This is a genomic window from Sphingobacterium sp. ML3W (assembly GCF_029542085.1).
In the GTDB taxonomy this organism is placed as follows: domain Bacteria; phylum Bacteroidota; class Bacteroidia; order Sphingobacteriales; family Sphingobacteriaceae; genus Sphingobacterium.
On sequence record NZ_CP107036.1, the window covers coordinates 3,401,541 to 3,459,211 of the forward strand.

A 57,671-nucleotide genomic window follows, 5' to 3' on the forward strand; every position below is an offset into this window, starting at 1 on the left:
TTGTTTTTGCATTATCGTTTCCATCCTAAAAGCATTAAGTCAGCACTTTATTATCATGATTATTTTGAACAGCACCATAACGTAAATACTGTGCATACCGATGATCAAAATGCGCCCTATATTCAGGTCTAGGCTGTACAATTTCCTTATCTCCCTTTCCCATACGGGCTGCCGCTTCTTCTATTGTATCATAACTGTTGCTAACCACTGCTGCAAACATACAAGCTCCCAATGCGCAGACCTGTTCTGTAGCTGCAATATGTATCGGTCGATTTAATATATCAGCCATCATCTGCATAGCGAAGGGAGATTTACTAGCGATTCCGCCAATCGCATTGATCCCTTCCACCCTTACCCCTTCGCTTTCGATACGCTCCATAATCGCCCGTGAACCAAAGCAAGTTGCCTCAACCAAAGCACTAAAAATTGCAGGTGCTGTTGTTCCTAAGGAGAGACCACCGATCAGACCTTTCAGCGTTGGCACTGCATCCGGTGTCCGTCGACCATTAAACCAGTCTAAAGCAAAAGGATCATCGATATGCAATGGTAACTGTGCAGCTGTACGATTGAGTTCCTTTAACAGTTCTGTTTCCAAATGTTCATAAACAGTACTGAAATCGGCCGAAGAATTTAATTTTGCTGGCCAGAGGAGCAAATCCTTAAACCAAGAAAACACATCGCCAAAGGCAGACTGTCCAGCTTCAAGTCCCACCATCCCCGGAATAATGGAGTCTTCAACCTGACCACATATACCTTCCACAAATACGCCTTCCATCTCTGGTTTGGGCACGACCATCATATCGCATGTCGATGTACCTATAACTTTGCTGATGTAGTAGGGTTTTATTTCTCCTCCTACAGCGCCTACGTGCGCATCGATGGATCCGATACCGATTTGCACGTCGGTAGAAAGCCCCAGTCGCTCAGCCCATGCTGCGCAAAGGTATCCCGCAGATTCAGTAGCCGTATATACGCTATCCCCAAATCGTTCGGCATAGGTACCCAACATCGGATCGATCTCATTAAAAAACTTCGTATCGGGTAAGCCGCCAAAAGCGGGTGACCAAAGTGCTTTATGTCCTGCCGCACATACATTCCGTTTCATCTGATTTGCATCATTGCCACCTACCAACAAAAAAGGCATCCAGTCACTGTGTTCTACCCAGGTATAACAAGCTTCCCTAACGGCTGGATCAACACGAAGTACATGTAATAATTTTGCCCAGTACCACTCCGAAGAATAGATTCCACCGACATATCGCAAGTAACCTTGGTGATCTTTTTTTCCGACCACATTGATTTCCGCCGCTTCATGGATAGCTGTATGATCCTTCCAAAGCACAAACATTGCATTGGGATTCTCCTTAAAAGTATCAAGAAGAGCCAGGGCCGTCCCCTGTTCATCAACAGCTACGGGTGTCGATCCCGTCATTGCCATAGATAAGGCGCCGATGCTTTGTCTAACTTCCGGATCCACCGTCTGTAGACAGCTTTTAACCGCTGAGGTCAACCCTTCTATATAATCCGATGGATGTTGACGAAATTGACTGCTGCCGGCATCACAGTACAAACCTTTATGCCACCGTTCATATAAACAAACCGATGAAGAAAGGATCTTTCCAGTGACTGTATCCATCAGCATAGCCCTGACAGAATCCGTCCCAAAATCCACTCCAATAACATATTTATTCTTACTCATATTCCTGTTCTCCTTATTAATGGGACACACCCACAGTGATACGTTCTGTTTTAAGTTTACGCTTGATCCAAAACCCGTAAAACGCAATAAACAAATAACATAGTAATGGTATAAAAAAACCAACAGCCATCTTAGAATGATCAGAAATCAATCCCATAATGGGTGGACAGAAGGCTCCCCCTGCAACAGCCATCACCAAGAAAGAAGAAGCCTTCTTCGTCAATGTACCTAGATCTTGAATTCCTAGCGCAAAGATGGTCGGAAACATGATGGACATAAAAAAATATGTCGTGAACAGGCTGAAAACCGAAAGCCATCCGATATCAGCAATAACGACCGTGACCAACACACTATTGGCTATCGCGTACCACATCAATAATTTACGTGGACTCACAAACCGCATAAAATATGCACCAGTAAGACGCCCGATCCAGAAGGCTCCCATCCCACCGATAGCGAGCAGGATCGAGGCCGCCTGTTCATTATTTTTGGGCATAAAAAAATCGCCAAAATAACCTAAGTGCACCATGATATTGCTGATAGGCGTTTGCAGATCATGAACAGCATCTATGACATAATTGATAAAAAATGAATTCGTGCCGGTCTGTGCAGCGACATATAAGAATTGCGCTGCAACAGCCAATATAAAAGCTGGATATTGCAATAGCTTTCGCAATGGCGGGTTTTCCTCCCCATCTGTATCGGGGTCTTCTTTGACTTCGGGCAGCTTGATGACCATAAAAATAAGCAGAACCACCACTACGATACTACCGATCATCATATAGGGTGTCACTAAAGAATCAAACTTATCATGTTCACCCGTTGACTCCATCCCAAAAACGAAAAGCCCTCCAATAAGTGGTCCTAATATCCACCCGAGTCCGTTGAAAGATTGAGAAATATTAATTCGTCGGGCAGCTCCAGCCTTATCTCCCAATACAGTAGAATAGGGATTAGCAGCAGTTTCTAAAAAAGTAAGTCCACAGGCCAACACAAACAAAGCGATCAGGAAAGGAATAAAAGCGCCCAAGGCCGCAGCAGGATAAAACATAAAAGCACCTATAGCAAAAATAGCTAGGCCAAGGATAATACCTCTTTGATACCCATAGCGTTTAATGAATAATCCTGCAGGCAAGGCCATGGCCAAATATCCAATATAAAGGGAAAACTGCACAAAGCCGGATTGCGCTTTACTGACATGCAAAAGATCCTGAAAATGCTTATCCAGCACATCTAAGAAACCGTGGGCAAAGCCCCAAAGGAGAAATAGGCTGCAAATAAAAATGAACGGCACAAGATAATTAACTCCTTGCTCATTGACAAAAAGGGATTTTTTCTTTTTTCTTGGGGATGTCGTGTTCATGGTAATAGAAATTTTATTGAAGCCTAAATCTTATTTATACAGGGGTCCATATACCTGGCATGCTCTATAATCGCTGCCCTCACTGTCCATTCCAAAAGCTCCCCATGCCGATGGTCGAAAGATTGCCTCCTGCGCTACATTATGCATATTGACAGGAATGCGTAACATGGCTGCCAGCGTAATCAGATCTGCACCAATATGTCCATAGCTAATGGCGCCATGATTGGAACCCCAATTGGCCATAACGGCATATACACTAGAAAAATTAGTTTCTCCGGTCAAGCGTGGTACAAACCAGGTGGTTGGCCAGATTTTATCTGTGCGTTCATCCAATATACGACGGACATCTCCAGGCAGATCGATCGTCCATCCCTCAGCAATTTGCAAAACAGGTCCTATTCCCTTAATGAGATTGAGACGGCACATGGTTACTGGCATTCCCCCTTCAGTGACAAACTTAGACGAAAAACCACCGCCCCGCATATAATCTCGATTGGAGGGATAAAATGTGGTGGCCTTGAGACAGGCATCGACTTCTTTATCCGAAATTTCCCAATGTGGTTTCATCACAGGCTTATCCCCAAGACGCTGTTTCCCCGTACCATCAAGGGTCGCCGATCCGGAATTAATCAAGTGCAGAAATCCATCCGCAGCCCTTCCCTCAGGTTTCCAACCAGACACGCGCTTCACGGCCTCAGGACTCCAATAAGTCCGCACATCAGCAAAGATCTGCGCTGTATTGGTCAACAGATAATTAAACAGCATGGAAACCCCATTCAAAGCATCGTTTTCAGTAGCGACCAAATAAGGTGCACGTATACCATTCCAATCAAATGACGAATTCAATAGTGCTTCGGAAAAATCACCATCTGGTAAGAAATCTGTCCATTGCCGTTGTCCCTGGAATCCAGCCAAGAGTGCATAGTGGCCTTGGGCTTCTTCTCCGTAGCCTTGATCGACAAGTCTTGGATTGCCGATCATAAGATCACGCATAATCATCGTCATTTTGACAACAAATTCCCAATCCTGATCTTTCTCCTCGCGGTTTTTGACATTTTTTTGTTGATTAAAGTCTTCACCCTCCTGACAATGTTCACGCGTCCATTTCAACGCCACTTTATATTCCTCCGGATCAAAAATATTTTGTTGTATCCGACGTAGGATTTCTGAGGAATCCACATACTCATTACGCATCCCCAGGTAGCTTTGAAAAAAATCAGCGTCTACAATGGACCCCGCTATTCCCATCGAAACCGAACCGATAGCCAAATAGGATTTGCCCCGCATGATTGCCACAGCTAATCCTGCTCTCGCAAAGGCTAGTAACTTCTCACGCACATCCTCCGGTATATGCTGGTCGCCCATGTCCTGTACATCCTTACCATAGATCCCAAAGGCTGGTAAGCCCTTTTGATTATGAGCGGCCAAGGTTGCCGCCAAGTATACTGCTCCTGGTCGTTCGGTGCCATTAAAACCCCAAATTGCTTTGGGTAACAGTGGATTCATATCCATCGTTTCAGAACCATAACACCAACAGGGAGTAACAGAAAGCGATACACCGACATTCTCACGCTCAAACTTATCGGCACAGTCTGCGGCTTCTTTTACACCACCAATACAGGTATCCGCGACAACACAGACCACTGGTGTTCCATCGGGATATTTCAATTCGGTGTTAAACAATGCCACGACAGCTTTAGCCATATTCATTGTTGTCTCTTCCAAAGATTCGCGTATACCGCCCAGGCGACCATCGATAATAGGGCGAATACCAATTTTAGGATATGTTTTCATATTTGTTACTTTTTAGGTTGACCAAAAATTGTTGAAACACGGGCTAGGGAGGTTCCCAACACCTTCTCAGCAATTGTATTCAGCTCAGTTTTGTCTCCAGTAAAATGGAAGACACTATGTGTGTGCACAATCTGTTCATTAGGTGGAATAAAAGCCGCTGGAGAAACACTTTCAATTTCATAAAAAGGCCCCATTTGTGTACCGTCCGCTAACGGACCATCGTTATAAGCATTCATTGCATCACCTAGGAAAGGATCTTTTTTTGTCGTCCATTCCTGGTTTAGATAAGTAGCTGTATTAGCCACGTCAAAAAGGGTGATCGTAAGTACACCTTCATCAACAGCATAACTTCCGGCTATAGGTTTGGCGCGATGAGGTGGTATACCGAGTTTACCCCTTGATAAACCATCAGCTTTAAAGTATAAAACACCTTTTTCCATTGCAATCCGATCAGATTGAATCTCACCAAAGTAGTCTGTTGTGGCCACTTTACCTTCAGCTTCTTCTTTATAGGGAATTAAAATCACGGTTTCTGGTGTAGGTGTAAACATATCCAAATTCCATATGCAGGGCGCTCCTGTTTTTTTATCCCAAGTAAAATCACCTGTATTTCGCAAGCTATTGGTTGTTTTAAACCCAACAGATTTTACCTTATCCCCTAATACAATGGAAAGCATACCTTCGATCTCCTTACGTTCCAATATCTCCACCTGGCGATTAACATTTATTTTGAACTGTGTTCCAGCATAGTTTTGCAGTTCCATATCCTTGGCGAGTCGCACACTTTTCGTGGAGGATGAAACCAAAGACCAACTTTCGGTGTCAATTGCCGCTGGGGTACGCCAATGATCAAAAACCATGTCTTTTTTCGGTGCAAAGAACAACGAAAAAGGCCCACCTTCTGGCCCCAGCCATAGCCGATCTTCACCACCATAAGCATTCATATGTGGATCAATAGCTTGATCAAAAGCTTTGTAGTTGATCCAGCCAAAACTCTTCCCCTCCTCACCTTCTGCGGTAGAAGTAAACACTTTCCCTTGGTATTTGGGCGAAACAATCAGCTTCGCCTCCCCTCCGGAAGCTGAAAGAACAATCAGTTGCTGATCCCATTTTTGCAGAAAAGTGAGATCATGAGCGAAATTAGGCGCAGCTTTCTGCGGGTGCCCTGGTACTTTATTATTACCCTGACAGGCTGAGAACAATACTGAGAATATCATCATAGCTTTGAATAGTTTTGTTTTCATGGTCCCGAACTTTAATTGATTTCTATCCCATTCTTTCCTGGAAGTGGTTTAAATTTGCCGTGAGGCTCTGTCTGGTACCAGTAAGCCACCGAAATAATATCAGACTTCTGCGGCAGGTATCGGTCTTCGGACCGCCAGCCCAGATCTTGAACGGTTACCTTTAGGTCACCGTCAAAACGTACAGGATCCAGAATATGCCAACGGTACATGCCAAATCGCTGCTGTGAATCATATATACCATCTGGGCGGATCACTTGATGTAGACCAGCATAAGGTGTAGTAAACTCCTGATATCTACGCGTTTCTTTGTTTTCAAAATTGTAAGATCCACAAAAGTAGTCTTCCAGTCCTGTTGTGACGATCGTAGCAAACTCTTTATCGCCATCAAGGAAAAATTTGACTTCACCTTCACCCCACCAGCCCGTGTTGTTGACTCCCACAGCTAAATAGGTTCCAACGTAATGTCCTTTCCCTTTTACACCATCCAGAATGGTATGTAAGGAACCTTCTGTAGGGTGAGATCTTCGGTATTGCGCATGGAAATAAGCTTCATCATTACCAACCTCAGTCTCGGCATAATTGACTTGATAATAGAGTACCATGGGGTGAATGCTGACATTCTCCATTGTTATCTTGCATTTTTTTCGAAAAGGCATTTGCCAATAGGAGTTAAATGCACTACCTGGATTGACTGTCATCGCAAGTGAATTCAAAGGGGCGTATTTATTCCAGCCCATTCCAAAAAAGGCTCCGACAGGTGCTTCAACCGAAGGTTCGGTCTCCCCATCCCAATAAAACCGAATAATGGATTGACTCCAGTTGCCTGTCGGTGTCATCCAGATGTGCTGAATGATTCCTGATCCATCTATTTCAGCCAGCGTAAATGTCTCCCCGGCTCCAATATGGACATAAGGATTAACTTTCCATCCTACACCGAGCTCTCGGGCGGCTTTGGAAGCATTTGCCTGATTACGAGCCCCCTCCTTTTCATTAGGGACCGCCATTCCACCTTTACCTTTTCCACCGCTAAAGTTTTCAGGACTGATTGACCTTGTTTTAGCATTCGATAATTTCGATAGATTACCTAATCCATTTGAATTTTGAGCGAAAGATGTGTAACCGAACATGACTACACACCATAAAAAAATGAATCTTTTCATATACTATAATTGATTATCTTATTGATTGTATATTTTAAACAGTATAAATGAGTGTGTTGCACTCTTTTTTCCATCAGTAAGATGGAATATTTCCTATTTAAAAATTACATTCAATTGTGTAATAAAATTGAAATTTTAAATATGGACGGTTTATAATCCATGTAATATTTATTTGGAACTTATTTTATATAATCAGTTCTGTAGGGTTTATTTATCTTTTTAAGCTTAATCGTTTAAACAAAAAGAGCAAAAAAAAGCAAAAGGATCCCTCAGTTTACCTTAAGTTTATAATTATCAGTTATACAAGTATAAGCTTAATCGATTAAATAACAAAATAAAATTTATATTTTTTTTATTAACATCAAAATCATCAGCAGATTAACTAGAAAATCAGCCTTATTTGTATGTTTTCACGGTCTTGGGCATTACACCTATTATCAGCGGGTATAAAAATAAAAAAGTCAGAAGAGTAGTTCTTCCGACTTTAACAGGCACTGCCTTATTTTCTTATCGCGTATAGCTCAATGGAACATGGCTAAACACGATGCTTCAGTTTTTTATTTTTACGGGATACTATTCCGCAATAATGGAGCGGTCTAAATGTACATAACCGCCATCAACATGGATCAATTGACCCGTCGTATGGCTTGACTTGTCTGATAGCAAGAATACGGTTGTATCTGCAATTTCCTCCGACGTAGTCATGCGATTTTCCAATGGGATACGATCGGTAATCTTTTTCAATATTTCCTCCGGATTTGGTAAAGTCTGGATCCAGGTGTCGTATTGTGGGGTAGCACATTCAGCAACAACAATAGCGTTTACACGGATTGAATAAGGCAACAATTCTACAGCCCATTCGCGTGTCAATGCATTTCGTCCACCATTGGAAGCGGCATAGGCTGATGTATTGCCCTGTCCGGTTTCTCCTGTTTTGGAAGATATATTGACAATACTTCCTTTAGATGCTTTCAATGCATCCAATGCATGATGCGCCATTAAATAATAATGGATCAGATTTTTATGTAATGAGGCAACAAATTTCGTATAATCACCAGATGCTAAACCCACCCCATCATTCTGTCCCGCATTATTCACCAGGCCATCTATGCGGCCATAAACCTCCAGTGTCTTTTGTACCGCTTTTTCACAATCTTCAGGTTTGGACAATTCAGCCTCAATACACAAAGCATCAATACCGAACTGTTTCACTTCTTCCCTTACTTTTTCATTGTCGGCCTGCTTACGTCCCACAATAACAGGAATAGCCTGCTCCTTGGCCAAAGCATGCACAACAGCACGCCCTATCCCTTTTGCACCACCTGTAACAATAACAACTTTATCTTTTAAATGAAGATCCATAATAATTTTATTGAATTGTATGTTTCATTGATGAGTGTCTGTTTTCTGCATCAACGAACTCGTTTCACTGGTTATTGATTAAAGCTTATCCCAACAGCAACGAGCTGATTAGACTCGATTTATCTGCCATTGAAACAATCAGTATGCATACTTTCCCTTTCGTGCATACTGATTGTTTTTTTGGATTATATAGTTTTATAGATTATACACACGTATAGCATTCTCAGCCCAAAACGATTTTTTTTCCTTTTCTGTAAAGTCACCCAACTTATCCTCAACAATAGCGATACTTTCCTCATAGGAGGCCGCTAACAGACATACAGGCCAGTCAGATCCAAACATAATCCTTTCTTTTCCAAAACGTAGGAAAATATGGTCTAGATACTGTTTGAAATCATCCAATTTCCATCTGGACCAATCAGCCTCTGTGGCCAGCCCGGACACTTTACAGACCACATTTGAAAAGGCAGCAAGTTTATCGATAAACGCGGCCCACTCATCAAACTCCCTTGATTTAATCGGAGGTTTGGCAATATGATCCAGCACAAATTGAAGATTTGGATTTTGCTGTACACATTGCAATGTAGCCTCATAATGACGCGGACGAATCAATAAATCGTAGGTATAGCCAAACGCGGCCAATGCTTTTAACCCATTCAACACAGCTGGTCGAATCAGAAAATCTGGGTCCAACTCTCCCTCAACAATGTGGCGGAAGCCTTTGATCACCGGTAGTTCTTTATAACTTATCAACTGCTGTTCAATATCTTCGGCCTGGAGGTCAATCCATCCAACCACACCTTTGATAAAGGGGTGACTTTTGGATAGCTGAACCAAATAATTCGTTTCCGCGTCAGATTGATCAGCCTGAACCGCCACACTACCTACAAATCCATTTCGTTCCAATACAAACTGAATATCCAATGGCGTGAAATCCCGTTTAATAACGAGCATCTCGTCTGTAATCCAACTGTCTCTCACAGGATCGAATTGCCAAAAATGCTGATGGGTATCTATACGCATAATAAAACCTAAAATAGGAGATAAATTAATTCTTTGAATAAGCAACCACAGTCTGACGCGATTCGCCAAGTCCATCTGCACCCAATTCAATCACATCACCAGGGTTCAAGTAAATAGGAGGATTAAATCCAAGGCCTACACCAGCAGGAGTTCCTGTTGAAATCACATCTCCAGGTAATAGGGTCATAAATCTAGAAACATAGGAAACAACATGTGCGATTGAAAAAATTAAATCTTTGGTATTTCCATCCTGATAGGTTTTACCATTAACTTTCAACCAGATACGTACATTATTAATATCCTTGATCTCTTCTTTGGTAGCCATAAATGGTCCCATCGGTGCAAATGTATCACAGCCTTTTCCTTTATCCCAGGTGCCACCTCGTTCCAATTGATACTCACGTTCAGATACGTCATTGTGAAGTACATAACCCGCAACATAATCCAAAGCCTCATTTTCTTCTACATAAGAGGCTTTTTTACCAATTACAATACAAAACTCCACTTCCCAATCCGTCTTTACAGAATCTTTAGGAATCATCACATTATCGTATGGTCCTATTAATGAAGTGGTGGACTTCATAAAAATAATAGGTTCAGCAGGAATCGGTGCATTTGTTTCCTTGGCATGATCCATATAATTCAGTCCGATACAAACTATTTTAGATGGACGGGCAAAAGGTGCTCCGATACGCTCGTCTTGTGGAATTTCAATCAGTTTACCTGCATTAGCCTTGACAAATTCTTCCAAACGAGCCAAACCATCTTCTGCAAAAAATTGTTCATTGTAATCACCACCAAATGCACTTACATCGTAGTTTACTCCGTCGACCTGAACTCCAATCTTCTCTTTGCCAAAGGCTCCAAAACGTATTAATTTCATATTTTTTTATATTTGAGATATGAGATAGTAGATATGAGAATCTAATGTCTCAAATCTAATATTTAGTTATTCAATTTAATAAAACCACCATCGATAGGATAGTCATTACCTGTGATAAACCCTGCGTCATCACTACAAAGAAAAAGTGCCAGCTTAGCAATTTCTTCGGGTTGTGCCATACGACCTATTGGCTGGCTTGCAGACAGTTTTTCAAACATTTCAGCCTCTTTACCAGGATAGTTCTTCGCAATAAAACCATCTACAAAAGGGGTATGTACACGCGCTGGCGAGATACTGTTGCAACGGATACCATAAGCCATGTAATCACGTGCTACTGACAAAGACATTGCATAGATCGCACCTTTACTCATGGAATAGGCAAAACGATCCGTAATTCCTACCCACGCCGCAATCGAAGCGAGATTAAGAATAGCTCCAGAACCTTGCGCTTTCATGATTGGCACAATAGCATACAACGCATTATAGGCCCCTTTCACATTCACATTAAAAACACGTTCGAAGTCTTCGGATTTACAATTTTCCAAATTACCAACGTGAGCAATGCCAGCATTATTCACTAAAATATCAATTTTCCCGATATTTTGAGCTATGTCGATAATTTCCTGTTGATCGGTTACGTTACAACGATTGAACACAGCCTGCCCACCTAGAGCCAAAATTTCCGCTACTACAGCATTCCCACCTTCCTCATTTAAATCCAGAATATGGACTTTCGCTCCTTCTGTAGCAAATTGCACACTGATAGCACGACCAATCCCACTACCACCGCCTGTAATAACAGCTACTTTTTGTTCTAATTTTCCCATTGTTATTTAATTGTTAGTGTTAAAACTAGATCTGCCTCATCAGTCGATGCCGGCAAATCCAATCGTAAACTATTATCTTTATTACTAAATTTAATATCCTTATTTCCGATAAATGTCTTTACTTTCTTCACCTGATAAGGAAGCTTGGCAATATACAATTCCTTCTTTTCAGGTTTAAGGATATGCAAGTACACCTGATTTCCTTTTCGCGTTAACGCATAATCATCCGTAGGTGCTATTCCCCCAGCTTCAGTTCCATAGATAGTCTCGCCATAAACAGCTAGCCACTTACCAAGATCTTTTAAGCGATCTTGTTGATAGTCCTGAATCTCGCCATTCGGCATCGGTCCTACATTGAGTAACAAGTTTGAACCATGTCCCGCAGCTTTAACCAAGTAAGTCAATACCTCTCTAAACGATTTACGTGTTCTATCTTTTAATTCAAAGCCCCAAGATCCAGCGATGGTACCACAAACCTCTTTAGGCAATTTGCCTACATCATGTGCACTTGTTCCAAATCCTGTCGTGTTTTCCCCTGGCAGATCACGTTCAAACATCTGAAAATCTTCTCCTTCAAAAGGCGCTAAATGATGATTATTACCCACCAAACATTGTGGCTGCAACTTATGTATCAACTCATAGATTTCTTTAAAATGCCAATCTTCTTTAGGTTTGTCCCAATGACCATCAAACCAAATCCCATCAACTTGACCATAACTTGTAAGAAGCTCAGTCAACTGACTTTTCATAAATTGGACATAACGATTCCAATCACCTTTTGTAGAATCACGCCCAGCGATGCCACCTCCTGTTTTACCAGCAGGTAGATAATCGTTACGGTTCCAATCCAAAAGCGAGTAATAAAACATGACTTTTATTCCTTCTGCATGACATGCTGCTACCAACTCTTTTACGATATCACGCTTGAATGGTGATTTTTTCACGATGTTATAATCCGAAGTTTGGCTATTCCACATGGCGAAACCATCGTGGTGCCTTGTCGTGAATGTAATATATTTTGCACCGGCCTGTTTAAATAATTTAGCCCACTCTTTTGCATCAAAAGAAATGGGATTAAAAAATTTAGGCAACAGTGCATACTCATCCAAGCTGATGTTCTGATTATTCATGGCCCACTCACCATCGCCCAACACACTATAGACACCCCAATGGATAAAGACCCCGAATCGAGATTGTTCGAACCATTCCCTATTTTTTAAATTTTCAGGACTTGGCTGGTACTGTTGTTGGCTATAACTATAGGATAGTGATCCTATGAGCAAGGCCAAACTGCAGATGACATGTTTTAATTTCATTATGTTTGATTTTTGGTTATTTACAAAGAAACGCCCCTTCGCCAAGGAATAAAATCATCCTGTCCCAACAAGACTGCTTTAGGCTTGACCTCACCTGAAGCAACTTCAATTACATAATCAAGTATACGATGTGCTGCCTTTTCAATAGTCTCTGTACCTTCGATAATGGTACCACAGTTAAGATCTATGATATCAGGCATTTTTTCAAAAGTCTTTGTATTTGTCGATAGCTTTACAACTGGCGTAATCGGATTTCCCGTAGGCGTACCCAATCCTGTCGTAAATAAGACAATATTAGCACCCGCAGCAACCTCTGCGGTGGTACTCTCCACGTCATTACCAGGTGTACATAGTAAGTTGAGTCCTGCCCCGTTAGCCAATTCTGGATAATCAATCACAGCTGCGACTGGCGAGGTACCTCCTTTTTTAGCTGCTCCTGCTGATTTGATCGCATCTGTGATTAGACCATCACGGATATTGCCCGGAGATGGGTTCATATAGAAACCCGAACCATCCGCTTCTGCTTTAGCATTGTAGGTCCGCATTAAATTCATAAATTTCTCGGCAGTAGGTTCATCGACACAGCGGTCACTAAGCTCCTGCTCCACACCACACAATTCCGGAAATTCAGCTAAAATAACAGAACCGCCCAAAGTCACCAGAATATCCGAAACAAAACCAAGTGCCGGATTGGCCGAAATACCTGAGAAGCCATCTGAACCACCGCACTCCAAACCGATACATAGTTTATCTAAAGTAGCTGGCTTGCGCTCATTTTTATCCGCTTGCATCATTCCAGCGAAGGTTGCTTTGATTGCCTTTTGCATCAATTCTTTTTCAGTTCCTTCTTTTTGTTGCTCAAAGATGTATAAAGGACGGTCAAAGCCAGGATTCCTTTTCTCTATTTCAGCCTTCAAAATGGACGCCTGTGCATGTTGGCAGCCTAAACTCAATACAGTCGCACCTGCCACGTTTGGATGTGTAATATATCCCGCCAACAAACCGCATAGGGCATCAGAGTCCATACGGGTACCACCGCACCCCATTTCGTGGTTCAAAAACTTAATGCCGTCCACATTTTTAAACAAACGTTCTTGTTCATTTGATGTCGAATTAGCCAATAAATCTTGTCCCAGAATTTGGTTTACATCCGCACCGGATTTATACAAGCCGATCAAGTCTTCCACTTCGGAGTTGTAATTGTTAGCTTTGACCTTATAACCCAATTTCTCTTCGAAAGCAGCTTTTAGCGTCAATACATTTCTGTTTTCACAAAATACTAATGGAATGACCAACCAATAATTGGCAGTTCCTACCGTACCGTTCGAGCGGTGAAATCCATTGAACGTTTTCTCTTTGAAAGCAGCGATATCTGGTTTTGTCCAAGTGGTCTTGCGATCACCCATTCTAAAATCTTCGGATGCATGACGTAGATTTTCTGTTGTGATCAACTCACCTGCTTCTAAATCACCATTCAACTTCCCAACCAAAACACCATACATCAATATTTCGGCATCTTGCTCCATCGGCTGAATCGTAAACTTATGCTTGGCCGCAACGGCTTGCTTCAATGTAAACTCTTTACCTTCGAAAACAATTGCTGTTCCTTCAGCCAGGTCCTGCAATGCAACCAGGACATTATCCATTGGATGGATTTGTAAATAACGTTGTATGGCCATAACTTATACTAATTCAAATATTTTATTCATCATTACCCACTTTTCACCTGGCTTGGATCCCGGGATAGCGGCCTGATATTTCCACATCAACTGCTCCCATTCCTGAACTTTTTCATTGGCAGCATCCATAGCAGATTTCCGCTCAAATGAAAAATCCTCACCAACTTCCATATTCATAAACAATCTATTCTCAAAACGATAGATCTCCATTTGCGTTACCCCGGCATCCAAAATCGATCGCTTGATCTCTGGCCACACTGCACGGTGATAATCCTCATATTCTTTGATCAATTGTGGATCATTGACAAGATCCAATGCCATGACATACTTTTTCATTACTATCTATTAATGTGATTTAAGATTTTCTGTTTCGGCGATGCTCACGTTCCTATTCTGAAAGGCAAAAGCCAATACCACGACAAAACATACTAAAGGCACAAAATAACCATATTGAAAATGGCCTGTTGTATCCGATATTAAGCCCAAAAGTGGTGGCAATAACGCTCCGCCAACAATAGACATGACAATCAGACTCGAAGCTGATTTAGTATCTGCACCAATCCCTTGTACTCCAAAAGCAAAGATGGTCGGAAACATAATGGACATAAAAAATGCAATTCCAATCAAGGCATATAATGTTTGTACCCCTGTTCCAAAAATAACGAACAGTGATAATGCAATCGTAACAAATGAATATATGATCAACAGTTTGGATGCTGAAACAAAACGCATAAAGAAGGTTCCAATAAATCGACCTAACATAAATGCTAATCCTGCAAAACCTGCATAGTCCGCACCATCTTTCCCTGATATCCCCGCTACTTCTGTCGCGTATAGAACCAAAAAGCTTAAGATACAGACCTGAGCACCAACATAAAAAAACTGAGCAATAACCGCCCATCTTACATTTTTATGTCTCAAGGCATGAAAGAAGCCTGCTTTACCTTCTTCCTCATCATCCTTGATATCAGGCAATTTGGTAAAGAAGAACAAAGCTGCAATCAACAGGATCAATACGCCCAAAACAAGGTAAGGCATCTTTACTGAAGCTGTTTCCGACTGGATGTAAGCCAGTTTTGCCTGTTCAGCCATCTGCGCAAGTTCTTCTTGCGATTTCGGTTCATGCGACAAGATAAATTTCCCACCGAATATCGGTGCCAAGAATGCTGCAAGACCATTGAATGACTGCGCAAAATTCAGCCGTTGAGCAGATGTTGCAGGATCACCTAAAATAGCGACATACGGGTTAGCCGCTGTTTCCAAGATAGTCAAACCACATGCGACCACAAACAAGGCCCCCAAAAAGAAAGCATAACTTATGGTATTTGCTGCAGGAACAAACAAAAAGCAGCCCAGCGCAAAAAATAACAATCCGATCAGAATACCGGCCTTGTAGCCATAACGTTTCATAATAATTCCCGCAGGGATTGCCATCACAAAATAGGCAATAAATACCGCTGAATCGACCAAAGAAGCCTGGAAATGCGATAAACTAAAGGCATTCCTCAAGTGTGGAATCAAGATCGGATCAAGGTTATGGATAAATCCCCAAAAGAAGAACAAGGAGGTCACCAAAATCAAGGCAAATGTGTAACTCTTTTTGTTAGTCATATATTCAAATGGTTATAAGTAGTTATTTATGTAAAATAAGCCTAAAAAACCTAGACAATATTCAAGTATATTATCAATTCATTAAGCTATATTACCATATCTAAACAGAAATATGTAACTTTAATGCATATATTTCATAGTTATGAAAGCACAATTACTCCATTTAAACAACAATCTCACCCATTCATTCAACGCAAGAAGAGATAATACACCACAATACCACAACATTTGGCATTATCACGAAGAACTTGAATTAATCTATTTTGCAGAGGGCTCTGGTACACAGTTTATTGGAGACAGCGTTCGCCGTTTTGAATCCGGAGATATTACACTAGTAGGCTCCAATCTCCCTCATTATTGGCTGTTTGATGAAATCTACCTAAGGGAAGATAATCCACAAGCAGCAGATATACGTGTACTGCATTTTAAAGAAAATTTCTGGGGGAATGAATTCACGAACCTGCCTGAAAACAAAAACATCAAAGAGTTGATACGGATTTCGAAACGAGGAATAGCACTTTCTAAATCAAATAAGGCTGAGACAATAGCACATATTGATGCAATACTAGACAACGCTGACACAACAAGAATCATCCACCTATTGCAGATCCTCACATCCATCGCAACAGAAGAGCAGCATGACCTATTAACCAGCACTGGCTTTACGATTCAATCTCAGGATCAGGATGCTGACCGCATGCGGATAGCCATGCACTACATTGGCGAAAATTATCGCGATCAGATCCGTCTACATGAGCTTGCCTCCTTGACAGGAATGACGCCCAATTCATTTTGTCGTTATTTTAAATCGCAGATAGGTAAGACACTTTTTCAGTTTCTAATTGAAATGCGTGTAAAGACGGCTTGTAATTTATTACTTGAAAATAAGCAAACGATTAAGCAAATCTGCTTCGAATCTGGATTTCAAAACTTCTCAAGCTTTCATAAATATTTCAAGAATATCACGGGTACGACCCCGCTTAACTATCAGAAATCAAAAACTTAATACGATTTTTCCCAACAAATTCGAATCCTCCATGAATTGATGTGCCTTTGCAGCTTCATGATAAGGCAAAACACGAAACAGTCTGGGTTTAAAATCACCAGAAATAATCTTAGGCCATACCTCAGCCCAGATCTCATTACGTAATGTTTCTTTAAATTGATGATCTCTTGCTCGTAAGGTACTTCCGGTAAGTAGAATTCTTTTTTGCATCAATTTGAGCAAGTTGATTTCCGCTTTAGCCCCTTGCATTGCATTGATATAGACTAGACGGCCATCGGGGTTCAAGAGATTGATGTTTTTTTCGAAATAGGCACCACCTATACTGTCTAAAATTACATCAACTCCCAAGTCGGCTAGCACTTCTTGGAAGTCTTGGGTCCTATAGTTTATTACTTTTGATGCACCTAGAGATTGGCAAAAAAGACCTTTCTCCTCCGAACTAACAGTTGTATAAACTTCCGCACCAAATAGGGTCCCTAATTGAATAGCTGTACTACCGATTCCGCCTGCTCCACCATGCACCAGGAAGTGTTCCCCAGATTGTAGTTTTCCCCTGCGAAAGACATTGTCCCACACGGTGAATACTGTCTCAGGGAGTGCTGCCGCTTCCTCAAAACTTAGATTGGCTGGAATAGGTAGGCAATGCCCCTGGTAAACAGAAACGTAACTAGCATACCCCCCTCCTGCAACCAGCGCACACACCGAGTCACCAATATTCCAGCTATCGACCAAAGAGCCTTTCTCCACAATAACACCTGACACTTCGAGCCCCGGGATACGTGGATCAACACCTGGAGGGGCTGGATAATTTCCCTTTCGCTGGAAAACATCTGGCCTATTCACACCAGCGGCCCTGACTGCGATCAATACATCCATATCTCCGATCTGTGGTCGCTCCAGCTCCTCAACCGTTAATACCTCAGGATCACCTGGCCTGCTTATCACAACTGCTTTCATCTGTAAATAACTATTTATTATGTTTTTAATATCTCACATCCAGTCAGGATAACAATGTCATCTTACGCCTGGATGCATATCAGGACTTCTTGGGGTATTTTTGTAAACGAATATTCAGTGAGAGCATAAAATAACGGGCCAAACGATTATTTTGAACATCCAAGATATCATTTCCAACAACAGCACGGGATATTCCAGTATTCTGATTCATTAAATCGAAGCCCTGAAACCGCAACATACCCAGATTATTTCGTCCAAAAGTATATTCCATATATGCATTGATGATCGTTGGACTAATATTACTCCAGGAACTTGAATATCCTGCATTAAACTTTTGGGATAGCTCCAGCCCCATCGTGAAATGCTTCCCCAAATAAGCCTTGGAACCAAGCCCAACAATTCCAGAATGTGCAGTAATATTGTCCCTAACCGGCCAATCAAAAGTCGCCCGATTCAACGAATAATTACCATTTAATTCGGCCTCAAAAATATCATTCCAAGCATAACGAAATTGAATGGCCTGAGTAATTAAAATATGCCCACCAAAACTCTTCTTATCATTAATGAAAGAGATATTGTTATAGTAATCCCCATTTCCATTAAGACTCATCTGCAAATTATCCGAGAATAAAGAAGCTGTAAAAAGGTAATAGCTTTTAATATCAAAATACCCATCCGTATTCCGGTAGGTTGTTTTTTGTATTGTAGAGTTAGGCTCAATGGTACGATCTGCAACAATTTTATCATTTACCAGGTTATAAGCAAAACTTGCCTCAAAATACTGTCCTTTTCCCGTCATTGATTTACGGTACTTTGAAACAATTGTATTTGCAAATTCTGATTTTAATTCCCCGTTTCCAACAACAATATTTTGTGTATTTGTATTATCCACCACGGGTTGTATCTGATAGAAGTTAGGTTGATTATTACGTCCATAGTAATCTATGGATAAATCTTCCTCTTTGGTAAACTTCCACTTTAATCCGGCTGAGGGTACAAAATTTACATTTGGATAGGAGGCTGGATTATTTTGACCTGTTAGGGCTCCTTTCAATTCTGAAGCCTGAACAGCAAAGCCAAAATTTAATTTGACGTTTTTCCCCACATCCTGCCGATAAATCATTCCGACCTTATTACTCGCAAAAGAATAGTTATATTTTAAACTGAGGGAATCGATCATTATAGGCTCCTTCTCAGAATTCGTATGATCGAAAGTTGAGCGGCTGGCATCTATTTTTGTGTAATCGAGGTCATAGTTGATCTCTAACACACCTCCCAGATCTACTGGTTCGACAAGAGACAAGCGGCTCTGAATATTTTTGCTCTCGTTATCCGTTCGGATCATTTGATTCAGAAAGGTTTTCGTTATTTTAGGTGGAGTCACAGTACTGTCTATCCCTTCGTTCTGATCTTGCAGTACTTCGTCCTTATCCAACGCATTGAAATCTGTATGAAAAGTATATAATATTTTCCGGCCTGGCTTGTCAAAACTCCTCGTGTAAAAAAGGTCGAGTGCTGCTGCTGGGCTTTCCGTACTATTAGCAGCTTCATAATTACCTGTACTGCTCAACCTGTTGTTCTTGATCCGTCGATCCTTTAATGTTCGACTTGTCGAATTCGTCCAAGAGAGCTTTGGGGAAATCTTCAATTGGTCTCTTGGTGAAAGCTTCATATCGAAATCCCAATCCATTTTATGTGTCCGATCAACAGACTTTATCCGATAGTCCTCATAATTACTGATCGAGGTATTCACTCCTTTTCCAGACCCATAAATGGACTGCAAAAAAGAATTTCCTACGGTAGAATTGTTACGCTGAGTAAAAGAATATTTTCCACTGGCATTGACAGCCTTTGAAAGTGGGCTGGAAAAACTAGCCCCGACTGAACTTATTTTGTTGACACCATCTGTAGGATCAGCGAAATCTGCCAACTCCCCCATTTCACGTTCCCGCTCACCTCCATTTGGAGACCCAAAAGAAAAGAGATTGGTATTGGTATTATTGACAGAGGATACAATAGAATATTCTTTTCCATTATCAAATCTATTTACACCAATACTTCCAAGATAGCGGTCGGCGGTACCTCCGCCCAATGTTGCCTGTCCAAAAGTGATTTTTTTCTTATCCTCTCGAAGTACAATATTCAATATCTTTTCAGATTCGGTGCTTTTGATCCCTTTGGCCGTCGCTTCATCTCCATAAAAATCAATAACCTGTACACTTTTCACAAAATCCGCGGGGAGATTTCGTGTAGCAGTCAGGACATCCCCGCCAAAAAATCGCTTACCATCAACTTTTACAGAAGAGATGGGTTTTCCGAAGGCGTAGACAGATCCATCTCTAGATACTTGCACATTTGGTAAGGCTTTAAGCGCCTCCTCCAAAAGTGCACGTCTGTCGAATTGAAAAGCGTCTAAATTAAATTGTACAGTATCTTGTTTATAGACAATAGGCTTATATTTGAGAATAACAATCTCCTTTAATAAGGAAACATGCGGAAACATTGTCAATTTCCCTACATCCAGTTTGGCCGTACTACTATTGTAAAGCGGATAACTACGTTCGAGAATGCTCAAACCTATTTGTGTACAGCTTATCCGAATATCGTTTCCTAAAACACGTCCGAAGTGAAAATATCCCGTCGCTGATGTTGACGAAAACAGTGTATCTCGAGAACTCGTCAAATGCACACTAACACCTTTGAGAGGATTGCCCGCAGTATCTATAACAATTCCATAAACCTCTTTTTTTGTCGCCTGACCAAACGTATTCGTTGGCAGAAAAAACAAGCTTATAATAGTTAACAAAAGTATAAACCGGATGATATTCCCGCCCCTTAGTTTCATCAAACAGACTTTGCAATAATACAATTCAATATAAGAAATTCTTAAGCTATTAACGTAAAAAGTTGTGATTTTGTATAAAAAAAAACGAGTTGTCAGGAAAACAACTCGTTATTACTACTAAAATTCTTATAATTTGTTACTCACCAGCAAAGGCTACCTTAACAAGGTGTTTGTCAATTTCCCAACGGCCAGTACCATCTTCACCAATTACATCAAATAATTCAAGGATACGTCTTGCAACAAATTCTTCCTCTACTTGCTCTTCCAAGAACCATTGTACAAAGTTGAACGTCACGTAATCCTTAGCTTTTGCACATTTGTCAGCAATGTTATTAAATTGCTCTGTTACAAACATCTCTTGCTCCAATGTCTGCTCAAATACACCACGGAATGATTCGAAATCTTGTGGAATACCCGTAATCTCCGGAGAGATTGCACGACCACCACGATTATTAATGTAGTTGAAAAGTTTCAACATGTGCTCGCGCTCTTCATTGGACTGTTTTGCAAAAAAATCAGCCGCATTTTCCAATCCTTGATCATCACACCATGAAGACATTGCCAAATATAACGCTGAAGAATGTGCTTCAACTTTAATTTGTGCATTTAGTATATTTTCGATCTCTTCTTTCAAAGAAGATTTTAATTTCAATAAATCTTTCATATTTACCTTAAGTTTAATTTCTAAAACAATATCAAGTGATATAACTTATCATCTGATTACAATACAAAGATACATCGGATTTCGAAAATCTGTATAAATAATATGCAATACAAATTCAGTCTAAATTAGACAAACAAACCACAACTTGTTTAGAATCAATACAATTACAAATACCATTTATTGATACTTTCAATTGCCCATAAATTTAAATAATAGGAAGGTATTTAGGTGTAATAAATACCGAATCACAATAAAGATAATTGAGAGACACAGTACACTTATTTAATTTTAATTTAAATAAGTATTTAGCTCAATAGAAAAAGCGGTGTATACCCTAATTGGACATACACCGCTTTTCTGATATTTTTATATAAAGTATTCTTCCTTATACTAAGACAGCAAATGGAGAGACCTGTAGACAGGTTCTGATAACGGAATTTAATTCCATCATAAATTTGGCCCCATCCAGTAGTTCACGAAGTTGAAGCACATCCTCTACAGCAAGAATGAAACATCTTTCTGTACGGAAAGGCATAACAATTTCAAAATCAGAAGAACGTGTGGTATCATTAATCATACGCTCTACATCGATTGAATCCATACGTTTCTTGAATTTCAAAAAGTCCGACACCGAAAAAGATGTAGTTTCATTATTATACTCCAACCAGAAGCAATTTTTACGACTACATTGGTAAACTTTACCAGCTGCAGTGGAAAACACCTCTTCAACATGCGCTAATGGACAAATCAATTCTGACATTTCTATTACCCTTCTCTTTTAAACTGTTCAAAAATAAATATTATTTATAATCAATCCAAGTAAAATAAGTGATTATTTTGATTTAATATAAATAAGCAGCTCTATTATTTATCCCATCGAGAAACTGTCCCTTCTATCGCATTATAAACAGCGCGAAAAGTTCGGGATAGTCCTAAACCAACTGAATAGATTATAAAATAAAACCAGTTTTCAAACACAAAAAAAATCCACAGTAACCAATATGGCAAATCGTTCCAAAAAAAAGGAGGTCAATTATTGTTTGACCTCCTCCGTTAAAATGTATGTGTTATATTTTAATCGTATTCTTCCTCTTCTTCTTCCTCTACGGTAAGTACTTCTTTGCGATTAGTAACGACTGTATTTTTTGTCTTTGTTTTATGTTTATTAATCTGCCTACGCAAGGATTCTACGGCGATATCCGTTGCCTCCTCAAAACTCTTCGCCTGCCCTTTTGCGAAAAGTTGGCTCCCTGGGATATTCAGTTTGATTTCTGAAATCTTATTTGCCTCGTCATCGACATTCTCCAATCGCAGGTAGCATTCACCACCGATGATTGAATCCAAAAACTGCTCTAATTTTCCTGTTTTCTTTTTAATGAATTCGATTAACTTTTGATCTGCATTAAATCGAATGGATTGCACAGTAATGTTCATTTTTCCTCCTTTTTTTAAGCTTTTGGATGAGCTTGTTTATAAATAGACTTCAATCGTTCTGCTGAGTTGTGCGTGTATACCTGCGTTGCGGCAAGCCCTGCATGTCCCAACAGTTCCTTAATTGCATTTAAATCCGCCCCATTATCTAAAAGGGCCGTTGCGAACGTGTGCCTCAAAATATGAGGGCTTCGCTTACCTTGTGTGGAAATCAGCGTCAAATACCGATGCACAATGTCATAGATCAGCTTGGCATACGCTGGTTTACCATCTTTTGTAACAATTAGTAAGCTGTTATTAGTATCAACAAATTGCGACGCTTTTTGTTGCAAATAGTTTTTCAATTCTTTTACTAAAAGATCATTTATCGGAACAAGACGTTCTTTGCTCCTTTTACCTAATATAAGAATATTTTTATTAAAAAAATCTATATCCTGCTCCTTTATTTTCAACAATTCAGCCAAGCGAACCCCTGTACCAAAAAGCAATTCCATCACCAAATAATTCCGGCATGATTCAAAATCATTCTTCTCCTGTTCCAGATGATCCAACAACTGAACTAACTTTTCCTTCTCCACAACAACGGGTAGCTTCTTCGCAGTTTTTAATGCCTTAATAAGTGTCATGGGATTTTTATCAAGGTATTCTTCCCGTTGAAGAAATTTAAAATAGGTACGCAGCGAAGACATGCTTCGATTGACAGAGCTTGCATTTTTACCTGACTCCATCATTTGAGCGAAGTAATGACGCAGATCTCGATAGACAACATCCGATAACACGAGCCCCTCAACATTCAAAAAAGATTGAAACATTTCCAGTTCATGCCGATAAGCAATAACGGTATGTTCTGAATATCTTTTTTCAATCTGTAAATACCGGATAAATTCCTTTTCCAACATAATTTCCCTCGCTATACTATCCTTAAATTACAAACTTAAAAGCACAAAAAAAAGGGAGAAGCAATGCTTTTCCCTTTATATTTTTAAATTCTCAGCGAATCAATTAGTTAGCGACATCTTGATTCAAAGATTGTTTGTAAATCGCTTTTTTCACTTGAATGCGACGAGTTACAGATCTCTTTTCATAAGCTTGACGTGAACGCAGCTCTCTTAAAACTCCTGTTTTCTCGAATTTCTTCTTGAAACGTTTCAATGCTCTATCTAAAGATTCTCCTTCTTTTACATTTACGATAATCATGCGTTGTATATACCTCCTTTCGTCGCTTTTAAAATTTAAAGTGGGACAAAGGTACAATATTCCATTGAATATGAAAAGAAAAATAATTTTTATAATAGTCCAAATTCCTCCAGAATCAATTGCAATGGTTTTTCCCTGGTACACAGTGCTGTATGCCAGCCCAACTGCTGTGCTGCAGCCAAATGCTGAGGGCTATCGTCAACGAACAGTGTCTCTACGGGATTCAACTGCTGCTCCGTCATCACCAATTCGAAAATCTCGGCGTCGGGTTTTCGCATACCGACTAAATGCGAATAATAAGTTTTTTCAAAAAATCCGGCATTATCGGCCACACCATATTTTTCTTGAATATCATTCATACAATAGGCATAATGAATAGCATTATTATTACTCAACAAAAAAGTACGGTACTTATCTTTCAATTGCAACAATAGTTCATGATATCCTTTAGGGACTCCAATCAACAGACTGTTCCATGCTGCATCGATTTCTGTATCGGTCAATGCTGGATTTTTGGTAACCTCCCGGATTCCATCCCGAAATTGCCTAGCATCAATTTTTCCCTTATCAAAATCGTCAAAAAGTGCACTTTGACCATGATGCCCAAAAACTTCATCAACATTTTCTATACCTAACTGAGTAAAAGCAACTTTCAACTTTACAAAGTCGATCATGAAGATTACATTCCCATAATCAAGAACAATATTTTTAATTTTTTCCATCGAATTATTTTGAAATACCGATACAAATATCGATAATTGCATCGTCAAAACAGCATAACCAATGTCAAAATTGACAAAACAAACGACCTGCTCCTATAGCTCAGTCGGTTAGAGTAGAAGACTCATAATCTTTTGGTCCCTGGTTCGAGCCCAGGTGGGAGCACTTACATTCAAAAAAACCGCCTTTAAACAATAATAAAGGCGGTTTTTAGAATAAAATCTACTTCGCGGAGCCATTAAAAACACCTTCGCATTTAGATAGCAGTAAATAACATTGGAATAAGCCAGCATTATTCGATACGTTTTTTTCGACCAACTACCCACGACGTATTTTTTTCCAAATAATTTCAAACTTTTAAAAACTTCGCACTTCGCAGGGAGATTTTGCTATGGAAGAAAACAGGAATATCCGCTATTATGTGGCTATGGATTCGCGTGTAAACGCAAAAGGATTGTCAACGGTTTATATACGATTTTGGGAAGGTGATGTAAAAACAGACTTTAACACCGATATAAAATGGCCGAAAAACAATCTCGACGAAAAAAACCAATTACTTATCTCAAGATACGACGGTGATCCGGATGTGGATGCTCATAATGCAAAATTGAATCATATCAAGACGATCATCAATAAAATGACTACCAAAGCCTATGTCGATGATTATACAATAAGACTCAGCCAAATCATTGATAGCATTACCAATAATAAAGTCTATGTCAATTTCTATCTGTTCATGACTGAGGAAATCAGGGATAGGTATAAATCTAAGCAAATCAGCTACGAGTCATACCGAAAACACAAATCCAGTTTACAGCGATTTTCTGAATTTTGGGGATCCGATTATATTCCTATATCTGAAATAACAAAGGATAAAATATCGAAATTTGACGCCTACCAAAAAAGTAAGGATAAAATGCACAATACGGTATCTGCTTACCACAAGGATATCAAAACATATATCAATAGAGCAGTAGCAAAGCGTATCATTAAAGAAAATCCATACAAAGATTTTAAGTTTAATTGGGTTCGGGGCGACCGTGAAGCCTTGGAACAGGAAGACGTTACAGCGCTCATGATTCTTTATGAAGAGAAATTACTCAGACCAGATCATCAGGAAATATTGAGACGCGTGCTATTTTCCTGTTTGACAGGTGTACGTATTTCCGATACCCACAGACTAAAAAAAGAAAATATAAGAGATAGATGGTTAGTTTTTAGACCGAAAAAAGGTGAACGGTTCGGAAAACTTATGAAAGTACCATTGAATGATTATGCTCGCGATTTGGTAATCGATGCTGAGGACTTTTTGTTTAAATCATTCTCCGATGACTATATAAATGAAGTATTCAAAATTATAGCAGCTCGCGCCCAGATAGACAAACATCTTACCTATCATAGTACACGTGATACCTTTGGTACTATTTACATCGAACTCGGTGGAGATCCATTTTCATTAATGGAACTCATGGGCCACACCAATATTGCTACAACCCAGTTATACGTAAAGATGGCAGCAAGAAAGAAAAAGTCTCTTGTTCAAAATTTCAACTCATTGATACCAAAATAAAGCCCGGCACTTCACAGCGTCGGGCAATACACTAACCAATTATAAACCTAAATTATGAAAAGACTAAACCAATATCCTCACCGTACTTACAGATGAGATCACCACTTTCTTTATCCCATACTGACAATTCGACTTTTTTCCAATTCGAGGGTTTAAAAGTCATAGCCCATACAGTGAGGATATTTTCACAGAAATTTTTCAAGTAAGTTTTATCCTTACCATTCAGAAAAGCCCGAAATAAATAGATGTGTGGTTCAGCGGTCAACTCCTGTAGGATACCCAAGGCAATTAAATCATTCACTACCTTATACTTTGCAGCTACACCATCTATAACTTTCTTTTCAAATTTCATAGTACAATATTACAGGCAAAACCAAAATTCCCAAAGGACACTAAAAACTGAAAGGGAAAGTAAAAAAATATAATGGACATTTTGGACGCTTGGACACTGCGCTGATTATCAGAAACAAACTATTGTCCATCGAATTTAATTCGCGTCCATATATGTCCAATTAATAAGGATGTTTTGTACCATCTACCCAAATTACCCAGTGTCCCATAACATCGAACTTATCATGCAATGGTGAACTGTCGGACGCATAATAATACATCATCGCATCCTTTCCACCATATCGCCACCAATAACGATCGACATTGCTCTGTAGAATAACTCTGTTTGAAGATACAATATAGTCACCATACGGTCCTTCTTCACGTACAGGATCTGGTTCGTTGTCACCATTATAATCTCTAATTTGTCTGACGACATGGACATGCAAATTGTTTACAGAAATAGCGGGAATGGAGAGACCTGGATCTTGGTAAAATTCTATAACTAGATCCGCATAAGATCTATACGAATTATCCTGATTTTTATTTTCCAAAAGAACCCGTGCATATAGCTTACCTTCCGGAGCTATTGTTTCCGGTGTATTTACCACCACACGGAATCCCGACGCAATTGCATTAAGATCATAATGAGGATATCCAACAATTTTTGCATCCAGCGTTTCACTATTTCGCGATGGCTCAAAAGTGACTTCATCCATTAGCATCTCAATCTTTGCCCGATTCTCTCCCGCAATAAACAGTTTCTGCAGTGGATTAATTGCCATGAACTGATTGATATTCAATTTAGCCTGTAGTTCCACCTGCTCAGAAATACAATAGAAAGCATACCAAGGCAACGAAAATTTATTGATAATCCCCTTATCCCCTCCTAATGCTAGTGAATTATCAAAAGTTCTATCTAAATTCCCGATATCATCAGCAGTTGATTCTGCAATGTGAATCGTTCCACCAAGTCCCAAAGAACCTTTGTACGACAACAGTCTAAAAGCAAACGAGTTTTTGCCATATACGTTATCAGCATTGTAGGCTAATTTACCATTTAACCCATCACCATAGCAATTGCCAGTTTGAGTTTTACACGGCAACCTCACCCCTTCAACACCCCACAGAGTTTCGGACCTCATGAATGGTCTACCAATTGCCATAGGTGCCTCTTTAAAGGTATCCGTATATCCAATAATTACGCTTCCCTCATAGGGTAATGCCTTATACATTTCATCTGCGTCGTCTATTTTTGTAATCAGTTTGAATGCTCCAATAGGCTGTCTTTTAATCCGTGGGATAGTTGTTTGTGCATCAGTGATATCCATACGGTTTGGCGTAGACAAAATCTTATTCGATTTTTCAAAATGGACTACCTGATTTTGAGAATCAAAATAAACCATCACCCGATGATCATTGCGTATTGCCTTTATAAAATCAGATATTGACAATGTTGGCAGGTGCTGAGCCGGGTTAATGGTGCCACTTGTCAAAATATCGCTTCCCTGTCTAACTCCAGTATTATCAATTATTGCGGACTTAATAAAAGGATCATTCAAATAGGAACCTACAGCCCTAAAACCCAGGAAGCTACAGACCTCTTTAATTACCCAGGTTAGATAGAATGATGCTCCATATAAAGAATCAGGCTTAACGGTGTAACCATCAGAGAAATCATTTATTACCGATCCTTCAAGATCAATTTGACCGGATCCATCATCCTTAATTTTCATTTCCCCCTCTGCCATTGGGTTCAAATACGTTGGCAGACAAAATGGATATCCTCCGACAGAATTGTTGATTGATACAATTTTATCATTGACACCTGCCCCAGGTCCATCGATACGGATTGATTTATGGCTTAGGAACTTTCCGTTTTTCGTAATGGTGAATACCTCCGCAATAGTTTTATCGCGCAACAGATCGGCAACGAGCGAATTGTCAACAATAAGATGCGCCTCATATCCTTTCTCTGAAACGTCATATTCAACCTTTCCACGCTTCCAGCTCATTCCCAGGAACGACACGTTGACATCAATGGATTTTCGTCCCAATCTGTTCTCCAGGAATCGGCCGTAACTAAAGGCCGCGTCGTTCTTTTCCGTTTTGGGAAACACCATTGGATAGGAAAATGAGCCTTTGATAACTGTATCTTCATTGAAAGACGTGGCAACGAATTTAACAGTCAGTTTGCTTTCCGGTGCCACGTCCAAGATGACGCCATTGTCTGTAATAATTGCGAATGATGCCGCCATATTATTTTATCAATGGTTTGAACATATACCAGGGGAATTGCTTACCTGGATCCGGTTTTCTTCCAGGAGCGATGTCACTATGGCCAATGATATCCTGAATACCATAATTTGCAATAATAGCTTTGCAAACTTCAACAGCTGTATTGAGTTGAACATCGGTATACTCTTGTGTTCCCGTATTCTGCAACTCAATACCGATGCTGTAACTGTTTAGTCCTGTCAAGCCATTCCATTTGCTCACACCAGCGTGCCAGGCCTTTTGATTGAATGGTACCAATTGCGTAACCACTCCATCCCGGCTAATGTGCAAATGCGCTGAGACCTGGCTTTTTGGATCAGTCATCCAATTAATCGCACTTGTGGCATTTGGCGCTGCATCGTAATGCATCACGATATAAATAGGAGTGATAACGCTCCCTTTGTTTGGAGTGGCCCGAAAAGCCACTCCAACTAGTTTGTTGTCTTTGATTTGCATTCTAAATTTCTATTAATCTTGTTTTACCTAATTCATCTACTACTCCTACGTAGTTGATATTTGCCGTATCAATATTAAATGTGTGTGATGTATTCAAGTCATTTGAATAGAGAACAGGAGCTATAGAGTATATGTCAGTGGAAGTAGTGAATACAACTGCCCGGGTATCTTTATTTGTATAAATAGTCACCTGATTACCATTCTTATAATATGAGACAGAAAGACTAACATTATCATAATAATTTCCTTCTCCAACCTCTAATACAACTGATTTTATACCCTCCACAGCGTTCCGAAAAGGAAAATCAACAAGATATTTATTGTTTCCAAGACGCATTAATTTACCTCCCGTACTTTTAATGCTTTTATCGGCCAACGGTGTACCAGTAAGATCTATTTCAATAGACAGTGGTGTGTTCAGCTGTTCTAATAAAATTCCATCAGATAGGCCGTTCTGTATAGTTTTTAAATCTTCCCAAAGAAGAGTAATATAAACTTTAGAGTGCATGACTGTCGCTACGGCTTTTTTCGTAAGTTCTCGGAACCAATAATACTCTGACAACTCACCGAAGCCAGCTATCCAGCATTCATTTCTTAAACCCGAACTATCAAGATAAGTGCCCAATGTCTTACACAAGTCTTCCAATGCCTGATTTGTCTTTGCTGAATGGTGGTGTGAGAAATCTGTATAGGCACCTCTATTCGTGTAAGCCTGCATTGTTTTATCACGCAACAATTGATTTGCTTTCTCTTGAGCACCTGGATTTGTAGAAATATAACTATCAACCCATCGTGTAGTAATACGGCGATCTACAAGATCTTTTCTACTTTGTTGGAGATCATTACCCAAAGCTATTCCATCAATCTTGCTTTTCCCATAATAATAATACGCTCCGTTTGTATTACTTTGACGACCAAACAGATACAATTTTTTGTAAACTTCCGGACTAATATCCCTACCATTCCGATATGAGAAGGCACTACATGGCTTTAATTCTAGTGAATCAAACCAGGCAGTTTGCCGCTCTTTGATTCCCTTAAGTTCAGACAAATTACTAACTCCTGCCACCCCGTTAACTACATCATAACCATATTTCCCCCCACTGATATCATACAATTCCTGTCCATGATTTGGGAATAATTCTGCTTTTGGATCACCGGCATTTACATTAAAATAGGTGGCGCCTAAATTTGTCCATCCCTTACTACTATGATCCGGTATAAGTTCATCCAGTCCAGTAACAGGATTAATCCATTTATCCGTTGAAAAATAATGTTCCAATTCAACTAAACCAGTCCCTACCATATTAACATATTCAGTGTTTGAAAGTGCTGTGCCGCCACCTGGATTATAGGCATTTGTAAACATCGTATACTTTATACCATATTTGAATGCTTGAAACAACTGGAAATTCGCGAACAATCTAAGTCCAGAATCCGTATTTTGTTGTACGGCGAACCGCTTGCCGTAACGATAATCGCAAATTTTGGCTTCCAAATCTTTGCGAGGAAAAATCAATGCTTGCAATACCATTATTTCTTCATTCTAATAGCATAAGAATTCGAGTTACCATCTTCAAAGGCAAAAAACTGATTCTTCATTAGATCAGTTGGGGAAACTCCATCCCATACCTCAATAGGAAACTCAGCGCCACCGGCAGTAATGAAGGCAAACTTTACACTATCTGTTGTATTGGTGGGTTGATCGGAACTCTGTCCGCCGCCATTATTACCAGCTTTTATCTCAAGTTCACCAAAACCTATAATTACTGGTTTTTTGTAAGGTTCGTATGGAAGCGCAACAACCCCAGCATTGAACATGATATTTGGATTAGAAATACCCCCGCGCATTACGGTACATCCCAACCAATTTGGAGATATGCCTGTAGGATATGTAAATACTTTTGGAAGGGTGCCAGTAGAATAGTTCCCAGCATATCCATCCTTAGTATTATCGGTATACCAGGCTGCATGGCCTGTGCTGATAACCATTGCGCCAAGTGTAAATTGGTCGCCCGCTTTAAACCTGGACACGTCAATCCAAACTATTTCCCATCCGGATCCAGATTGAATATTACCAGCACTGTCAAAATATTTACCAAGAATCCGCATGCTCGGGTCTAATAAATTATTCCCATACTCTAATTTATAATCAGACGTTTTTACAGCTAATGCAAGTTGTGACTCTAATGTTAACACTTTTTTATTGGCAGCAGTCAAATCTGAATCAATACCAACATAATTTACTTCGAACTCAATAGCAAACTCAAGCGGATGGATACCCATATTTGACGCAGACCCAACAACAGGAGCACTTGTTGATGTTCCTCTCGCGCCTCCTTTTGTTCCAATAGGGAGTGCTATCCTTGTTGGCAATGCCCCATCTACCATCTTTCTGACACCTGCTAACCAACCAGCTTCAACGTAAAAATTGTTAAAGTGGGTACCATCAAGAAATGTATTAACTCCTACGGTTGCGCAATTCAATAAAACTTCCTGCATGTTTCGCAAAGTAGCAACACTCGATCCGACTGGTGTTTCATCTTTAAAAACGGCCGCTTTGATATCACCTACCTTATGTGCAAAAATTCTTATCAGTCCAATTTTGCCACTTTTAGGCGCGGGTTTCCTCAGATTTACCTCTGCAAATACACTGGTGTCTGTAATATTGTAAGTTTCAATATCTTGCAAGATTCCAAAAGGGACATTCCCTCCATTAACAATGGAATCAATCGGCTTTATGGATTTATAAACTACATCTCCACTTGTTGCTTTGGCATCTCCCTCGACAACCTTCCCATCAGCGGGATTTACAGGATAAGGTGACGAAGTTCCTAAACTCCACAACCCAGTCTCAAAGCTCCACCAATTCGTATTATCATAACCTTTAGGAGCTTCCCAAGCAGATCCAGTTGCATTTTTATACCATCCAATAGCCTTTGTCATCTTACGATTAGAGGTTAAAGGCAATGGATTAGGGGGATTCAGCAAAACAGCAGTAGCTTCCGATGCTCCACCTGCCACCATTTTAACTTCTAATGAAGCTTCTATTGTGGATTCTTTTACACTTTTGGCCATATCCGCGACAACTTTTGATCCAGCTATGACAGTGACTTTATATGAATTACTCATTATTTTATTTAGTTACAATACCTGTTAATATCAATTTTCCTCGTACCATAGTTGCGCGTTCACTTCCGTCTATTATCAAAATATCGTAGTAATACACATCTCGTTTTAGTTCTATCGTGTTTAATCCAAAATGCAATGTCAGAACCGTAGGTTCAACTGTTAGCCCTTTGTTTCCTATTGTCAGTTCAAGAGCGATATCACTCGTATTAAGATCACTTTTGAATTGTATGCGAATATTTTTCCCCATTAAACTCCAAGGAACTATGTTTCCCGTCGATTCTTCAACAACCTCCCAGCCCCAAAACTTGAATTCCTCACTTGTACCACGAATCACCGTGATGTCGAATTCATTTAAATCAATATTATAATCCATAGCTATTTTTAATTTTCATAAAACAATTCTTGCAGATGCTGACCGGAAATTTCGAACGATTGAGCATACAAGCCGTTCCCGTCCTGAATTTCTTCAATAGATGAGCTTGAGAGATTAACAGGCCACCATTTTCCATCAACATAGGTCAACTTATCCTTACTCAAATAAAAGTCTCGCATCGCTTTGATTTCTGCCTTTGATTTGAATCCAGTATTGACTTTTTCCTTTTCCTGGCTGGTCAAATCGATATCGACATTTTCTCCATTCTCCAACACAAAATCTTTCACTTGGATAATGCGAGCGCTATCCTTCTCAAATTCCAAAGAGTTTGATTTTTTTCCGTATGTATAGAAGGTTTCAAAGCTTCCCTGAGAATTTTGGAACAGAAAAAAACGTTTATATGGTAAATACCTGTTGTCAACACTATAGGTAATTGTCTCCGATAATTGCTTTCCTTCTGATTGTAGATAAACAGAATAAGACACCACAGACAATTCGGGATATAAAGTATTCGCACCAATCTGATCCAACCCTATAGGAATGATTATTTTCCCATACTTTACGACCAAATCAAAAGAATGAACTTCGAAAATATAGGGCGTACCATCGTTATACACTAGTTCGACGATTACTTTTATATCAGATAGAGAAGCCGAAACATTTAACCAGGATATCCATTGTGGCTGATCAGGGGTAACTTTCTTAGTTCTTGAAGTTGTCAGGAACTTTACTTTATCATCTACCTTTAAGGAATCCACTAACGAAGTACCTATTAAATTCTTTGGAAGTCCTCCAAAAATAGCCGCAAAACTACCTGATCTTAAAGACATTCGAGCAACTTGTGGCTCGCCATAAAGCTCAGTAACTTGGATAAAGAATGACCGAATCACTTTTCCTTTTCCAAATACAACATCATAAAGTGATGGTCTATCGGGACCATTATCCAATACAAATGCTGTTAATGGACTGGAGAAATCCCAAAAAGCTTTCCCATCCAATCCAGGAGCAAGTGCCGCCGAAACAACAGATTGCTCATTGCCTTCTAGGTCAAACGCAAACATCTCAACGTAGATTTTTAGATTAGGCGTGTAAGTTATATCTACAGCCGTTTGTTCTATACCCAATAACGGATGTGGGAAAGCTTCTGCATCTAAACTCACTTCCAGCGAACTATCATTTTTTTTCGATGTAAAAACAAGTGTCTGCTCATCGACATTGATAGAAAATAGAGAACCGACATTGAAAGCTTGCAACATTGCCGTTTTTACCCGTTCTAGCCAAGCCGTTTTTGGTTCTAATGGCTCCGCTATTCGATGTGGAATCCTAAACTTACCTGGTGTTTGACCATATTCACAAGAAAATGGTAATACAGTCTGACCGATTGAAAGCGTAAAGCTCCAATCCTCATACATAACATAAGTATTCTCAAAATCAGTAATAATGATTGTAGCATCATTTTCAACACTAGTAAAATCCAAAATAAATATCAACTTCCGCCCATAATCTTGAACGACTTGGTCCGTAAAGAACTCGAATAAAATCGGGTTCCTAGACCAGCTTATTTCGTTGGGTTGACGTGTTATTTGAATTGCCATAATACAAAAATGCCTTTCCCTCAATAAAAGGGAAAGGACACTATAACGGACTTAAATAACTAAGAATCTACGCTATTTTGGATATTGACAATTTTCTGATTATGATCCTGTACCAAATGATAACTTTGGACAACTTCAATTTTTGAAATTTTATCATCAACATACCCTTTAATAATCTTTGCAAATTGATTATAGTCGATTTTTTCCGCGCCGGAATAATTTACAACTGGAGGAGGCACGACAACAGTACCACTTGACGATCTTCGTGTTGATTCCTCAGCTATTATTGCATCAGAATTTATGCCGATAGATGCACCGTTACGCCGCTGGCTATTGTAAATCAAAGCGTCTACCACATCTTTATTATTGGCATACGTATCGCGCGATAAAATCGGTTCACCACCTTCAATATTAGCAATAAGGTTATTCCGACGATCTACTAGGTTGATACCTCCCTGAGCGTGGGATGGCCCAGCCGGGATGAATCCACCTTTGGCAAATTGCGGAGGTTTCTGCGTAGCAATAATTGCTGTTTGCGCCAAACCTGCTGCCGCCGCCGCCGCTGCCAACCAAACGTTAGGTAAGGCTTTTGTGACAGCCAAAGCAGTGTTAATGACAGATTGGATAATGGACGCTTTTTGATCGGCTTTCCAGGCTCTTAATTTTTCGGCTCTTACTTGTTTATCATACTTATCATTAATCGCCTTTTTCTGATTTTCCGTTAAATTTTTATTAGAAAGTTCTTTCTCCCGTTGCTTGTCAAGATTGGAAAGAACAGCGTCCAATTCTGCCTGTCGATTATTCGACATAATTGCAGCAACAGCATCTGCAGTCGATTGTGCAATGTCCAATAATGCACCCCTTCTTTCCTTTTGCCTATCAATTTCGACATTATTCCGTTGAATATCATACTTAGCCTCTAACGCCGCTTTTAACTGCAAAAAGGCTTCGGTTTCCAAAAGCTCTGCATCAAACTTTGCTTTCAGTTGTTCGAGTTCAGATGTATAAGCCGTCTTAATTTTCTCAAGCTTTTTATCGTATCTATTGGACGATGAATTCTCTGTTTCAGATTCCAGACGCTTTGTTTCGTCCTTAATTCGGGATTCTTCGCGAACGACGGCATCTGCCAACGCCTTTGCACGATCTTCTTTTAATTTTACTAAGACAGCTGCATCATTGGCGGCTTCGCGCTCCAGTTCGTCGTAAAACTTATTGATATTGTCACGCTCTTTTTGGAGTTCGGACGCATGTTTATTCGCTAAACCAGTATTAAGCTCCTCAATTTTCCGGTTTGTATCCGTAGCCTGTTTTAAACGAAGGTTTGAAAGGGAGGATTCACGTTCTACTTCTAAGAGAGCAATACGGCCATCAGCTTCCACCTGTTGTTCCCTGGAAGCTCCTTTTTGCGATTTGAATTCCTCCCACGCATCAATCTGTTTTTGATATTTATCGCGTTCAGCCTGTAATTCCTTTTCATTTTGAGAGAGAGATTCCAAAAGTTGAGTAGCTCCAAAATCCTCGGATGCTTTGACCAGTTTTTTGTACATCTCAGCGGCCTTATCGATCTCCTTTTCCGCGTCTGATTTACCGGACTTCGTTTTCTTTGTACCTTCTAATGTTTTTCCAGTTGCTGGCTTTGCTCCCGGCAGGTCAGGATCCAACATTACCGAACGGGATTTCTCAATTTCATACAAATACTTTTCCTGTTCATCGGTCAACTTTTGCCCACGCTTTTGCAATTCCAAAATTGCACGGTAAGCATCATCGCTTGCAACCTTACTTCTATTGGTAAATTCGGTAATCTCAGATTTCCAAACACCCTTTTTATCAATACCAAAAAGGGATAAGAACCCACCTTCTTTTGAATTGTTCAATCTATTCTGAGAATCCTTAGCATTCTTTGCCATAACCTCAGAATATTGCTTTTGCGCTTCAAAAATTCCGTTTAAGCTGTCAATTTCGCCTTTATGTCGAATGTTATATAATTCCTGTTCAGCTAGCGACATTTGATAAACTTTCTGTCTGTTAATATCTAAAGCTTCACCATAGGCATTCCATTCTGTAACCGACTCAGGCAATACTTTTGAAATTTGCTGAATAATTTCTTTTAGTTCACTTTCCTCAGCCTTGTTAAGAGAAACCTGACTTTTTAAGATATCATACCTATCAGTAAGTTTGGTTAATTCTTTTCCTTTATCTTCGAATGCTTTATCCTGATTTCGTGATGAAGAAATTAGTTGATCAATACCCGAACGAGTATCAACCATTGCAGCTGTTATATCTGTCAGCCAACTACGCATACCTGATTTTTGCCACGCATTGGATAAACGATTGGATAACTTATCCAAGTTAGCCCCAAGCGTATTGTTCATGGTATTGAACTCATCCATAATAGAGGTACCTTCATCAAATGATGATGTAGCCTCCTGTTGACGTTTACGGACAAGATCAATGTTTTCAGCCATTGAACTCAAAGCAGCAATACCGCGTGAACCGGACACTTCCAATACGCCCATATTTTTTGCCATTACCTCCAAACCTCCACCAGTAGATTTAGCATTGGCTAATACCCTTAATAATGCTTCGTTCGCATCATTTTTCAGTAATGAGCTAAATTCTGATACGGACATACCTGCAATTTTTGCGTATCGCGGTATATCGGATCCAATGCCAACAATAAACTGACCTATTGCAGTACTGGCAGATTCCATTGATTGCCCAAGTTCTGATTGTGCGGAAGCTATCCCCAGGACAGCAGGGAGTGAAATATTCGCCGCCGGGGCCACACCTGCCAGACGATTAGCAAAATCAACTAATTCGCTTTCAGCTGCAGTACCGGATGCACCCAATGTATTGATTGCTGAACCGACTTTTATTAGCGCATCTTCGATACCGAAAGTATCTTTCAATTTGAAGATATCGGTTAATTTACCGAGTGAATTTATAGCCTCTTCGGTTCCCCCAAGATCCTCCCCAAGTGCCACACCGATCTTATCAGCGGCTCTAACAAATCCTTCAACCTCACGTTCAGCAGATATACCCAATTTTCCAGCTACCTCAGCCAATCCGAGCAATTCTGCATTGGCTGTGCGTGTATCCATCTTTTTGAACTTATCGTTCAATCGATCCACGGCTTCCTCGGTCAGTCCGGTAGTTTTTTGTACCCGCGCATACGAATCAGATATTTCTGCATTCTTTTGTACAAAGGTTTTGGCACCGTTGGCAATTGCATATCCGATACCTGTTATTGACAATCCGCCCAATGCATCTGCCACTAAGGATTTCATCTCATCACGAAATGATCTTGTTTCCCGTGTTGTCCCGTTAATCTCATGCCTTACAGCTTCCCAAGCCTCACGAACGCGCCGCAATTCTTCCACGCGTCGATCATATTCCGCCGGGTTATCCTCCCGGCGCATATTGTTCAACTCAGTGCGCAGTCGCCTAATTGTATCCTGCAATTCTTTTGCAGATGTTTGCGCCTGCTTCCCATCAATCACTAACCGAATGACGGCTTCTGTATCTGTTCTCTGCCTAGCCATGAAACAAAAATGTCCTTTCCCACTAGCGCAGGAAAGGACATGAAAGCAGCCCTTAAAAGCATTGTTACTAAGGATGTAAATTCATCTCCGTAAGAACGCCTAACATATTTTCAGCCGTCAACTGACCAGCTATTTTTTCAGCAAGCAGTTCCCTCAATCGGTATATCTCGGCCATCTTCCGTCTATTCAACCATTTCTTAGGTCGGCGTGGTTCATGGTGTACCCTAGCGCCATATCTTTCGGCACCAATCCTGTTTTGATTATTGGTATATCGTTCATATGCTTTAACACCTTTACCGACCCCCATATCAACAAATCGACCGTACATGGCGAACTTTGTAAGCACCTCAGAAATATTACCCCCGTTTTGCAGCATTTGCCCCGTGATAGATCTTTCCAGTGCGCCGGTTGCTGAAACGTTCTTTAGGCGCAACTCCCGGCGAAGCTTGTCCAGGAAAAGGTTCAACCATCCGGCAATCAATCCGCGCATCTGTATGCGCTCATGCAATTGTCTTTCGTCAGGTGTCATACGCAAAATCCATCAGGTCCAACAAAAGCCAGTGTAAATTGATATCCATACCAACGGACATCCATTGGCCCAACTGGAGAATAGTTCGCCCTTAATGGAACCTGGATCATTTTACCTGGGATGATATTCATCTCACGTTGGTCTTTAAGGATTGATTTAATAACCTCCTTGCCAATATGATAACACCGATTTCGGCAATCTCTCACTTTTTCAAAATCAGCCAGTTTATCAACAATCATAAAAGAACAATTGACGGTATTCAAGTAACTCGCATTGTTCTGATCATCAAGTATGCCGTCCGCTAATTCGAACTGCATTGCAGGCGACTTTGCAACCGAACGTAATGCTGTGTCAAATTCGTTCAGATCATAAGGATCATCAATAACGAAAAATGCCTGATCCGTTGCAGAATCTTTCACATGAAGGATAGCAGGTGATTCCGTCGCCTTACGCTCCAAATAATCGGTGATAATATCAGGACTCATTTTTTATTCCGTTTATATTCTTCAATTTTCTGTTTCAAAAGATTTAAAAACACATATAAATTAGTACGGCTAGTTTCATCAAAATTACCGAGTTTACCACCCGAATACGCAAGTATAGTATCTTCCAAATCGCTTATATTTTCAGTTTGCTTGACCTCCCCTTCCGGCTTTTCGAATACTATAGGAAATCGCCTGACAATATCAGCTCTACATCCTTCATAGAACAATTGGATTGCCTTTAGCACCGTCGGATGCAAAGCCCATTTGAAAAATCTAGCACGACTATTAACACCATTTTCCGTGAGTTCGCAACGAACGTCATCAACGGATTTTCCACCTTTCTGCCGGAACAATGTCGCCGCCAGCGCAAGCAGGTAATCACGTTTTCCAGTTTTGATGTACATTTGGTGAAATAGATCCGCGCGCCTGTATTCACCAATAGTCAAATTTGACAGACGGTTAGCCGGACCATAATACACTCTCCAGCCAATTCTAATTTTGCCGATCAAATTATTGGTCAATTTGTTTTCCAGTAACCACTTCATTTTATCTGCAATAGCTAGATCTTCCCCAGCTTTGAACAAAAAAAAAATCGACTTAGGTATATTATAGAAAAGATATCCTGAAATAGTCAAAACAGAATCTATAGAAAGATGTCGTCGTCCCAATCCACACCACAACAGCAACTCCTTACGGCTCATTGAATTCCAATCCGCAGGCCCCTTAAAACGGTGAACCTTATCATTTACATGTATATCAATTATACTCTTTGCCATATTCAAATTCCGTTAATTCCGACTTTTCCGATAATTCCTAATGGCCAGGACGACTATTCCGATAATAACCAACAAGACTACTACCACTCCTGCAACGGTTTTCCATGAAACAGAATTTTGTTCCGTTACTTCCTTTTTAATGTCGCTGGATTTGGTTTCTTCTTTTTTCTTTTCGACAATCCCATTTTGTTGTGTTCGTATTGATGTACGCTCGCCTTTCAATAACGTATCCGGCAAACTGAAAACACCCGACAAACGATTGGTAGAACTATCCAGCTTCAATGTTAAAGTGTACAAGGAATTGACAAAATTCACGTTTCCATTAAGGATAGGAACATCAATTGGATAAGACCGTACTGGCAACTCGACATTGAGTGACTCATGAACAATTTCAACTACCTTGGAGGTATCAATCAATTCGTACTCCAGTTTCGCCGATTGCTTCAACTCAGATACATGGGATTCCTTTTTGGAGTTCCGAAAAATACTGCAGGAACTCAGGATTCCGAAAAATCCGACAATTCCGATTATTCCGATAGCTTTCCACATAACGAATCAAGTTCAATTAAATCATTTTTTAAATCGCCCACCGACTGGAACTTTCGGAATTCCGAACTCCATTTTTTTTCCAGTGGTTTTTCTTCGATCGGTTTTGCACCAATAAAAAGAAGCGTTACCATACATATAAAAATCTTTTCCATTACTCCATGCTTTTAAGTTTCTCACTCAATTTATGCACCAGGGGTTTTATCTGCCCACGTAAAGTATCTACGATAGCATTACTGCTATCCGCCTTTTCCTTTATTTCTCTGAAAGCCGGATCATATCGTTCCAATAGCTTTTTATAAATCTCCGCCTCTGTTTTGCCCGATAATCTAATTTCCTTTGATATCTGTCCATTGAGATCCTGATTTTCAATATAGAGATAGATTATAGCCGCGATCATAATCACCTGAATGGCCGCTTTACCCTTCGTATCAAATAAGCCGACTACATCCGAAAATACCTTTGCGATCCATCCAAATTTTTGTTCCATTGCCAAATCAACTAATTATAAATAATGTCTGAAATGACATCAACAGAAATAGATATTACTCGTCGGATCATCATTCATTTGCTGAACTGGATAAATTGATTTTTGTGTCACCGGGGCTGTAGGGAAATCAACAGCATTATCCACCAAAAATTTAATCAGCTTCACCCGATTAGCTTCAAATTCGGATGTGAGCTTAATAGATATTCCGCTTAGTGATCTAGACCCAGCAACTGCCTGTTCCTCGATATTATCATTACTACCAGCAGCACTAATTGATCGCTGGTAAACACCATCGCTCCGCAATTCAACCACACGATAAGCAAGTGCATCAGCTATTGCCATCGGAGCCACCACACGCATAGCTAGGCGTTGCAAACGCTTTTCGTTATCCGTCGCATTCAATGCTACTACGCTCATTCCAATCAATTTTTCTAGCAGCACGGTTCCTAAAATAGGCTGTAAGTAATCATCCTGGACAAATTGGATCTGACGTTTGATGTTACGATATAATGATGCTGTTATCGGCACGCCACCAAATGGTCCAAATTCATTGGAGCTTCGGAATAGCGTGTCAAAATATTGCTTCCGCTCATTCGACAAACGCCATTCCCCAAACTCCGCACTTCTAACCTCAAAAGTATTTATCAATTCTTCCAGTGCTTTACATCCCAATTCCTGACAATCCCGTTTGAATGCCAACACCTTTTTATCACTGGCTACCGATCTATTCTGTCCAACTTCGACGTGAATTCCTGCATCGCCGATACGGATAGCACCACTATTGGCGTACACTTCCAAAGACCAGTTAGCGACTATCCGACGTATGATCGTCAATGTTGCTTCATCAGTCAAAACCTTATCTGCAGTAGCCGTTCCAATCACAAATATCACCTCACTTTCCGCACTTTCAATGTATGATTTAAGCGTTATTGGAGAAAAGTTTTTATCAGCAGCCCCGAAGGCACTTTTCAATTGCTGGGGAAATTCACTTGTATTTTCAGAAAAGTATTTCATTTAAAATAGTTTAAGGTTAATATTCCCAAGGGTTTTCTCCTGTTGCCTCGACAAAAGCCTTTCGCATTCGAATGACAAGTTCGGGCAAGCCCTCTTTTAAGCAATCGATGTGAAATTGTGGATCCATAGGTATCAACATGGCATGACAGAAATTATTAAGTGAATCAATACACTGCCCTAATTCATCAAATTTATCTTCCATAACTTTTAATTTATAACCTCTTTACTCGTTTTCCCTTTATCCAATGTCTCCAGCTCAACTTCAATAAACTTGAATTCTAAGCGTGGATATTTCTTTTTCCAACCGTTATATTCAGCGATAAAATAGAGTGGTTCCAATAACAATTCGCGGTGGGGATTGAGCAAGGCGACCTTTGCATTAAATGCCACGCGCTTATCGGAACCACTACCCGAACCCATGTTTTTACCTGGGCTATCCCCTACCAACGTAGGATCCAAATCCAAAGCGCGCATTAAGTGTTGTGATGCTTCCCTACTATCTTCCAAGTTCTCACCGCCCTGTATAGCTTTCTCAATTGGCGTAATTTTCCATCCAGGAATTTCTTTTCCTGTTGCCGGATCATAGCCAACTTCTGAGAGGATTGTTCGTCCACTGGCTTCCACTCCGGTCAATTGTGCATTGATTTCTTTAACCTTTGATTTCTTGATTTCAATTTGTTGTTCAGAGGTTAACTTTGCCCAATCTTTATATGCCGACGGCCAATAAGAAAATGGAATTTGAAGAATGTATTTTGCAGAGAGCAACTGCTTCATCATCGCAGTTTTGCTTTTTGGAACCATTCGCGATATTTCTGCCCATGTAGACGTAATAAAGCCATTCCAATGTGCAAGCTGGTAGTAAATCTTTCCAGGAGAAGGAGACGACACAGGATAGATATACCGACCTACTCTTGATTTTCTTACAGTTTCAACTTTTTCAAAATCATAAGGATCTATAACGTCAATCTTTGTAGTTTCCTTATCATCAGCCTTTGCTTCAGGAAAATTGGCATTGACATAGCACAAAATGATTTTCCCTTTGTCATCCATCTTTTTCCATCGGCAAAATGATGCATCCTGAGTACCGATATACGCGATGGTATTACCGTCTCTAGACTTAATCAACTCCGGGAAAATATTGGCAAACCAAACAAAGTCCGTGGCAGCCTCATAAAAGTATCTTTTAGTGGTGGTGTCGGTAAGGAATAAATCAATTTCATCATCTTGGATTTCCCGATATTGATATTTATTCTTTTCTGTATCAAAATAGCGCTCCATTGCCACAACACCCTTACCAATCAATAAACGAGCCTTCCAATCTAGCATCGTCGGAATTTCTGTCGATAGCTCCGCCATCTCAATCACTCGTTGAGGGAAATCATTATCTTCACCCCAAGTCGCGATATCACTTCCAGCACCGGAATCTTTTATTTTCGGATTTACAGGCTTTATACTTAATTCCCCTAGATTCAATACCTCCCCGATATCCACTAATAAATTTCCACCTCCGACAAGTGCCAAATTTGATGTTATGTATTTTGGTTCACTCATTATTGCACCACCTCCATTCCGTTAAATTTTCATACTAAATGCGAGTGAATTTTGACCAGACGATCACTATTTAAATGCCGGATGTTCCGGGTATGATTTTCATAGTGATTTGGATTTCTATTTTTATCCTTCTTTGATGGTCCACCGACAAAAACAGCAGCATCGAAGCGTATCAGTTTACCACCTTGATGCTTTTTCTGATCACAGGTAACAAACTCAATTGAGAACGGAATCAAATCCCGATCCCGACCACGCATCATAATTGTATTGAGCATGTCTTTGATTGATATAGTTACATTTTCACGCATACCCAAAAATCATGCTTCCTGCTCGCGCGCGAAAGGACACCACCCGAAAGGGAAAGAAAATCTCACGCAAACCATTCCAGTAGAAAAAACACTAAAAAATTCATTTTTAGCGAATTACCCTGAAAATCAAAAATCGAAATTGCTTTGTCACACAATCGACCCCGCCACGCACTATCACTAAGGGAAAGGAAAATGAGCAATTTTTACGATATATGATAGGGGGTGGTAGCCCCCTGCCCGATCTAGGCGATGATCATATCTCCGACCTGCTCGACGTATCCGTATCGTGTCTTAAACTTACCGATGTACAAGGTATCAAAGGCATCACTTAAGTGTGGAGCCTCCTCCTGTTTGATCGAACTATTGGACTCAGGTCGCTTATCCTTCTCGGTTCCATTACTCCCCGATCGTGTCTGCACTTGTTGCATCGATGTGAGCAGTGAATCACAGTTCTCACGATTGAAACGCACAGGCTTGAATTTGCTATCGCTTTCTTTAAATACAGCTTCGAACAGCCTAAAACGCGTATCATGCATAGGCTGTTGACCAATATCAAAGCTATTTACCGTCCAATCATTCTTTATTAATCGAGCCTTAACCATATCAGCAAGAGTTTCCAGCCTTGTAGCGTCCGTTACATTGGCGGTGTTATCATAGTAGTAATTGACAGTATGATTATTGTGATGTTTATAATACTTACAGAATTCATCTACTAAATCATCCAATACTTTCCTTTGCTCACGTTTCACATACATAGACTTTAGCACACGATAAAAACGTTCTGTTTCCTGGCCTATGACCAATGACTTGATTGATGAGTTGTAATCAAATGAGATATCAATAGGCATACCCTTGATCAAGTCACCATCATTACGGCAATCCTTTACTAATCCATCAGGTAGATACAATCCCATTGATTCGATATAAGAATAGTCATAAAGCGAATAACAATGATGATCTGTATCCAGTAGATGATAGAACCCATTTGCTACAGAAATTACATCCTCATTTAATATTGCAGAACGGAATACAGGCCATAACATTTCGCGACGCCATTGTTTGATGGTATCTACCCCTAATATCTCTAAGTTATCCAATGAGGACGCCTCTGAATAATAAACAGAATCTGCACGCAAGGCATTCAGGACACGAACATATTCATTGCGTTTACGGCGATAGTATCTTTTGCTTTCTGTAGTCTCAGCCAAATAGAATTGTTGTTCCAGTCGTTGAGCTTCCAATTGGAAGTTGACGATTTGAGCAATCTTCTTGGTGTCCATCTGCTTCTTTTTATCTAATAGCCATTTAGCAGCGGGATCAGTAGGTTTATCGGAACACAATGTAACCATGTGATGCTCGGCACGTGAGCCAAATATTTCTCTATTACCACGATTGATTGGTACAATATCATCCATGTATCGTTGATGTTTCAAAAATCTAGCCTCGTCACCAATTATAGCATCTACTGTTTTACCATTTGCAGACCCGGGACGGTCCTGGGAAATCAAATGAAACACATGACCATTCCACCAAAATATTGTATGTTCAGGATGTAATACTGGATAAAGAGCATCAGGTATTTTATTTTCTTTAGGAGGTTTTCTACGAACCCAATAATGCAAACCTTCATAATAGCCGAAATTTTCCCAAGCTTTCATCAAAGGCGGCAAGGTACGATCAAGTAATTGCATGTACGTCAATCCAACTACCCCAGTAGCACCACGTGGTAGAGCGTTTGCCGCACAAATACTTCGCCATGCCAAAGGCCCCTGTGTTTTCCCTGTTCCCCGACCCCAAATATCATATTCCTCTTTACACATGGTCAATATAGACCGCTGCTGAGGCTTGTTGAAGTACATTAACTTTTCTCTAAACTTGTCCATCCTCAATATCATCAAAGTCCACATCCTCGGCTTCATCTTCCAGCATCCGGTCAATAGATGTTGATTTGCCTTTTAACTCTTTCAATAAATCCGCTTTCACGGCATCAAGATTTTCTATTTTTTCAAATCCTAACTTAGACGCATCCGTTTCAATAACTGGTTTTATCGGGGTGAATTCCTTATAGTCTGGAATATCGTGGTCTTTTTCATGCAACCCTTTTACTTTACTCAATTCTTTGTAAAATGCAGATGCCGCACGAAAGTCCCCGGCACCATGAGCTTCCATCATCAGTCGTTCACCCCAATAGATATGCATACCGCGCGCATAGTCTTTATCTTCTTTGGATTCAAAAGTTTTAAAAAACTGCTGGGACATTTGGATGTCAATGTACGCCTGCGCTTGAGAAACTCCGAAGCGCGCCATTATCCAGTGAGCGAGTTCTAATTTTTGATAAGGACGGTTTATTCTATGTACTTCTACTTCCATTTGAAGCTCATAATCATACCTAGTTATTTTTTGGACAAAACCTGTCCTCACCTGCGCATCTACCTCTCTAATTCGATCATAGACTCCCTTATCGGTTGGTGAAAGGGAATCGATCTTATTAGCTAAAAAAGCTCTAAAAATACGATCCATGATCGTATCGCCTTTTATATGCTTTGGTCTCAACTCTCCCATTATAGTTCCCCTCCTTTCCGCTCAGCCACCAACTGAGCAATACGCGCTTTTTTCTCTCTTAGCTTTTGTTCAGACTTCGCTTTATTCCGTAACTGATCATCAGGTTTTTGCAGCCGTTTTTCCATCTTGTTCACCTGTACATACAGCCGTTGCAGCTCAGGTGTAGTAAATACTTTCGGTTTCGTCGCAACTGCAGGTAGTTCGCCATGCTCATCAAAGTAATCTATCTTTTCAAAGATCATACGTTTGCGATCAACCAGTTTAAGAATCTGAATAGCGTATTCCAGTCTCGTTTTGTCGGACTTACAACGCGCTAAGGCAAATCGATTAGAGTCGATCTGTCGATATACCTGCTGTAGGTCATATTTGAGTTTTTTTAATATGTAAGAGTTATCAAATTTCTTTTGTTCTATCTGATTGACAGATGGCTTTATTTCCGAGGCCGGGTCAGGATCCGGTTGATCCGATGAAAGCTTTCGCAATTCATCCTCCAGCTTTTTCACTGTATATTCCGACTTGCTTTGAAACAAGTCTTTTAAAAATTGATTGTTAGATAGCGTGTTGAACAATTCTACACCCTGCCAATAATCTTTGTTTTCAAACCATTTATGCACTTCCATACACGCAAAATGCGAAAGGGAAAGTATGAGAGAAAGGACATATATTTGTATAAATTATTAATCTTATGTGTGAAATAACCACCAAATGGGGACCATCCGAATGGTCTGGAATTATACAAGCTGTTGGAGCTATAATTGCATCTATTTTTTTATTCCTTACTTTTCGCAGTCAAAAGAGATCTGAGAAGTTAATGAAAGAATCCGCGGAAATTGATAAACGAGCAAAGCGGGGCGAATATCTTCCTGAAATAAAATTAGAAATACTTACATTTTACCCAACAATAAGTGATGGCTTTGGAGGAGCTAAAATCAGAAAATATAATGGAGAAATTACAACAATTGAAATAAAAGTAATATTTAACAAAAATTCTGTTCAAATATTAGATTTCGAGTTTTTGTAACTAGAAAAGTATATTCAATATGAAATATACCCCTTTCCTTTAGATAGGAATAAGATTCTTTTATCAGGAGAAGCATTCGAACTAAAATTCTCTATCAATCTTCAAAATTATTTTGATTTAGTAAATGATCAAGATCTGGATGATTTTAATAGCATAATAGAATCAAATTTTATAGATTATGAAAGTAGAATTTATCTCAAAAACAAATTATTCTTTGCAGATATGCTTGGTAATAAATATGAATTCAGATTTAATGTAAGTGATTTAAAAACTCTTTATTATTCAGAGCTAATAATGGTTGATTAATTTTTTTATCTTTGCAATTCTCACAACGTTCAAACAAAAAAGCACAAGATAGCGGAAGATCTACCCTCCGGGCTATGCTTGTGCATTTGTTTTTAGAAACGTTGTGAGAGACTTTTTAATTAACCGGAGGGCTATTTTATCTCAACAGTTCTGAAAAAGTCAACCAACAACCTCATCAATTTAATCCTTTTTTTTAATCCTTTAGCTAGATTTTCATCACCATAAGTTGTTACGATATCATCAACGATATCCTCCAACTCGATAATGATATCCTCTTTACCTTGGATGTCTAAATCTTCAACGTGATTAAAGAAATCAACCATTTCAGATTTTAATAATGTTACCGATTGATCATTGTCGGTTTTAAGAATGAGTACATTGTTTACCATATAGATTTATATTAGATGGGAAAATGGGGATTATTATCTAAATGAAGGATGACAATAATAAATATATTACATAAAAAAGCCCCTACAATGAAGGGCTTTCTTTATCCGAACTTTGAGCTTTTTTGCCCTTTATTTTTTGCAGATACCTAGTACCTGCCGTATACAATGCATTCGCTTTATCTAGTGATATATAACGAAAATCAACACGTCCAATTTTAGATTCCAAAATTGGCGAAGTCGTATTCACTACCTCGTAGTGATCTACGATTGCAGGAGACACCTGCCAATTAAGCTTTGCCATTATGGTGCTGGTACTGGAAGTTCGCCGTTATAACGGTAAAAAGGAGATATACCGTACCATCCAAAAGTAACTTTGATACCTTTCTCTCCAGTTGGGCCAGTACCAAAGTTAGTGTCGATGTTTTCCACATCCACCAATAAATCCTCTGTACCCGCTTGATAGAAACCTGGACCACCTTCTGCCCCTTTGAAAAGTAAGATACCTGTTTGATTCTTTACAATTTGAGAGGTACCAAGATTTTGAGCATTAATGAATGGAACAAATGCCTCCAAAGTCCCCTTAGCTATCTTAGATTTCTTCTCCCCTTCTAAAGTGGAATTGGCTCCTGATTTTTCATAAAGACCTATCATCTCGATAGCTGATTTGCCAGTTTTTAAGACATGGGCATCAGTGATTGTCACTAAAGAAGCTGCAGTGGTACCAGCTGCTGGAACCGCTATTGTTTCCAGATACGATCTAGGAATCCAATATACTTTTGGAACTATACCAGCCGGATTCTCACATCCATCCGAATAGCTCAATTTCATATCTGTAATAGTTTCGAAACACATAATTCAATAAATTAAAATTTAACCTTCTACCAAAGTCAATGCGCCTGAACCAGCTTTTACCAATTTTGCTAGTAAATTTGAATCATCTGCAACCTGTTCCTTAGTTTTTCCATCTACTCCGAAGTTAACACGGTAAGTACTTTTGCCGACTTTTGCTCTAATATCTACAATTCCAGTTTTGCTGTTAAACTTTGCAATAGCATCCTCAGCAACTGCTTTCACTTCGGAAATTTCCGTATCCTTTAATTCTAATTGAATTTTAGTCTCGGATTTATATTTGGAAAATTCATTTTCCAAAGTATCGTAAGCCTTTTGTGCGGCTTCTAAAGTTTCAAATTTCATTTTAATACTTTTAAAAATTAGGAATTAGGGATTGGATAGCCAATCCCATTTAATTAATCCATATCATTCATTGTGATAATATCACCATCCTGATAATTAAACCCTAGAACCCCAGTAATACCTAGATCAACAGTATACATATTGGTTTTTACGCCAATAGTCGACATATCTGATAGTAAATCTGTACCCATCATTAAATTAGATTTTGGCGTACATACCAATTGTTCAGATCCAGCCATCCAGCTTACCGGTTTTACAATACATTTTCTGTTTGTTCCTGGTAAATAAATAATACTACCATCCGGAGTAGTATACTTAGATACTAAGTCTTCGTAATCGTCCATTAGATGCTCTAAAGCTGTGATAGAACAATACATGTTCATAACATATGCTGCTTTGTCTGCGTCTGTATGAGCACGATAAACATTTTTCATTTTTTGGTATGTACCTGTCAATATGGAGCCTGTAGAAACAACTTTTTTAATGTCAGTGCTTGCACGACCATCGCTAAGTCTAACTCCAAGGCCAACAGTGATAGCTAAAGCATTAGCGTCTTCAAATTTAAGCTTATGGGTGATTGGACTTTCACCAGCATTTGTCGCGGTAATGACCTTAAAATAATTAACCTCATCATCCAAAGGAAAAGAAATTAATTTACCAACTGCATATGCAGTAGCTGGATCATACGCTTCAAACTTATCTTTTCCGACACCCTTCCAACCTGTGATATTACTTAATTTAGTAGCATTTTCATCAATGATAGCTTCATTGGTAAATTGCGCAAAAGGAATTCTTTTGTTTTCAACGTTTTCTCCTGGACCACGTTCTTCACCTAAATATGAAGTACGGTATTTGGCCGGATGAATTGATAAATCCCGTTGAAATGCATCCACACTTAAAACACGACCAGAATACTCCAAATCGTTACCCTTACTTTTGTAATTACCGGTATACGGTTTTGGTCCATTGTTAATAGTCAGCTTCGTTAAATTTAATGCATGCTTAATATTAGATATTAGAGTAATATCAGAGGCAATGGACATTCCGGTAAGCATTCTTCTATACAACGATTTTTGATACTTGCCCGCATAATTAGCAATCGCTGTCAAGTCAGGACTAATAGTATCAAATAGAACACCTTTTTCCCCTGTTCTTGGGATTAATCCCAATACAAACATTACAATACCAGTACACAATCCAACAGTTGGATTAAAATAGTTAGAAGCGAACATTGCCACTAACATGATCACAAAAAACCCAGCAGCAATTGTGAACAAATCTTTAAAACGATTTCCCATCTTATTTTAATTGTTAATAATTACGAATTAGTTATTTCCATAAATAGCCTCATATTCGGCATCAACGGAAGTACGGAAGTCTTCAACTTCTTGTTGTGTGCCAGTTCCCGGATTATCGGTCTTATCAGTCACCGGAACTACTGGCTGCTCGGCAGGCTTCTTACCTAGATCATTTACTTGTTTTTCAAGTTCCGCAATACGTGCATCCTTTTGAGTAACAGAATTTTCAAGGTCAGTAACCTTGGTTTTCAAACCTGTGTTTTCAGTAGATGCATTTTCCAAACCTTCTAAATAGGAATCAGACACGACAGTTACACCTTCAACACCAGCGTTATGAATTTGCTCATTTACAGCTTCAAACTGGTCAGTCGTTCTATCATTAATAGCCACTTTGGCCAACTCCGATAATTTTGAGTATTTATTAAACAACATATTATTTTGATTTTCTGAATTATTAGTTTCGATCTTGTTAATCTTACCTTGGAACCAAGCAGCAACCTGACCATAAGACATATTTTTCACATTTTCGGGAGTTTCTTCCGCTTCGTAATCTTCAATGATATCGATCAGTCCCTCCGCCAAAGCTTCAGCAGGTGTATAATAATGATCTTCTCCATCAAAGTATTTCGCTTTCACCTGCTCTAATGTCAACCCTAAGCGATCGACTAAGAAACTAGCCAATATATCATCGTACTTTTCGAGGTCTTCTGCTGTTTTCTTTAATGATTTTGAGTTCCCATAACCGTAAACAGATGCTGAATGAAACATCAATAAGGATCCTTTTGCAACATGGGTATTCCCCTTTTTAGCGGCTGCCATAAGAATTGCTGCCATCGAGAATTCTATACCGTCGCCGTAAAGATGAATATGATCATAGAGCGGTGATGATTTTATAGCGTTAGCGATTGGTAAACCCTCCCCTACTGAACCACCAGGGCTATTGACATGGATATCAATTCTGGAACATGTAGTTTCCAATGCATTGAAAACAGCCAAAAAATCAGCGGCATTCACATCGCCCCAATAAGGACCAATGTCACCGTATATTTTAAGTTTACCTACTCCAGTTTTACCGGAAGCTAATACCTGAAAATATCTTTGTTTCATATTCTATCTGCTAAAACCAAACTTTAAGAACCCAAATATCCATTTACAATTAAGGCTGTGAAAGGACACTAAAGCGCCCTTTCAATTTGAGTAACTGAATATTTAAATTCGGTTCCGGCCATATCAGATGGTTTTGCACCGCGATCGCTTGATCTTGAAATTAAAACTGGAGTATCGAGGGTACCAATAATCCTTTTCATACCGTTGAGATCGGTAATACTAATAATTGAGCATTCACCGATGTACCTAGAAAATAAAAATTCATCCTTTTTTGAGGGAAAATGACGTTTGAAGGTTCCGGCATAAGTGTAGGTAATACCTTGATCAGTTTCCTGCTCATCGTCTTTAAGTTGACCAGAATACGGAATATGCCGAATAACTTCCCAATGCTTACCACTTTTAAAACGTAAAGGATTGACCGATATCAGGTCATCAATGTGGCAAAACTCAAATCGAGCAATACCGCCAATATTTTCACCACTATGTAATTTCATATTACAAAGTGATGCATGATTAAAATTTTAGGAAAGGACTATATTTTTTTTGAGTGACACTAATAAGTGTCCTTTTACGTTGGACATACTGGACATGATGGACACTGAAAGAAAAAGTGCGATAATTCATCATTACCGCACTCTGTTTATTTTTATTTGTGTCCAATGACTAAAAAATAGTGTCCACTTGTGTCCAAATATTATTTTTACTTATAATTTAGTAGATATCTCCACTTTCTAGAAGCTCAATTATAATATCCCTTTCCTCTGATCCCATCCATGTCTCATTATTAAAATGTACTTGCCAGCCAAAATGCTTGAAGTATGATATATCCGTAATAAAATAATCATTGAACATGATTCTATAGTTATTACCCCCTGTATGTTCAAGGGGAGATAAATCTATTTCATACCTAATCCCATCTTCCTCAAAAAAACCTATGATCATAGGGTAAAAATACTAATATATTTAGTATTTTAAATTTAAAACATAGCTATTTGTCTATTATTATCTGCAACCGATTCACTTAACATAAGCGGAATAGTCAATAAAGCGTTTTTTGCTTCCGATTTTCTTTTGGCAATCCGTTCACGCTCGCGATAATACCAACGCTTACAATTATCAAAGCTCAAATCATCCTCGGAAAAACCATAGAAATCGAGGAACCTCCTAATGTTATAATCAACATATTCATCCGGCCTATTGTGGGAATGGCACCAACTGTACATATTTTGCTTAATGATAAGATCGACAGCTTTTGAAAATGATTTTATGTTATCATCAGAAATATAACCGCCATGCTTTTTGAGCAAATAGTCAGATACAAAAATATCAATATGTCCACCCAAACTATACTTTTTTGATGGACGAATTTTTCCAGGATCAGACTTGCAAAACGGTTCCATCAGATTTTTGAGCAAGACTGTAATCTGATTGTTATCCGAAAGCTCCAGTTGCTTTCCAAAAGCCGTAGTGATATAAGTTTCCACATGTGGCTCTACTGTAAGTTGGATGATATTTGACATGGCTTTCCTTTTGGCTTTAACTACCTCAAATATAATAAATTAAAACAACAAACTAAAAAATATAGTATTTTACTAAATTATTTAGTTTTTAATATTTAACTTTGGACATGATTGGACATAGTTGGACACGTTTAATATAGTATTATATAGGTTTAATAGTATATATATAATATGATAAGTTTATAATTATCAATACTATATAAAGAATGGTAGTTGCTCATTGTTCTTGCGTGTCCACAATGTCCATTATGTCCAATCAAAATAACGCTTCGGAATGAATAAAAATAATTTATACAAGACTTATGAGGATATTGCCCGCCGTCGCCCTCATACTCGTAAAATATTCACAAATGGAATTCCATTTGGCTTTGCTGAATCTATTCGCCAATCGGCTCTCAATGCAGCAAGACATGTGGGAATACAGGCCGGTGAACGAATTATTTACGAAGCATATTCAAGCTGGCCGGAACTGATAGATGATGAAATAAATATTTTGAGAAATGAATGTACCATTGACAACGGAAATTCTGAGGGACCTGAAAAGTAAGGGATACAATATTCTTAAGTCCTCAAATTGTGTGGATGATGCCACCCAATATTTTAGTCCAGCAAAGATTAACGATCTTTGGAAATTTTTAGAAGAACTGAGCCGAGAATCTGCAACCGTAGTGATCGAGGAAATTTTAGATGCACCGGAAGATTCTTTTGAAGGTAAATTTCTACGAGTCTACTAATGAAAAAGCCAACTTTAAAGTTGGCTTTACGATGTATAATTGTTATTAAGTTTTAAATTTTCTTTTGTTAAATTAAAAGTTTGTTTTTAACTAAAGTACTTTCAATTTGTTCAGGTTCTTGCGAAAGAACTTTTAATAATATTTGACTAATTGATTTAATCCCTGATTTAGCTTTATCCAATGTTTCTATGGCAGATTCTGAGAACGGTATAGTTGTATCTTTAACACGGCCATGATATTGCCTATTTTCTATATAATTAGCATATTCTTTTTTGAACAAATTAACCCCGCTTTCTTTTAATTCTATATCGTGCTGTTCTATTTTCCTTGCATAATACCAATTAACTGACTCGCCCCCATTTAATTCTTCTTTAATCAATACCATGTAATCCAACCCTAACATTGGTATATCTGCTACAGATGAAAATTTTGAATCAAATTTTCTTTTTCCGAAATCTTCACAAGAATAGAAACCAGTAGCACTATAATGTATTTCTATCCATAATGATAACACTTTTTTAGATTCTCTATATGCAATTGTAGCGCTAATAATTTCACTCTCAATTTTAGAAAGATCCTTTCCTTCAAACAAATTTCCTTTTAACCCTATTTTATCGGAAACAGCCCAATCAAGATGTATTTTAAATACACCGTCTTTGTTTACGTTTACGTTATAACAATGGTCAACACCGTCGACGTTTATTTTTATTTCTTTAACTTTTGCCATTTTATTTTAATATTTAAATTTCGTTGATTTTACAAACTGTCTAGCCCATTTTTGGTACTTTTCTATTATAGAATTTCTGTGTTCTAATATTGGCTTTCCGGTACGCCCTGATTCAAGGATCACCCATTCTTTTTCTTTACAGAGGTAAAATTCCCAGCTTCGGGTTCGCCTCTGCCAGTATGGACTTCTGTACTCATCGTTTCCGTTTCCATAGTGATATCCACACCTGGAAAAATCTGTTATTTTAGATAGTTCTTTGAAAAAATCTTTTCTAGTCATACCTTAATAAATCAAAACCTCCTTCCGAATTCTGTCAACACTGCCTCATGATTCCTACGGAATGTAGGTTCCGTTTCAAGTCTCGCATCGAATACTTCAAAGTAATAATTGATAGTTGTTCTGTCTCTGCGGAGTTCTTTACCAATCTGAGCAAATGTATAACGAAATTTATTCCTAAGCACCCACGCAAAAAATATTCGACTGTCTACTACGATAGGAAAATGGCTCCGGCCAATTAGCTTAGACTTACTAACTCCCATTATTTTGAAAATCACCTCAAAAACAGATTCAACGTTTTTTGAAATATGATTTTGCTGGCTAACTGGCAACCCTACATAAATCATTGGATGTATCATGATTCTAATTTTTTAGTTCTACAATCAATTTGTGTGGCGACCCAAGCCGCCACAAATGCAATAAGAGGTATCATATTGTTATTCCGTTTAAGTCCCAATACACTGCACATACCATATCAATTTGCCTTAAGCAATCATCAACGGGATCATGCGTTACTTTTCTAGCAAAATGTTTTGCCGTTTCTGACCTAATTGCCACAAAAGTTCTAACATCCCTTTCTCTCCAATAAGGGAATGGCCAAGGATTATTTAACGCATTTTTCAGAATAACTAAATCAAATGATGGACTATTAGACCACAATCTGACTTCATCAACACATTTTTCAATAATGAAATCATTTAGATGTTCAACAGATCTTCTAACCCATTCGCCTCCCGAAAGACTACTTGCTAGAACATTTGCATCCTGCTCAATCCACCATTTCAAGGTTTCTAAACCGATTGTATGTCCATCACGAACTTGCATACTAACATCGCATTTGGAACTATACTCTTGACCACATTCTCCATCAGAAATATTGAATGGTATTGCACCAATACTTAATATGACAGATGTAGGCGTTGTATCTAAAGTTTCGATGTCAATCATAACATCTGTAAATAGTCTTTCCATAAAATTTATCTTTTAAAGTTTCGTCTATGAAACTTGGTCCTTAATTTTTCTTGTTTAAAATCTCTTTTTGCAACTTTTTTTTTGAGTTGTACTATAGTATTTGAAGCAAGTGCAATCCGATTGAAAATGCCAACATCGACATTAAGCCTATTTCTACCCCAAGTTGGAAATTTCAACAAACTTGAATCATTGTAATAATTGCTTACTATAGTATACTCAGCATTTAATGAATACATTTGGGACAGTCTGACAATAATTTGTGACAATCTAAAACCGTCTTCTACCAAACCTCCTTGACAATCTAAATAAACTCCAATTCTCAGCTTTTCTTCATTGTCTGATAAATCCCCTTTTAATATTTCAATTTGACATTCAAAAGCTAGAATTTCTAAAATCAAGCAACCATCGAACTTTTCATTATGGTATAATTGGCACTTTACTTCAATATTCGTCATAACGTTACCTCCTTTCTATCGGGTTCAGGAAAGCCAGCATTAAAAGCGTCCATTTGTACAGATTTTGGAGCTGCAACGACCTCATCTTCAAAATCAATTCCCATCTCTTTATATTTATTTTTAAGCTGCAACGGATCTGTTTCGCGAATTAAATTAATACCCAAATCAGCATATTTGAAAACATAACATGAGGTGTACTTTCCACCAAATTGTTTTTTTTGCTTTCCTACGAAAGTTCTAAGGTCTGATGATAAATAGTCTTCTAAAGTAGCTTTATCCAATATAACTGCCTCTCTACGACGGTGCATAGCTTCCGCATAAAGTTGATATACGTCTTGAATACGTATGTATAAAAATCCATCTCCTGTTTTGAATTGTTGGCCCTCTTGTATTTCCAATCCCGAAAACAATTGCTCGACAACTTGCCAAAATTTGGCAGTATCATCTGTTCCCTTGACAATTACATGCTGATTTAATAGCAGATCCTTACATACTTTCAATAATTGTTCATAAGTAAACGGAAATTCAACCCTATTGCACATCATCGAATAAACAGTCAAAAGCATAGCGTAATTTTTAACCATACGTTCGTCGATGTCCTCCGCTTTAACGGTATCGTAGAATTCCTTTACTTTAGTTCCAAAATCTCGTTTAAAGTGCTTTTCAAAGAATGATCGATTTGACAATAAACCTGCAGTAATATGACTAATACCTTCGAACTCAACATCCTTTAAAAAATTATAGTCAATGCGTTCATCGTCGGTAAAGTTTGTTTTTGTTTGAGTTACCATTATTGTCCGTGTGAATAGTGCATTCTCAGCTGTCGGCATTTCTTGACCACTCATTGCTAATGCAGATCTCACAGGAACTACGTTTGTTTCATAGGTTTGATCCTTGTTTCCTCTCTCAGGTCCTTTTCTGTCGAAAGTATTCTTAATACTTTCTATTGACTTTGGATTTATGTTATTCTTATATTCATCAAACCAAACTATTGAGTTCACGTATTGAGCGAGCTTTCGCATAAAGCCGACAATAGTGGAAGCACCTCCCAGCATTAATTGATCCTGACCTTCCCCGAATAATCTCATTATTGATTCCAGAATTGCTCCTTTTCCGGTTCCGCGCTTACCGTAAACAAAAAATATTGGGAATCTATTGTTCATTCCAGTGAAAATTATATCAGAAAAAAGAGCAGATATATAGAATAGCATCGCTATCATACCGTTACTGCCAAATACTTTGTAATATAGAATGGCCCAATGCTCAAAAGTCACCTCGCTCTTCTGATAAATGAATTTTTTGTCATTTACATACATTGATTCATAATCAGCGAAAACACTTGATAATGCTGGTAT

60 protein-coding genes and 1 tRNA gene (2 of these 61 cut by a window edge) are annotated in these 57,671 nt (G+C 39.1%); 5 read left to right on the plus strand and 56 right to left on the minus strand.

Going from position 1 to position 57,671, the window contains the following annotated elements; genetic code table 11:
- The 14 genes from OGI71_RS14345 to fucP (OGI71_RS14410) all read right to left on the minus strand — a co-directional run.
- Positions 1-24 carry the 5' end (the start) of a sigma-70 family RNA polymerase sigma factor gene (locus OGI71_RS14345; protein ID WP_282249819.1) on the minus strand. 519 nt of this gene lie to the left of the window's left edge, so the window shows 24 of its 543 coding nt (coding positions 1-24); its start codon is at positions 22-24; its stop codon lies beyond the left edge, outside the window.
- Positions 25-34: 10 nt separating this feature from the next.
- A complete protein-coding gene (locus tag OGI71_RS14350) occupies positions 35-1,699 on the minus strand; it encodes a ribulokinase (protein ID WP_282249820.1) in 1,665 nt (554 codons plus the stop codon).
- A 16-nt stretch (positions 1,700-1,715) separates the two neighbouring features.
- Entirely contained in the window at positions 1,716-3,062 is a 1,347-nt protein-coding gene (fucP, locus tag OGI71_RS14355) for an L-fucose:H+ symporter permease (protein WP_282249821.1), read from the minus strand.
- 30 nt (positions 3,063-3,092) lie between these two features.
- Positions 3,093-4,856, minus strand: coding sequence for an L-fucose isomerase (locus OGI71_RS14360; RefSeq protein ID WP_282249822.1), 1,764 nt, complete (start codon positions 4,854-4,856; stop codon positions 3,093-3,095).
- A gap of 5 nt (positions 4,857-4,861) precedes the next feature.
- Positions 4,862-6,100, minus strand: a complete 1,239-nt coding sequence (locus tag OGI71_RS14365; RefSeq protein WP_282249823.1) for a DUF6786 family protein — start codon at positions 6,098-6,100, stop codon at positions 4,862-4,864.
- An 11-nt stretch (positions 6,101-6,111) separates the two neighbouring features.
- The gene (locus tag OGI71_RS14370; protein WP_282249825.1) at positions 6,112-7,260 is read right to left on the minus strand and encodes a glycoside hydrolase family 172 protein; all 1,149 of its coding nucleotides are present in this window, start codon (positions 7,258-7,260) and stop codon (positions 6,112-6,114) included.
- Between the two features lie 573 nt (positions 7,261-7,833).
- Positions 7,834-8,622 carry an SDR family oxidoreductase gene (locus OGI71_RS14375; protein ID WP_282249827.1) on the minus strand — a complete coding sequence of 263 codons (789 nt, stop codon included), beginning with the start codon at positions 8,620-8,622 and terminating at the stop codon, positions 7,834-7,836.
- 195 nt (positions 8,623-8,817) lie between these two features.
- Entirely contained in the window at positions 8,818-9,645 is an 828-nt protein-coding gene (locus tag OGI71_RS14380) for an amidohydrolase family protein (protein WP_282249828.1), read from the minus strand.
- A 25-nt stretch (positions 9,646-9,670) separates the two neighbouring features.
- A complete protein-coding gene (locus OGI71_RS14385; protein WP_282249829.1) occupies positions 9,671-10,528 on the minus strand; it encodes a fumarylacetoacetate hydrolase family protein in 858 nt (285 codons plus the stop codon).
- A gap of 62 nt (positions 10,529-10,590) precedes the next feature.
- Positions 10,591-11,355, minus strand: a complete 765-nt coding sequence (locus OGI71_RS14390) for an SDR family oxidoreductase (protein ID WP_282249830.1) — start codon at positions 11,353-11,355, stop codon at positions 10,591-10,593.
- 2 nt (positions 11,356-11,357) lie between these two features.
- Positions 11,358-12,671 carry an alpha-L-fucosidase gene (locus OGI71_RS14395; protein WP_282249831.1) on the minus strand — a complete coding sequence of 438 codons (1,314 nt, stop codon included), beginning with the start codon at positions 12,669-12,671 and terminating at the stop codon, positions 11,358-11,360.
- A gap of 20 nt (positions 12,672-12,691) precedes the next feature.
- Positions 12,692-14,350: an altronate dehydratase family protein gene (locus tag OGI71_RS14400; protein ID WP_282249832.1), complete on the minus strand. Its 1,659-nt coding sequence runs from the start codon at positions 14,348-14,350 to the stop codon at positions 12,692-12,694.
- Between the two features lie 3 nt (positions 14,351-14,353).
- Positions 14,354-14,686, minus strand: coding sequence for an L-rhamnose mutarotase (locus OGI71_RS14405; protein ID WP_257087854.1), 333 nt, complete (start codon positions 14,684-14,686; stop codon positions 14,354-14,356).
- Between the two features lie 9 nt (positions 14,687-14,695).
- Positions 14,696-15,961: an L-fucose:H+ symporter permease gene (fucP, locus tag OGI71_RS14410; protein WP_282249842.1), complete on the minus strand. Its 1,266-nt coding sequence runs from the start codon at positions 15,959-15,961 to the stop codon at positions 14,696-14,698.
- Positions 15,962-16,103: 142 nt separating this feature from the next.
- On the opposite strand from fucP (OGI71_RS14410), the gene OGI71_RS14415 reads away from it, so the two are divergent.
- Positions 16,104-16,967 (plus strand): AraC family transcriptional regulator, encoded by an 864-nt coding sequence (locus OGI71_RS14415; RefSeq protein ID WP_282249844.1) that lies wholly within the window; start codon positions 16,104-16,106, stop codon positions 16,965-16,967.
- On the opposite strand, the gene OGI71_RS14420 is transcribed toward OGI71_RS14415, so the two are convergent.
- The 8 genes from OGI71_RS14420 to OGI71_RS14455 form a co-directional block, all read right to left on the minus strand.
- Positions 16,956-17,924, minus strand: a complete 969-nt coding sequence (locus OGI71_RS14420) for an NAD(P)H-quinone oxidoreductase (RefSeq protein ID WP_282249846.1) — start codon at positions 17,922-17,924, stop codon at positions 16,956-16,958. The two genes, OGI71_RS14415 and OGI71_RS14420, sit on opposite strands and share 12 nt — an antisense overlap.
- Before the next feature lie 79 nt (positions 17,925-18,003).
- On the minus strand, positions 18,004-20,769 hold the full coding sequence (locus OGI71_RS14425; protein WP_282249848.1) for a TonB-dependent receptor: 2,766 nt from the start codon (positions 20,767-20,769) through the stop codon (positions 18,004-18,006).
- A 136-nt stretch (positions 20,770-20,905) separates the two neighbouring features.
- On the minus strand, positions 20,906-21,433 hold the full coding sequence (locus OGI71_RS14430) for a ferritin (RefSeq protein ID WP_223583426.1): 528 nt from the start codon (positions 21,431-21,433) through the stop codon (positions 20,906-20,908).
- A 385-nt stretch (positions 21,434-21,818) separates the two neighbouring features.
- Positions 21,819-22,193 carry a DUF6686 family protein gene (locus OGI71_RS14435; protein WP_282249851.1) on the minus strand — a complete coding sequence of 125 codons (375 nt, stop codon included), beginning with the start codon at positions 22,191-22,193 and terminating at the stop codon, positions 21,819-21,821.
- Between the two features lie 314 nt (positions 22,194-22,507).
- A complete protein-coding gene (gene raiA, locus OGI71_RS14440; RefSeq protein WP_282249853.1) occupies positions 22,508-22,867 on the minus strand; it encodes a ribosome-associated translation inhibitor RaiA in 360 nt (119 codons plus the stop codon).
- A 14-nt stretch (positions 22,868-22,881) separates the two neighbouring features.
- The gene (locus OGI71_RS14445) at positions 22,882-23,763 is read right to left on the minus strand and encodes a tyrosine-type recombinase/integrase (RefSeq protein ID WP_282249855.1); all 882 of its coding nucleotides are present in this window, start codon (positions 23,761-23,763) and stop codon (positions 22,882-22,884) included.
- Between the two features lie 103 nt (positions 23,764-23,866).
- Complete coding sequence (rpsU, locus tag OGI71_RS14450; RefSeq protein WP_046672133.1) at positions 23,867-24,061, minus strand: 30S ribosomal protein S21; 195 nt, start codon at positions 24,059-24,061, stop codon at positions 23,867-23,869.
- 89 nt (positions 24,062-24,150) lie between these two features.
- Positions 24,151-24,783: an HAD family phosphatase gene (locus OGI71_RS14455; protein WP_282249857.1), complete on the minus strand. Its 633-nt coding sequence runs from the start codon at positions 24,781-24,783 to the stop codon at positions 24,151-24,153.
- A gap of 89 nt (positions 24,784-24,872) precedes the next feature.
- On the opposite strand from OGI71_RS14455, the gene OGI71_RS14460 reads away from it, so the two are divergent.
- Both OGI71_RS14460 and OGI71_RS14465 read left to right on the plus strand, forming a co-directional pair.
- Positions 24,873-24,946: transfer RNA gene (locus tag OGI71_RS14460), tRNA-Ile, on the plus strand.
- Between the two features lie 226 nt (positions 24,947-25,172).
- Positions 25,173-26,351 carry a site-specific integrase gene (locus tag OGI71_RS14465; protein ID WP_282249859.1) on the plus strand — a complete coding sequence of 393 codons (1,179 nt, stop codon included), beginning with the start codon at positions 25,173-25,175 and terminating at the stop codon, positions 26,349-26,351.
- A 52-nt stretch (positions 26,352-26,403) separates the two neighbouring features.
- Here OGI71_RS14465 and OGI71_RS14470 read toward each other — a convergent pair whose 3' ends face one another.
- The 21 genes from OGI71_RS14470 to OGI71_RS14570 all read right to left on the minus strand — a co-directional run bounded on the left by OGI71_RS14470 (position 26,404) and on the right by OGI71_RS14570 (position 46,937).
- The gene (locus OGI71_RS14470; RefSeq protein ID WP_282249861.1) at positions 26,404-26,703 is read right to left on the minus strand and encodes a hypothetical protein; all 300 of its coding nucleotides are present in this window, start codon (positions 26,701-26,703) and stop codon (positions 26,404-26,406) included.
- A gap of 160 nt (positions 26,704-26,863) precedes the next feature.
- Positions 26,864-28,939 (minus strand): hypothetical protein, encoded by a 2,076-nt coding sequence (locus OGI71_RS14475; protein WP_282249863.1) that lies wholly within the window; start codon positions 28,937-28,939, stop codon positions 26,864-26,866.
- Position 28,940: 1 nt separating this feature from the next.
- Positions 28,941-29,414 (minus strand): N-acetylmuramoyl-L-alanine amidase, encoded by a 474-nt coding sequence (locus tag OGI71_RS14480; RefSeq protein WP_282249864.1) that lies wholly within the window; start codon positions 29,412-29,414, stop codon positions 28,941-28,943.
- A 1-nt stretch (position 29,415) separates the two neighbouring features.
- Positions 29,416-30,948, minus strand: coding sequence for a hypothetical protein (locus OGI71_RS14485; protein WP_282249866.1), 1,533 nt, complete (start codon positions 30,946-30,948; stop codon positions 29,416-29,418).
- Positions 30,948-32,546 (minus strand): hypothetical protein, encoded by a 1,599-nt coding sequence (locus tag OGI71_RS14490; RefSeq protein ID WP_282249867.1) that lies wholly within the window; start codon positions 32,544-32,546, stop codon positions 30,948-30,950. The genes OGI71_RS14485 and OGI71_RS14490 overlap by 1 nt, the downstream gene beginning before the upstream one ends.
- A 4-nt stretch (positions 32,547-32,550) precedes the next feature.
- Positions 32,551-32,919 (minus strand): hypothetical protein, encoded by a 369-nt coding sequence (locus OGI71_RS14495; RefSeq protein WP_282249869.1) that lies wholly within the window; start codon positions 32,917-32,919, stop codon positions 32,551-32,553.
- A gap of 8 nt (positions 32,920-32,927) precedes the next feature.
- Complete coding sequence (locus OGI71_RS14500; RefSeq protein WP_282249871.1) at positions 32,928-34,514, minus strand: hypothetical protein; 1,587 nt, start codon at positions 34,512-34,514, stop codon at positions 32,928-32,930.
- Positions 34,515-34,573: 59 nt separating this feature from the next.
- A complete protein-coding gene (locus OGI71_RS14505; protein WP_282249873.1) occupies positions 34,574-38,056 on the minus strand; it encodes a phage tail tape measure protein in 3,483 nt (1,160 codons plus the stop codon).
- A 67-nt stretch (positions 38,057-38,123) separates the two neighbouring features.
- Positions 38,124-38,585, minus strand: a complete 462-nt coding sequence (locus OGI71_RS14510) for a hypothetical protein (protein ID WP_282249875.1) — start codon at positions 38,583-38,585, stop codon at positions 38,124-38,126.
- Positions 38,582-39,070: a hypothetical protein gene (locus tag OGI71_RS14515; protein ID WP_282249876.1), complete on the minus strand. Its 489-nt coding sequence runs from the start codon at positions 39,068-39,070 to the stop codon at positions 38,582-38,584. The genes OGI71_RS14510 and OGI71_RS14515 overlap by 4 nt, the downstream gene beginning before the upstream one ends.
- Positions 39,067-39,846 carry a hypothetical protein gene (locus OGI71_RS14520; RefSeq protein ID WP_282249877.1) on the minus strand — a complete coding sequence of 260 codons (780 nt, stop codon included), beginning with the start codon at positions 39,844-39,846 and terminating at the stop codon, positions 39,067-39,069. Before OGI71_RS14520 ends, OGI71_RS14515 begins: the two co-directional genes overlap by 4 nt.
- Positions 39,847-39,858: 12 nt before the next feature.
- Positions 39,859-40,395, minus strand: coding sequence for a hypothetical protein (locus OGI71_RS14525; protein ID WP_282249878.1), 537 nt, complete (start codon positions 40,393-40,395; stop codon positions 39,859-39,861).
- Positions 40,374-40,547 (minus strand): hypothetical protein, encoded by a 174-nt coding sequence (locus tag OGI71_RS14530; protein WP_282249880.1) that lies wholly within the window; start codon positions 40,545-40,547, stop codon positions 40,374-40,376. The genes OGI71_RS14525 and OGI71_RS14530 overlap by 22 nt, the downstream gene beginning before the upstream one ends.
- Positions 40,547-40,882 (minus strand): hypothetical protein, encoded by a 336-nt coding sequence (locus OGI71_RS14535; RefSeq protein WP_282249882.1) that lies wholly within the window; start codon positions 40,880-40,882, stop codon positions 40,547-40,549. Before OGI71_RS14535 ends, OGI71_RS14530 begins: the two co-directional genes overlap by 1 nt.
- Positions 40,883-40,921: 39 nt before the next feature.
- Complete coding sequence (locus OGI71_RS14540; RefSeq protein ID WP_282249883.1) at positions 40,922-41,896, minus strand: DUF6712 family protein; 975 nt, start codon at positions 41,894-41,896, stop codon at positions 40,922-40,924.
- A 16-nt stretch (positions 41,897-41,912) separates the two neighbouring features.
- Complete coding sequence (locus OGI71_RS14545) at positions 41,913-42,098, minus strand: hypothetical protein (RefSeq protein ID WP_282249884.1); 186 nt, start codon at positions 42,096-42,098, stop codon at positions 41,913-41,915.
- Positions 42,099-42,103: 5 nt separating this feature from the next.
- Complete coding sequence (locus tag OGI71_RS14550; protein WP_282249885.1) at positions 42,104-43,447, minus strand: hypothetical protein; 1,344 nt, start codon at positions 43,445-43,447, stop codon at positions 42,104-42,106.
- A 29-nt stretch (positions 43,448-43,476) separates the two neighbouring features.
- A complete protein-coding gene (locus tag OGI71_RS14555) occupies positions 43,477-43,755 on the minus strand; it encodes a hypothetical protein (RefSeq protein WP_282249886.1) in 279 nt (92 codons plus the stop codon).
- A gap of 242 nt (positions 43,756-43,997) precedes the next feature.
- The gene (locus OGI71_RS14560) at positions 43,998-45,638 is read right to left on the minus strand and encodes a hypothetical protein (RefSeq protein WP_282249887.1); all 1,641 of its coding nucleotides are present in this window, start codon (positions 45,636-45,638) and stop codon (positions 43,998-44,000) included.
- Positions 45,625-46,275 (minus strand): hypothetical protein, encoded by a 651-nt coding sequence (locus OGI71_RS14565; protein WP_282249888.1) that lies wholly within the window; start codon positions 46,273-46,275, stop codon positions 45,625-45,627. Before OGI71_RS14565 ends, OGI71_RS14560 begins: the two co-directional genes overlap by 14 nt.
- A gap of 41 nt (positions 46,276-46,316) precedes the next feature.
- Positions 46,317-46,937: a hypothetical protein gene (locus OGI71_RS14570; protein ID WP_282249889.1), complete on the minus strand. Its 621-nt coding sequence runs from the start codon at positions 46,935-46,937 to the stop codon at positions 46,317-46,319.
- A gap of 65 nt (positions 46,938-47,002) precedes the next feature.
- Here OGI71_RS14570 and OGI71_RS14575 point away from each other — a divergent pair, with 65 nt between their 5' ends.
- On the plus strand, positions 47,003-47,338 hold the full coding sequence (locus OGI71_RS14575; RefSeq protein WP_282249891.1) for a hypothetical protein: 336 nt from the start codon (positions 47,003-47,005) through the stop codon (positions 47,336-47,338).
- A gap of 437 nt (positions 47,339-47,775) precedes the next feature.
- On the opposite strand, the gene OGI71_RS14580 is transcribed toward OGI71_RS14575, so the two are convergent.
- The 8 genes from OGI71_RS14580 to OGI71_RS14615 form a co-directional block, all read right to left on the minus strand.
- On the minus strand, positions 47,776-48,033 hold the full coding sequence (locus OGI71_RS14580) for a hypothetical protein (RefSeq protein WP_282249892.1): 258 nt from the start codon (positions 48,031-48,033) through the stop codon (positions 47,776-47,778).
- 82 nt (positions 48,034-48,115) lie between these two features.
- Entirely contained in the window at positions 48,116-48,334 is a 219-nt protein-coding gene (locus OGI71_RS14585; RefSeq protein WP_282249894.1) for a hypothetical protein, read from the minus strand.
- Positions 48,334-48,885: a hypothetical protein gene (locus OGI71_RS14590; protein WP_282249895.1), complete on the minus strand. Its 552-nt coding sequence runs from the start codon at positions 48,883-48,885 to the stop codon at positions 48,334-48,336. The genes OGI71_RS14585 and OGI71_RS14590 overlap by 1 nt, the downstream gene beginning before the upstream one ends.
- Before the next feature lie 18 nt (positions 48,886-48,903).
- Complete coding sequence (locus OGI71_RS14595) at positions 48,904-49,227, minus strand: hypothetical protein (RefSeq protein ID WP_282249897.1); 324 nt, start codon at positions 49,225-49,227, stop codon at positions 48,904-48,906.
- Between the two features lie 53 nt (positions 49,228-49,280).
- Positions 49,281-50,525 carry a hypothetical protein gene (locus OGI71_RS14600; RefSeq protein ID WP_282249898.1) on the minus strand — a complete coding sequence of 415 codons (1,245 nt, stop codon included), beginning with the start codon at positions 50,523-50,525 and terminating at the stop codon, positions 49,281-49,283.
- A gap of 27 nt (positions 50,526-50,552) precedes the next feature.
- Positions 50,553-51,632 (minus strand): Clp protease ClpP, encoded by a 1,080-nt coding sequence (locus OGI71_RS14605; RefSeq protein ID WP_282249899.1) that lies wholly within the window; start codon positions 51,630-51,632, stop codon positions 50,553-50,555.
- A gap of 68 nt (positions 51,633-51,700) precedes the next feature.
- Positions 51,701-52,126, minus strand: a complete 426-nt coding sequence (locus tag OGI71_RS14610; protein ID WP_282249900.1) for a hypothetical protein — start codon at positions 52,124-52,126, stop codon at positions 51,701-51,703.
- Between the two features lie 483 nt (positions 52,127-52,609).
- The gene (locus tag OGI71_RS14615) at positions 52,610-53,152 is read right to left on the minus strand and encodes a hypothetical protein (protein ID WP_282249901.1); all 543 of its coding nucleotides are present in this window, start codon (positions 53,150-53,152) and stop codon (positions 52,610-52,612) included.
- A 274-nt stretch (positions 53,153-53,426) separates the two neighbouring features.
- Here OGI71_RS14615 and OGI71_RS14620 point away from each other — a divergent pair, with 274 nt between their 5' ends.
- Positions 53,427-53,699, plus strand: a complete 273-nt coding sequence (locus tag OGI71_RS14620) for a hypothetical protein (RefSeq protein ID WP_282249902.1) — start codon at positions 53,427-53,429, stop codon at positions 53,697-53,699.
- 254 nt (positions 53,700-53,953) lie between these two features.
- Here OGI71_RS14620 and OGI71_RS14625 read toward each other — a convergent pair whose 3' ends face one another.
- The 5 genes from OGI71_RS14625 to OGI71_RS14645 form a co-directional block, all read right to left on the minus strand.
- A complete protein-coding gene (locus OGI71_RS14625; RefSeq protein WP_282249903.1) occupies positions 53,954-54,613 on the minus strand; it encodes a hypothetical protein in 660 nt (219 codons plus the stop codon).
- 6 nt (positions 54,614-54,619) lie between these two features.
- Positions 54,620-54,892, minus strand: a complete 273-nt coding sequence (locus OGI71_RS14630; RefSeq protein ID WP_282249904.1) for a hypothetical protein — start codon at positions 54,890-54,892, stop codon at positions 54,620-54,622.
- A gap of 426 nt (positions 54,893-55,318) precedes the next feature.
- Positions 55,319-55,861: a 3'-5' exonuclease gene (locus OGI71_RS14635; RefSeq protein WP_282249905.1), complete on the minus strand. Its 543-nt coding sequence runs from the start codon at positions 55,859-55,861 to the stop codon at positions 55,319-55,321.
- A 5-nt stretch (positions 55,862-55,866) separates the two neighbouring features.
- Positions 55,867-56,316, minus strand: a complete 450-nt coding sequence (locus tag OGI71_RS14640; RefSeq protein WP_282249906.1) for a hypothetical protein — start codon at positions 56,314-56,316, stop codon at positions 55,867-55,869.
- Positions 56,313-57,671: the 3' end of a BT4734/BF3469 family protein gene (locus OGI71_RS14645; RefSeq protein ID WP_282249907.1), read on the minus strand. 1,509 nt of this gene lie beyond the right edge of the window; the window shows 1,359 of its 2,868 coding nt (coding positions 1,510-2,868); its start codon lies beyond the right edge, outside the window; the stop codon is at positions 56,313-56,315. The genes OGI71_RS14640 and OGI71_RS14645 overlap by 4 nt, the downstream gene beginning before the upstream one ends.

Bases quoted from the DNA above. Each gene is read 5' to 3' on its own strand.
- OGI71_RS14350 (WP_282249820.1), bottom strand. From the start codon at position 1,699: ATGAGTAAGAATAAATATGTTATTGGAGTGGATTTTGGGACGGATTCT.
- fucP (WP_282249821.1), bottom strand. From the start codon at position 3,062: ATGAACACGACATCCCCAAGAAAAAAGAAAAAATCCCTTTTTGTCAAT.
- OGI71_RS14360 (WP_282249822.1), bottom strand. From the start codon at position 4,856: ATGAAAACATATCCTAAAATTGGTATTCGCCCTATTATCGATGGTCGC.
- OGI71_RS14365 (WP_282249823.1), bottom strand. From the start codon at position 6,100: ATGAAAACAAAACTATTCAAAGCTATGATGATATTCTCAGTATTGTTC.
- OGI71_RS14370 (WP_282249825.1), bottom strand. From the start codon at position 7,260: ATGAAAAGATTCATTTTTTTATGGTGTGTAGTCATGTTCGGTTACACA.
- OGI71_RS14375 (WP_282249827.1), bottom strand. From the start codon at position 8,622: ATGGATCTTCATTTAAAAGATAAAGTTGTTATTGTTACAGGTGGTGCA.
- OGI71_RS14380 (WP_282249828.1), bottom strand. From the start codon at position 9,645: ATGCGTATAGATACCCATCAGCATTTTTGGCAATTCGATCCTGTGAGA.
- OGI71_RS14385 (WP_282249829.1), bottom strand. From the start codon at position 10,528: ATGAAATTAATACGTTTTGGAGCCTTTGGCAAAGAGAAGATTGGAGTT.
- OGI71_RS14390 (WP_282249830.1), bottom strand. From the start codon at position 11,355: ATGGGAAAATTAGAACAAAAAGTAGCTGTTATTACAGGCGGTGGTAGT.
- OGI71_RS14395 (WP_282249831.1), bottom strand. From the start codon at position 12,671: ATGAAATTAAAACATGTCATCTGCAGTTTGGCCTTGCTCATAGGATCA.
- OGI71_RS14400 (WP_282249832.1), bottom strand. From the start codon at position 14,350: ATGGCCATACAACGTTATTTACAAATCCATCCAATGGATAATGTCCTG.
- OGI71_RS14405 (WP_257087854.1), bottom strand. From the start codon at position 14,686: ATGAAAAAGTATGTCATGGCATTGGATCTTGTCAATGATCCACAATTG.
- fucP (WP_282249842.1), bottom strand. From the start codon at position 15,961: ATGACTAACAAAAAGAGTTACACATTTGCCTTGATTTTGGTGACCTCC.
- OGI71_RS14415 (WP_282249844.1), top strand. From the start codon at position 16,104: ATGAAAGCACAATTACTCCATTTAAACAACAATCTCACCCATTCATTC.
- OGI71_RS14420 (WP_282249846.1), bottom strand. From the start codon at position 17,924: ATGAAAGCAGTTGTGATAAGCAGGCCAGGTGATCCTGAGGTATTAACG.
- OGI71_RS14425 (WP_282249848.1), bottom strand. From the start codon at position 20,769: ATGAAACTAAGGGGCGGGAATATCATCCGGTTTATACTTTTGTTAACT.
- OGI71_RS14430 (WP_223583426.1), bottom strand. From the start codon at position 21,433: ATGAAAGATTTATTGAAATTAAAATCTTCTTTGAAAGAAGAGATCGAA.
- OGI71_RS14435 (WP_282249851.1), bottom strand. From the start codon at position 22,193: ATGTCAGAATTGATTTGTCCATTAGCGCATGTTGAAGAGGTGTTTTCC.
- raiA (WP_282249853.1), bottom strand. From the start codon at position 22,867: ATGAACATTACTGTGCAATCCATTCGATTTAATGCAGATCAAAAGTTA.
- OGI71_RS14445 (WP_282249855.1), bottom strand. From the start codon at position 23,763: ATGTTGGAAAAGGAATTTATCCGGTATTTACAGATTGAAAAAAGATAT.
- rpsU (WP_046672133.1), bottom strand. From the start codon at position 24,061: ATGATTATCGTAAATGTAAAAGAAGGAGAATCTTTAGATAGAGCATTG.
- OGI71_RS14455 (WP_282249857.1), bottom strand. From the start codon at position 24,783: ATGGAAAAAATTAAAAATATTGTTCTTGATTATGGGAATGTAATCTTC.
- OGI71_RS14465 (WP_282249859.1), top strand. From the start codon at position 25,173: ATGGAAGAAAACAGGAATATCCGCTATTATGTGGCTATGGATTCGCGT.
- OGI71_RS14470 (WP_282249861.1), bottom strand. From the start codon at position 26,703: ATGAAATTTGAAAAGAAAGTTATAGATGGTGTAGCTGCAAAGTATAAG.
- OGI71_RS14475 (WP_282249863.1), bottom strand. From the start codon at position 28,939: ATGGCGGCATCATTCGCAATTATTACAGACAATGGCGTCATCTTGGAC.
- OGI71_RS14480 (WP_282249864.1), bottom strand. From the start codon at position 29,414: ATGCAAATCAAAGACAACAAACTAGTTGGAGTGGCTTTTCGGGCCACT.
- OGI71_RS14485 (WP_282249866.1), bottom strand. From the start codon at position 30,948: ATGGTATTGCAAGCATTGATTTTTCCTCGCAAAGATTTGGAAGCCAAA.
- OGI71_RS14490 (WP_282249867.1), bottom strand. From the start codon at position 32,546: ATGAGTAATTCATATAAAGTCACTGTCATAGCTGGATCAAAAGTTGTC.
- OGI71_RS14495 (WP_282249869.1), bottom strand. From the start codon at position 32,919: ATGGATTATAATATTGATTTAAATGAATTCGACATCACGGTGATTCGT.
- OGI71_RS14500 (WP_282249871.1), bottom strand. From the start codon at position 34,514: ATGGCAATTCAAATAACACGTCAACCCAACGAAATAAGCTGGTCTAGG.
- OGI71_RS14505 (WP_282249873.1), bottom strand. From the start codon at position 38,056: ATGGCTAGGCAGAGAACAGATACAGAAGCCGTCATTCGGTTAGTGATT.
- OGI71_RS14510 (WP_282249875.1), bottom strand. From the start codon at position 38,585: ATGACACCTGACGAAAGACAATTGCATGAGCGCATACAGATGCGCGGA.
- OGI71_RS14515 (WP_282249876.1), bottom strand. From the start codon at position 39,070: ATGAGTCCTGATATTATCACCGATTATTTGGAGCGTAAGGCGACGGAA.
- OGI71_RS14520 (WP_282249877.1), bottom strand. From the start codon at position 39,846: ATGGCAAAGAGTATAATTGATATACATGTAAATGATAAGGTTCACCGT.
- OGI71_RS14525 (WP_282249878.1), bottom strand. From the start codon at position 40,395: ATGTGGAAAGCTATCGGAATAATCGGAATTGTCGGATTTTTCGGAATC.
- OGI71_RS14530 (WP_282249880.1), bottom strand. From the start codon at position 40,547: ATGGAAAAGATTTTTATATGTATGGTAACGCTTCTTTTTATTGGTGCA.
- OGI71_RS14535 (WP_282249882.1), bottom strand. From the start codon at position 40,882: ATGGAACAAAAATTTGGATGGATCGCAAAGGTATTTTCGGATGTAGTC.
- OGI71_RS14540 (WP_282249883.1), bottom strand. From the start codon at position 41,896: ATGAAATACTTTTCTGAAAATACAAGTGAATTTCCCCAGCAATTGAAA.
- OGI71_RS14545 (WP_282249884.1), bottom strand. From the start codon at position 42,098: ATGGAAGATAAATTTGATGAATTAGGGCAGTGTATTGATTCACTTAAT.
- OGI71_RS14550 (WP_282249885.1), bottom strand. From the start codon at position 43,447: ATGAGTGAACCAAAATACATAACATCAAATTTGGCACTTGTCGGAGGT.
- OGI71_RS14555 (WP_282249886.1), bottom strand. From the start codon at position 43,755: ATGCGTGAAAATGTAACTATATCAATCAAAGACATGCTCAATACAATT.
- OGI71_RS14560 (WP_282249887.1), bottom strand. From the start codon at position 45,638: ATGGACAAGTTTAGAGAAAAGTTAATGTACTTCAACAAGCCTCAGCAG.
- OGI71_RS14565 (WP_282249888.1), bottom strand. From the start codon at position 46,275: ATGGATCGTATTTTTAGAGCTTTTTTAGCTAATAAGATCGATTCCCTT.
- OGI71_RS14570 (WP_282249889.1), bottom strand. From the start codon at position 46,937: ATGGAAGTGCATAAATGGTTTGAAAACAAAGATTATTGGCAGGGTGTA.
- OGI71_RS14575 (WP_282249891.1), top strand. From the start codon at position 47,003: ATGTGTGAAATAACCACCAAATGGGGACCATCCGAATGGTCTGGAATT.
- OGI71_RS14580 (WP_282249892.1), bottom strand. From the start codon at position 48,033: ATGGTAAACAATGTACTCATTCTTAAAACCGACAATGATCAATCGGTA.
- OGI71_RS14585 (WP_282249894.1), bottom strand. From the start codon at position 48,334: ATGGCAAAGCTTAATTGGCAGGTGTCTCCTGCAATCGTAGATCACTAC.
- OGI71_RS14590 (WP_282249895.1), bottom strand. From the start codon at position 48,885: ATGTGTTTCGAAACTATTACAGATATGAAATTGAGCTATTCGGATGGA.
- OGI71_RS14595 (WP_282249897.1), bottom strand. From the start codon at position 49,227: ATGAAATTTGAAACTTTAGAAGCCGCACAAAAGGCTTACGATACTTTG.
- OGI71_RS14600 (WP_282249898.1), bottom strand. From the start codon at position 50,525: ATGGGAAATCGTTTTAAAGATTTGTTCACAATTGCTGCTGGGTTTTTT.
- OGI71_RS14605 (WP_282249899.1), bottom strand. From the start codon at position 51,632: ATGAAACAAAGATATTTTCAGGTATTAGCTTCCGGTAAAACTGGAGTA.
- OGI71_RS14610 (WP_282249900.1), bottom strand. From the start codon at position 52,126: ATGAAATTACATAGTGGTGAAAATATTGGCGGTATTGCTCGATTTGAG.
- OGI71_RS14615 (WP_282249901.1), bottom strand. From the start codon at position 53,152: ATGTCAAATATCATCCAACTTACAGTAGAGCCACATGTGGAAACTTAT.
- OGI71_RS14620 (WP_282249902.1), top strand. From the start codon at position 53,427: ATGAATAAAAATAATTTATACAAGACTTATGAGGATATTGCCCGCCGT.
- OGI71_RS14625 (WP_282249903.1), bottom strand. From the start codon at position 54,613: ATGGCAAAAGTTAAAGAAATAAAAATAAACGTCGACGGTGTTGACCAT.
- OGI71_RS14630 (WP_282249904.1), bottom strand. From the start codon at position 54,892: ATGACTAGAAAAGATTTTTTCAAAGAACTATCTAAAATAACAGATTTT.
- OGI71_RS14635 (WP_282249905.1), bottom strand. From the start codon at position 55,861: ATGGAAAGACTATTTACAGATGTTATGATTGACATCGAAACTTTAGAT.
- OGI71_RS14640 (WP_282249906.1), bottom strand. From the start codon at position 56,316: ATGACGAATATTGAAGTAAAGTGCCAATTATACCATAATGAAAAGTTC.